Source organism: Streptomyces sp. SID13666 (assembly GCF_010548325.1).
Lineage (GTDB): Bacteria > Actinomycetota > Actinomycetes > Streptomycetales > Streptomycetaceae > Actinacidiphila > Actinacidiphila fildesensis.
Genome location: NZ_JAAGLX010000001.1, coordinates 792,275 through 848,077, shown reverse-complemented (window position 1 = coordinate 848,077; position 55,803 = coordinate 792,275). Strand labels below are relative to the sequence as shown.

Here is a 55,803-nt window from a genome sequence, read left to right as displayed (position 1 = left end):
AACATTCCCCACCCCTGCCGGCCGATCGGGACGGTCAGGCACCGCGGCTCTCGATGCCTGACCGGGGCGCTACTTCAACGTCCACACCTGATTGGCCTGGGTGCCGCTGCCGTTGCAGTCCCAGATCTGCAGCAACGCGCCGTTGGCTGAACCACCGGCGTCCAGACACTTGCCGGATTGCGGGTTCGTGATCGTGCCGTTGCCGTTGGTCTGCCACTTCTGGGCGCCGGTGCCGTTGCACGACCAGAGTTGGACGCGGGCGCCGTTCGCCGTGGAACCTCCGGATACGTCGAGGCACTTGCCCGACTGCGGGTTGGTGAGGGCGCCGTTGGCCGGTGTCCACTTCTGGTTCCAGCCCGTGCCGCAGTCCCACAACTGGACGGCGGTGCCGTCAGTGGCACTCCAGTCCTTCAGGTCCAGGCAGCGGCCGCTGCCCTGTCCCACGATCGTGCCCGGTGTACCGCCGCCACCGCCTCCACCACCGCCACCCGAGCCGTTGGAGGTGTAGGAGAAGGAGTTGACGGCCAGTCCGGGGCCGCCGACCCACGGCTCGAAGCCGAACTGCACACTGGTCATGTACCACGCAGGCGACATGTAGCCGCGAGCGATCGAGTCAGTGGTGAAGTCCTTGATGCTCACCGAGATTGCGTTGGTGGGCTGCTGACGGACGTAGGACACGACGTTCCAGCCGATGCTGCCGTTGTCACCGAACCGGCCTTTCCACACGTCCCAGTTGGCGCCTTCCAACCAGACGGTCCCCACCTTGGAGCCGGCCGGCGACGGAGGACCGGAGTGGTTGGCCCAGATCATGATTTCAGCGCCGTTGTTCTGGCCCGCCGGATTGGGATTGGTGTCGAACCACAGGTCGTAGGCGGCGTCCCACTGCCCGTCGGCGGTGGAGAAGTCGACGCTGGACTGCGGGTTGGCGAACGACGACACCTGCAGCGGCAGGCCGTTGCCCGAGGAGCAATTGCCGTAGTGACAGCCGGCGTAGATCGATGGATAGGCCGCCGGCGCGCCGCTGGTGCCCACGTTGTGCCACCCCGTGGTGACCTTGAAACCGTCGTCCGAAACGTCGATGCACTGCGGGATGGAGTCACCCCACTCGTTGTTCTGGACGATGTACTTGCCGCCCGAAACCGCCATGCTGCCGGTCTTGTCGCAGATGGTGGTGTTGGCGGACGCGGACGGCGCGAAGGTCAGCGACAGTGCGCACATCAGCAGGGCGGCCAGGAGGCTCGCCACCGCCCCGGCCGCTTGGCGTGGCCCCGCGAATGATCTGGACACGGAATTCCTTTCTGTCACCGGGTACGGTCTGCTGCCGCACCCGGACGGTGGGCGGTCCGCACACCAGTTGCGGGAGCGCTCCCACACTTGCGGATGGCGCTCCCCTCACGAGGAACGGCTGAGGGGTACGACGCGCCGCCACTCGACGCGACGGCCGAGAACAGCAACCGGAATGCTCGGCACTCGGAATTGTTCAGTCCGCCAAGTGCCGCAACACATGAAGCCAGTGTTCTTTCAGGGGTGTCAAGACGCCCTACTGAGTTCACTTCTCGAAGGCGGAAAGCAAGGGCTTTCCTCCCGAGAGCCCTCGATCACATTCGGCCAACGACGTCACACGTTGAGCGGCACGCGCATCTGCTCCGCTCTCGGATTGGTGAGGGCAGGTCAGGGCGCAGTAGCGCACCCACATGTAGGCGGCGCTGACCGCGAGGGTGGTCGCGGTGGCCGGGGCGCTGTAGCGGGTGAACGTCCAGAACCTGATGGCCGGGCTCCGACAAGCAGGCCGTCACCCGCGCATCCTGACGTACATGGAGCGTTGGTCACGATTCAACCGAAACCCGCCAGAGCCGGACGGCCGTTCATATGATGTGCCTTCTCTGGCGGCTTCTGGTGGGGGTACCGATGCGCAACGCCGATCCAAACAGCGACACCAACAGCCACGGCGACATGAAGGATGGCGGTATCAAGAGCCGACGGCGCAGGGGAGCTGTCGGACGGGCGCTGGTTGCCGTGGTGGTGGCGGGGATCGCCGTGGCCTGCGGTCCGGTCCCCAACGACGCACCCGCCACTGCCCCGTCCTCGGCCACTGCTTCGGCGGTCCCGACAACCGCCTCCCCGTCGCCGACACCGTCTCTCTCGACCACCGCCGCGCCATCCCCTTCGCTCACCCCCGTCGTGAGCACCAGCCAGAAGACGCCGACCACCGCCCCGACGACCCGGCACACGGTCAAGGCCACACCGAGGCCCACAACCAAGGCCCCGCAGACAACAGAGCCCGCGCCCGCCGAGTGCGAGATCGTTTCCAACGCGGGGAATTGCTACAACGCGGGCCAGTTCTGCCGCAACGCCGACATCGGCAGCTCCACGCATGCGGGGAACGGGCGCATGATCCACTGCCGCCAGGACGGCAGCCGGGGGCGCTGGGGTTACTAGCACGTCGCCAGTGCCGCCCGGGGTGTAGGCGCGATCAGCGGCCCCGAGCAGGGCCAGGACCCCGGGCAGGCGCACCGAGCGCTCTGACCTGCGGTGACAGTGAGGACGCCAGCACAGCCGCTGCCGAGCTGAGGCACGGCGCCACCCAGTGGATTCGGCCGACTGTGAACTGTGCCGTGACCGACACACGTGGTTGCCGGTTGAGTGGGCATGAAGAAACGAATGATGCTTGCGGTTGCTTCCCTTGCCACGGGAGTGGTGGCTGCCCTGATCACCCCCAGTGCACATGCCGGTGTTGCCGATGGCACCCTGAACAACTTGCATCCGTTGACGGGCGTCGATCTGCTGAACGCATCGGTCAACAGCGAACCTCACAGCGTGGAGAACCACAACGCCAACACCCGGGCCGAGGGTCACCAGAACAGCCGCGAAGGGTAGCGGCGCTGACACCAGGAGCCACCCGACCACGAGGTGAGCGCGCACGGCTCGTTCACTCTCCGCAGACTCAAGTTCTCGCTGGTCAGCCGGCTCGATTGCGGACCCCGTCCGACAGTTGAGCCGGTGGAGCGATCGCATTCCAGAGGGGCGTGTTCCAGGGTGATGTCCGGAGATGCTGCTGCTGTTCAGGCTTCGGGGATGTTCCGGCCGAAGGTCTCCAGGGTGATGTCCTTGGGTTCGGGTCCGCCGCGTACGCCGGTGTCGAGCGCGTCGAGGGTCGCAAGCTCGTCGGGTGCGTTCGGCGGTCAGTGGCTGCGGGTGCGTTCGGCCTTGTACCGCTGGTCGGTGATGTGCTCCAGCCAGGTGGTCCCGGGGCCGTCGGCGTCGGGCGCGGTGCCGTCGCGGATGCCGATCAGCGCGGTCGGCTGCGCCTTGACGAACGCCACGGGGTGCTCCTCGCTCTCAGACGGAGGGCACGTGTGACTGCGGCAGGCTCAGCGCTCCATCATGCGCATCTGGGCCGCGTTGTGGGTGTCGCCGGCCGCTGGGGGCAGGCTGGTCAGCCTGGCGAGCTGCTCCTCGGTCAGCCGGACTGCGTCGGCTGCGGCGTTCTCCTCCAGCCGGGCCACGCGCCGGGTTCCGGGGATGGGGGCGATGTTCTCGCCCTGGGCCAGCAGCCAGGCCAGGGCGACCTGGGCAGGGGTTGCCCCTGTCTGGGCGGCGACGGCGGCGACCTCGTCGGCCAGGCGCAGGTTGTGCTGGAAGTTCTCGCCGCTGAACCGCGGGTTGTCGGCGCGGAAGTCGGTGGGATCGAACTGCTCGGTGGAGCGGATCGTGCCGGTCAGGAACCCGCGTCCCAGGGGCGAGAACGGGACGAAGCCGATGCCCAGTTCGCGCAGCACCGGCAGCACCCGGGCCTCGGGATCACGGGTGAACAGCGAGTACTCGGATTGGACCGCGGTCACCGGATGCACCGCATGCGCGCGGCGGATGGTGTCGGGCCCGGCCTCGGACAGGCCGATGTGCCCGATCTTGCCCTCCGCGACCAGCTCGGCCAGCGCGCCGACGGTCTCCTCGATCGACGTGCCGGGGTCCACCCGGTGTTGGTAGTACAGGTCGATGTGGTCGGTGCCCAGGCGCTTGAGCGAGCCCTCCACCGCGGTGCGAATGCTGTCCGGGCCGCTGTCCGCGCCCTGCCGACCGGTGTAAGAGATCAGTCCGAATTTCGTGGCCAGCACCACCTGGTCCCGGCGCCCCTTGAGAGCGCGGCCGACCAGTTCCTCGTTGGTGTAGGGACCGTACACCTCGGCAGTGTCGATGAAGGTGACACCCAGCTCCAGGGCACGGTGGATGGTACGGATCGACTGCTCATCGTCGGTTCCGGCACCGGTGTAACCGTGGGACATCCCCATCGCACCGAGTCCGATCCGGGCGACGTCCAGGTCTCCGAGGCTGACGTGCTGCATCGTTGCTCTCCTGTTCAGGTGGCGGGCTGCTGTAGTGCGGATGGTCATTCCCCGACAGGGAAGTCGGTGGCAGCAGCAAGGTCGCGTCCACGGCCTGGCCGCCGACGATCTGCTTCTGCACCGCCAGGCCCTGCGCCATCCGGGTGACGGGAGTGGTGGTGGACCGGCCTTCCAGTGGATACGTGGCCGGGCAATAGCCGCTCGTGGGTGGCGGCGGCCTGGTCGTTGGATCCGGGGGCGGTCACGGGCGGATCGCCACCTTGAGGCTGGTGCGATCGTTCATCGCCTGGTAGCCCTCGGCGATGTCTTCCAGGGGCAGGGTGCGGTCGAAGACGCGTCCGGGGTGGATCGAGCCGTCCAGGATGTGCGGCATCAGTTCGTCGATGGAGGCGCGGGCGGGGGCGACGCCGAAGGCGACGCCTCGCTCCACCCCGCCGACCTGGATGCGGCCCTGGCGGCGGGACTGCACACCCCGGTACCAGGGCCCCGCGGTGCCCTTGACCGAGCGCACATACAGGTGATCGCCCGCGCGGACCACCCACATCGTCACCGGTGCCCGCAGCGAGCCGTCCGCCCGCCGCGACGACAGGTCCAGTTCCTCGGCCGCACCGGCCCTCTTCAGGTCAGAACCGTCCCAGTCCGCCATGCTCGCTCCTCTCGGGTCCGTCAGCGAGACCGTGCCCAGAGGGGCGGCCCCGGTTCACCGTCACCTGAGCGCGGCTGGTCCGCCAGCCGTGCGCGATGCGCTGCCGGGAGCCGGCCGCCGTGTGGCGACGGTCATCGCTGCGCACCTTCGAGCCTGCCCCAGCGCCGCCCTGCCAGGCTGACCGGGATCTGCCAGGGAACGGCGAGCGGGGGCATGACAGGGCCCCCCTGGACCCGCGTGTCGCGGTGGCGGCCGAGGGAAAATGGGGCCATGGCACCCGAGCAGCACAGCAGCGGCGAGGAACTGGGGCGCTTCCTGCGCGCCCGCCGCACCCAGACCAGCCCCCAGTCCGCCGGCCTGACCCCCGGACCCGGCGTACGCCGCACCCCCGGGCTGCGACGCGAGGAACTGGCCACGCTCGCCGGAGTCAGCATCGACTACTACACCCGCCTGGAACGCGGCAAGGAAACCCGCCCCAGCCCCGCCGTCGTCGACGCCCTCGCCCGCGCACTCCAACTCGACGACGCCGAACACCAGCACCTACGCGACCTGGCCGTGCGCGCCGCACGCTACGGCGGACAGCCCGCCGCCGCACCCAGCCGCACCGTGCGCCCCCACCTGAGACTGCTGCTCGAAGCCGTCCGCCCGAATCCCGCCTACGTCGTCAGCCGCAGCATGGACCTCCTCGCCCACAACCCCGGCGGCCTTGCCCTGTACGCCGGGATGGAGGACTGGCCCGCCACCCAGCGCAACCTCGCCCGCTACCTGTTCCTGCACCCCGCCGCCCACCAGGTCTTCCCCAACTGGGACAACCAGATCCGCGGCTGCGTCGCCCGCCTACGCGCCCTCGCCGGCACCGACCCCGATGCCCCCGACCTCACCCACCTCGTCGGCGAACTACTCCTCAAGAGCCCCGACTTCGCCGGACTATGGGAACGCTACGAGGTCACCGGCCGCAAGAACACCACCAAGACGTTCCGACACCCCACCGTAGGCACCCTCACCCTCGCCTTCCAGGGCATGGCCCTCGAAGGCACCCCCGGCCACCGCCTCGGCGTTTACACCGCCGAACCCGGCACCCCCGACCACGACGCCGTCCTCCTGCTCGACATGACCGCCCCACAAGGCGCCGCCCAGCACCAAGCCCACACAGGAGACCAAACCAGCTGAGCATGTCGCCCGCAGACAACTCGGGGCGCGCGTGCGGGGCGCCGTTCCTCCTCGCGCATCACAAAGGTCGGTGACCGTGGGTGCCCGCCTGGCGACCAGGGGTACGGGCCCGATAGCGCGACGACGGACGTGTTGAGGCGTAGAGTGAATCGTGGAGGCGTGGGAACGGCGATCCAGGTGATGCCGCAGTCACACCTCGTTGTCTGTCGTGCCCGCCAGGCCGGGCCACGTCCAGAAATCCTCACTCCGGAGATTTCACGGACCCTGCGACTACGGCGCACCCGGCCAAGCGAACGCGAAGCTCCGTCGGAAGCGTGGGGCCAGCGGGCCGCTGTCATCTGCGGCCACCAGCTGCGGAGTCGGCCGGTTCCGCGAAGCGGTTGAGTCAGGTTCCTGAGGAATTCGGCGAGTCGGCGAATTGGTAGGCGAATCGAGGCGGCCCATGCACGCGGTGACGGTGATACCCGGAAAGAGCGGATCGGTGGAGCTGTCGGACATCGCGGAGCCGGGGGCCGAGCTGGGGTCGGTCGTGGTGGAGTCGCTCGCGGTCGGGGTGTGCGGCACGGACGCCGAGATCGCGCGGGGCGAGTACGGGTTCGCCCCGCCGGGCAAGGACCGGCTGATCCTGGGGCACGAGTCACTGGGCCGCGTGGCCCACGCCGCAGCGGGTGGCCCGACTGTGGGTGACCTCGTGGTGGGCATCGTGCGACGGCCGGATCCGCTGCCGTGCCCGAACTGCGCGGTCGGTGAGTGGGACATGTGCTCCAACGGCCTGTACACCGAGCATGGAATCAAGGAGCGTGACGGTTTCATGGCCGAACGCTGGCGCAGCGATCCCGACTACCTGGTCAAGGTGGACCCGGAGCTGGGCGTGCTGGGGGTTCTGCTGGAGCCGGCCTCGGTGGTGGCCAAAGCGTGGGAGCACATCTACGCCATCGGCCACCGGACGTTCTGGGACCCGCGCACCGTGCTGGTGGTGGGGGCCGGCCCGATCGGGCTGCTGGCTGCCCTGCTGGCTCGGCAGCGGGGGCTCGAGGTTCACGTGATGGACCGGGTCACGGGTGGCCCCAAACCCGTGCTCGTCGAGGCACTCGGGGCTCGCTATCACAACGGGGCGGTGGCGGACCTGGGGCTGAGCCCGGACATCGTCGTGGAGTGCACCGGGGTGCCCGCGCTGATCCGGCAGTCCGCCGAGGCGGTGGCGCCCGGCGGCATCGTGTGCCTGACCGGCGTCGGGTCGCTGACCGACCGCTCCGCCGGCGGCATCGAGAGCGGGCTCGCCACCACCGCCGTCCTGCGCAACCTCGCGCTCTTCGGCTCCGTCAACGCCAACCGCCGCCACTACTACCTGGCCGCCAGAGCACTCAGCCGGGCGGACCGGGGCTGGCTTGAGGGTCTGGTGACACGGCGCTTCGCTCCGCACGACATCGTCCGAGCACTGCAACGGGACCCGGACGACATCAAGGTGATCCTCGACTTCACCGCTTGACCATCGCTCTCCCCGTGAATCCACTCCCCCGAGAAATGTCCTTCCGCCGGACCATCGCGCAAAGGAATCGACATGACCGAGACAGGCTTCCCCCCGATCTCCGACTACGCGTTCCTCAGCGACTGCCACTCGGTGGCTCTGGTCGGCCGCGACGCGTCCGTGGAGTGGGCGTGCTTCCACCGCTTCGACCAGCGCTCGGTCTTCGCCCGGATCCTGGACCGCGAACGAGGCGGCTACTTTCGCATCGCCCCGGTCGCGGAGTACACCACCACCCGGCGCTACCTGCCGGACACCAACGTCCTGGAAACCCGCTTCGAGACCGCCACCGGCGCTGTGACGGTCACCGACTGTCTGCCGGTACGCGAGGACCTCACCCGCCCGGGCCGCGTCGAGCGCCGACCCCCGGACGGGCTGCTCCTGCGCACCGTGCGCGGCGAGACAGGCACCGTGGAACTGCTGCTGGAGTTCGCCCCCAGATTCGAGTACGGGCTCACCACTCCCTTCATCGAACTCCCGGGCGAGGACCTGGCCGTGGTCACCGGTGGCCCCGACTCCCTGCTCCTGCAGAGCGAACTGGGGGCGCTGTCCACCGACGGGACCGGCATGTGCACGTCCCGTGCGAACGTGGCCCAGGGGCAGGTGGCCTACGTCGCCCTCACCTACGCGGCGGCCGGGACGCTGACCGTCCGCAGGCTCTCCCCCACGGACCTGAGCGGCCGATTGGCGGAGACCGTCGCCTTCTGGACCAACTGGGCCGCCCGGTGCACCTACCAAGGCCCGCACCGCGACGCCGTGGTGCGCAGCGCCCTGGTCCTCAAGGGGCTCATCTACGACGAGACCGGTGCCCTCGCCGCGGCGCCCACCACCTCGCTGCCCGAGGAGATCGGCGGCGAGCGCAACTGGGACTACCGCTACACCTGGCTGCGTGACTCGGCAGCGATGCTCGCGGCTCTTGGCGCCATCGGTTACTTGGAAGAGGCCCAGCACTTCGCGGACTGGCTGCTGCGCACCACCGCCGGCCGGGCCGAGGACCTGCAGATCATGTACGGCATCGGCGGGGAGCGGCTGCTCCATGAGGTCGACCTCGACCATCTGAACGGCTACCGCGGGTCGCGCCCGGTACGGGTGGGGAACGGCGCCTGGGACCAGTTCCAGCTCGACACCTACGGCGAACTGCTGGCTGCGGCCTTCCTCGTCCTGAAGCTGCGCGGTGCTCACACGCTGACGCCGCGCAGTGCCGCCTTCCTGTGCGACGTGGTGGAACTGAACATCAAGCGTTGGCAGGAGGTCGACGACGGGATCTGGGAGATCCGCGGAGGACGGCGGCACTTCGTCTTCTCCAAGTTGATGGCCTGGCTCGCCGTGGACTGCGGTCTCCACATCCTGGACCTGAACCCTGCACTGACCCAGGACCCTGGGGTGCGCGAGCGCTGGGAGGACGCGCGCCAGGAGATGCGCACCGCCCTGGAGACCCGAGGGGTGGACCCGAAGACCGGTGCCTTCCTGCAGGCATTCGAACACGATGAGCTCGACGCCTCTGCCCTCCAGGTGGGCCTGCGGGGCTTCCTACCGCCCGACGACCCCCGGATCCTGGCGACGATCGACCGCATCGAAGCCGAACTGACGCGCAACGGCCACGTCTACCGCTACCTCGGCGAGGACGGCTTGGAGGGCGAGGAGGGCACCTTCGTCTTCTGCACACTGTGGATGGCCTCCGCCCTTGCCCGTGCCGGCCGCACCGACGCCGCCGAGACGTATCTGACCCGTGTCCTGGACTGCGCCAACGACCTGGGACTGCTGGCCGAGGAAATCGACCCCGGCACGGGAGAACAACTCGGCAACTTCCCCCAGGGCTTCAGCCATCTCGGCGTCATCGGAGCAGCGCTGAACCTGGCTTACGCCCAACCCGGCGCCGACGCCCCCTGGGTCGACCGGTGGAAAGACCTGCAGGAGTGATGACCCGCACTTCGTGTGGACTCGGGTCAGCGTGTCAGGTCGAAGATGGCCTTGCCTGCCAGCGAGACGCCGAGGAACAAGCAGATCGCGACAATGGCCGGGTCCTGGTGTGCTGCCAGCCAGGAGCGCAGGCCCGTCAGCGTTTGCTGGGCCCTCGTTGGTGTGAAGACCATCAGGAGTTCCAGCGTCAGAAGACTGGCGGTGGCGAGGACGCAGAAGGCCAGCAGGACGATGGAGGACGCGCCGTGAGCGAGGTCCGCCTCGACGACCGTGGAGGCCGCGGCGGCGACCATCCCCCAGGGCTGCAGCAGTACAGCGAGCCCGGCGGCCGACCACACGGACGTCTGGTGCGCTCGGGATGCCGGCGCGGCCTCGTCCGAGGCGGACCGAGCCGTCTCCTGGGAAGTGGCGGAGCGGCGGCTGCGGCGTCGGCGTTCGCCGTACAGGACCAGGGAGACGCCGATGGCCAGCTTGGCGGCCAGTGCGGCTGTGGAGGGCGGGCTCCTGGGCGCGGGCGGCTCCCCGCCGGTCAGGAGCAGCACCGCAGCGATCACGGCCACCAGGCACGCCAACCAGGCCAGGATGAACGCCAGCCCCTTCCAGACGCCGCCGGGTGAGGAGAGCACCAGCACGAAGGCCATGATCGGCAGGGGGTAGAGCGTGATGGCCAGACCGATCAGGATCAGGTCGAGCACCATCGGCACACCCTTCTCACTACCCTTGTGCCCATATTTACGCCTCGTCCGGCCGCGCACCACTCCTGCGGCGGTCCCGCCTGTCGCTCGACCGGCTGGGGGCCGAGAATGCAGATTGTGGCCAACCTCAGCGCAGTCCGCGGCAGTCTCCGGCCCGGCCCCACCTGGTCAGCAGGTGGGTTCGGACAGCGGGAACGGCGACGGAGCCTGGCACAGGCCCTGTGCGTCACGCTCGGGCTGGGAACGGGACTGTCCCTCCCCCACGTCCCGCTTCACCCGATGATCGGTGCCGATCGCACGGCAAATCTGCTGTTCACCCTGGGCTTCGGAGTCATCGGCCTGGTCAGCATCATCTTCTCGCTGCTGTTCCTGGTCGTTCAGTGGGCCGCGACGACCTTCACCCCGCGGCTGGGACTGTTCCGCGACGACCCACTCGTGTGGCGCACGTTCGCCTTCTCCCTCGGGGTCTTCGTCTTCTGCATCGCCGCAGCGCTGACCATCGTCAGCCGAACGGAAGTCTCCATGGCGGTCCCGGTGATCGCGATGATCCTGGCACTGGTCACGCTGGCATTCATGTACACGCTGCAGAGCCGTGCCTTCTCGTCGATCCAGCTCGGCCCCTGCCTGCATGCGATCAGCAGCCGGACACGACATGTCGTCGACACCGTCTACGACCGGCCTCTGGGTGACACGGACGCGGCCAGGTCCAGCCGGCCGGCCGAGGCCGACGGGGCTCCTGTCCCCTGGCCCGGCCATGGGGCAGTGCTGTGCGGGATCGACGTTCCCACGTTGGTGGAGGTGGCTCGCGCGCACGACTGTCTGATCGTGCTGTGCCAGGCTCCTGGGCAACTCCTGGTCAGGAATCGTCCCGTGGCGCGTGTCCACGCAGGCAATGCAGGCAACGCAGGCACGCTTCCATCCGATGTACTTCTGGCAGCCCTGGCACCAGGAGTGGAACGCACCTTCGACCAGGACCCCGAAATCGGCATTCGGCTGCTGGCGGACATCGCCCTACGTGGTCTGTCCCCGGCGATCAACGACCCGGCAACCGCCGTGCAGGCCTTGGACCACATCGAAGACCTCTTGCTTCTGCTGGCCGACCGGGAGCTCGACGTCGGCCACATCCGCGACGCCGAGGGTACGTTGCGGCTCATCGTGCCGGTCCCGGACTGGGACCGATACGTCCGCACCGCTCTCGACGACGTGATCAACAGTGCGCAGACCGTCCCCCTGGCCCTCCACCGGATCCGGCTGCTGCTGCAGCACGTCCTGGACGCCGGCCCCGAAACACGCCGCCCGCAGCTCCGGGAACGACTCACCCTGGTGGAGCAACTGCTGGCGCGCAGCTCCCCTGCCACTTCGGCACCGGCCCCGGCAGTCGACACCGACAAGAAGTGACGAATCTTGAGCATCAGCCTGTTCCTGGGCTCACTTGCCGGCTGCCTCCCCGGTGCGATTGCCGCTGCCAGGAGTCGACCGCGACCGGGGGGCGGCCAGGGCGACGAGGTGCCGCCAGTTCAGACGCGGGTTGGCCGTCGGCGCCCCGGGACGGCCCCTGGGCACCCGCACCCGCAGTACGCCCGCGTTGATGCTGCAGGTGACCGGGGTCGACAGGTTCAGGGCTTCGCCGTCGACCGCAACGGGAATGGTCTCCGCAGCCGCGTGGACCGTGACCTGGTGTGCCGTCAGTACGTGCAGCCCGGTTGCCTGGCCTCCGCGCACAGCCAGCTCCGCCGCTTGGACCGGCCCGTCCACCCGGATGCCGAGCACGCCCAGGGTGCCCCTGTCGAGCCGTGGTCTGCGGCCGGCGGTGAGCGGGTCGACTGCGGCGTACGGGTTGTTGCTCACGAGCAGCGCCTGCTGGGATTCCAGCCGGGTGCCGTCCACGTCGACGTCGAGCCGTTCGCCCTGATCGCCGAGCAGCAGATCGGGCAGGGCGTTCAGGGCGGTGCCGGCTTTGGCGGCGCGGTAATCCGGGCTCTGGACGATCTGCGCGTAGGCCCCGAACGAGACGGTGTTGACGAAGGTGCGGTCCGCCACGATGCCGAGGTCGACCCTCAGCTCCTCGCCGTCGGTGAGCGCGTCCAGACAGCGAGTGGGATCGCCACGGTCCAGACCCAGGTCCATGGCGAAGTGGTTGCGGGTCCCGGCGCTGATCACCAGGAAGGGGAGATCGTGTGCCGCCGCGACGGCCGCGACCAGGGCCTGGGTGCCGTCACCACCCGCAACGCCGAGCAGATCAGCCCCTTCGGCCACCGCCCGGCGCGCCAAGGCGGCCACGTCGGTGCTCACGGCGGTGTCCAGCAGGAGCACCCGCGCGCCCAACCGCTGAGCCTCCTCCACCAACCCGAAACGCCCCACCTTGCCGCCCCCGGACATCGGATTCATGATCAGCACCGGCCGCACCGGCGCCGGACGGGCGATCGCCGCCATGCCCCGCTCAGGCCGCGCCCGGCGCAGAGCCGCCCGCCCGCAGGTCAACGCGGCGCCACCGAGCAACAGCGACTCCAGCGCCACCACCCAGAGTCCCGTCCGGGCATAGAACACCAGCACCGCCGCCGGAGCCGCGACAGCGAGAAGTGCACCCGCCCAGCGCACCACCCCCCGATGCGCCAGCGCCCACCACACCCCCGCCGCCGCCACCACCAGGCCCGCCAACCCGATCACGAGGATCAGCGGACCGCCCTCCCCTGTGAACGCGAGCAGGATCGCCACCGCTGCCAGGGCACACAGGAGCGAAAGCCGAGCCAGCGGCCGGGCACCTGCCATCTCCATGAAGGTGCCCTTTCACCCGAACAGCCGAACTGCACTTCGCTGCCACTTCCCGCATCCGAACACAACGACAACCGCTCCGCATCCGGAGGCCCCGTCCCGGCGCCGACGACCGTTCGGCTTGGTACCCCGTCCCGGTCGGCTCCCCCAAGGGTGCCCGGAGGGGTCTGTCCGGGTCGCGGGCGTCGAACCGACGGATTCTACTGAACGTCGGCAGGTCGCGCGGGTCGCGATGCTGCCCCTCGGCCCGCCGACCCAGCCATGCGGTTCGAGTCACTGCTGAGACGTCGCACGCCACGGCACCGCCTTCCTTGAGGAGACGCCCACATGACGGAGCCTGCCGTCCCTTCCCGGAACGGTGCACCGTCCACGGCGTCCGCCGCGGATCGCGGCCGGGAGCGCGGCCCACTCACGCCCGAGGGCGTCCTGCAGTGGCTGCTGGAGGGGAACAGGCGCTGGGTCAGCGGGCAGCTCGCCCATCCGCGCGGGACCGTCGCGCGTCGTGAGGCCCTGGCGGCTGGGCAGGACCCCATGGCGACCGTCTTCTCGTGCATCGATTCGCGCGTGCCCCCGGAGATCGTCTTCGACTGCGGTATCGGAGATCTCTTCGTGGTGCGTACCGCGGCCCACACCAACGACGGCCTGGTGCAGGGGGCGGTGGAGTACGGAGTGGACGAGGCGTTGACGCCGCTGCTCGTCGTGATGGGACACCAACGCTGCGGCGCGGTCGGCTTCGCGGTGGAGACACTCAACGCCGGCCGGGAGGCACCCGCGCACCTCGAGGACGTCGTCGAGGCCCTGCGACCGGCCTACGACGCGGCCAAGCCTCTTCCGGGCGACCAAGTGGACAACACCGTCCGGGCGCAGATCCGCCTGACCGTGGAGCAGTTGCACCATGACTCGATGCTCGAACCCCTCGAAGCCCAGGGACGGGCCCGCGTCATCGGCGCCTACTATTCCCTGGATTCGGGAGCTGTGGAATTCCACCAAGGGTGAACCCTGGGTGGACTTCCACCAAGGGTGAGCCGTGCAGGGTGTGCATTGCCATGAACGACGTGGCTCAGTGGTCCGCACCCTTGGTCCGACGATGAGAGACCTGTTCCCGTGCCGTGCGCCAACGCGACCGTGTCTGCTCGACCAGGCTGTCCCACTGCTGGCGGACCTCATGGTCCGAGGGGCGATGGCCCTGACGGATCCGGCCGAGTTCGTCCCGCACCTCTCGTCCCAGGGCAGCCGATGCGACGAGGACGAGCATGGCTGCGAAGAGAGCCGAGATCATCGCGAAGACGGCACCGACCGCCCCGTAGCGTGAGGCGGAGGAGTTGAAGAGACGCGGCAGGTAGAGGGTTGCGCCCACCGAGTAGGCCGCGGTCAGCGCGGCTGCAGTGACACCGAAAGGGATCAGCTCGGGCCAGGGGATCCGCTTGGCCGACAGGATCCACCCGCTCCAGACCAGGAACACGCCGGTGACCGCTGCCTCACAGGCCGCGGTCACCAAACCCAGCTGGCCCCCGCCAAGAGCTGCGGCGAGCCATCCGGTGAGCACCGCGTAGACGCCAAGAGTGAGGATCCACCACAGGCCGTTTCGGGTGTTGCGCACGCTGAGCGGCTTGAGTTCCCATGTCTGTTCGAAGAGCCGCTGCGAGGCCCGCGCGAAGCTCAGCACCGAGATCGTCAGGAACACCACCCCGAAGACGCCCACACTTGCGGTTGTGCTCTCGGCAGGGGAAAGCAGGGAGTTGACTGCCTCGGCGCCCGCCCCGGAGAGGCTGTAGCGCTTGATGATCCGGTCCGCGGAGTCGTAGTGGACGACGTCGCTCAGGGCGGCGCTGCCGAGGATCGCGAGCGGAACCAGTGCGGTGAGAGCACTGGACGCCAGGGCCATCGAGCGGTCGAACCCGACGATCCTCTGGAATCGGTTGATGACTCGCAACGCGAAGACGGGACGCAGCCAGAATGTCAGCGTTCTGACCAGCCGTTCGCGATTGATCCTTGACGTCCTGCCCTCCGTGAAGATCGAAACCGGTACGGCGGCCGAGCCTAACGGACCGTCATGAGGTCGACGACGGGCGACACGGATGCTTCCCCGAGCTGTGCCTGTTCGGCTCGGCTCTTGTTCTCATCGCCTCAGGGCAGTCGGGTGCGGTGCAGGGTGACGAGCAGGCGCCACACCTGGTGGGTGATCTGGTCGGGAGTAGCTTCGATGAGCCCGTGCAGCCAGTCGGCGAGCACGCCGGCGAAGGTCGCGGCCACGGCCGAGGCGATCAGGTCGGGCTGTGGTGCTCCGGCCAGGGTGCGCTCGGTGTGGCTGCGGGCGCGCAGATCCTCGTGGAGTACGTGACCGAGGGGACCGCCGCCGCCGGGGCGCAGCAGGCTCCGGTAGAGGCCGGCGTGCGGGACGAGACCGGTGAAGAAGACGGCCAGCGCGGGTGGCGGGCTTGCGGGATCGGGGGCGCCGCGCCAGGCGTGGAGGGCGTCCACCGCGTCGCGGACCACGTCGGCGCAGGCGTCGACTGCCAGCGCCTCCAGGTCGCCGTAATGGAGGTAGAACGTGGCGCGGCCGACCCCGGCCCGGCGCACCAGCGCGGCGACGCTGACGTCCGCCAGCGGGCGCTGCGCGCACTCGTCGAGCAGGGCCTGGCGCAGCCTGGCCCGGGTACGCGCGGCCCGGGGGTCTGCCTGGGGAGCTGTCACCGGGCCGCCAGGACGGCGGCGAGGGCCAGCGCGCCGGGCAGCGCCTGGGCGATCAGGATGCGCCGGTTCGCGGTGATGCCGCCGTACACACCGGCGACCAGCACGCAGACCAGGAAGAAGACCTGAACCCTGAATCCGGTCGGGTCACCGGCGATCAGGCCCCAGATCAGCCCGGCTGCCAGAAACCCGTTGTAGAGGCCCTGATTCGCGGCCAGCGGCGCGGTGGCACGGGCCATGTCGGCATCGAAACCGGAGAGCTTGCGGCCCGGCCCCTTCTCCCACAGGAACATCTCCAGAACCAGGATGTACGCGTGCAAGGCGGCTACCAGGCCGACCAGGACATTCGCCGTCGTTTCCATCGTCATTCCCGTCTACTGCAAGCTTCATGGACATGTGTCCATGATACATGGACAGCCGTCCAGAACATCCGCTCGCTGTACCCGGGCCCAGAACGGCCTTCGAGCGCGGACCACTGAGACCGTGTCCCATGCGGTGAGGCGGCATCCGGCCACGGAACCTCCGCAAAAAAACCTGTTGGCGGACCACAGCGACCACTGCTACTTTTCCGGAGGCCGTGCGAGAGAACGAGGAGGTGGTACCCGTGAACGCAATATCGACATGGGTGCTCCCCTCCGGGGTCACGGTCGGGCGATAGGTCGTCCGGGAGCGCCGTTTTCTGAGCCCTCCCGAAAGGCACGACCATGCACTTCACTTCTGAACAGCGTCTCGACGACGGTGTCCTCGAGCGCGAATTCACTCTCGGCGAGATCCCCGGCATCCTCTGGACGCCCGCATCCACATCCGCACCGGCGCCGCTGATCCTGCTCGGCCACCCCACACTCGGACTGCGCAGGATGTACCCCCGACTGGTGGCGCGGGCCCAGCAGGCCGCGGCGGACGGCTTCGCCACGGCCACCATCGAGCTCCCCGGAAGCGGCGACCGGCCCCGTTGGCCCGCCGCCGAGCAGGCCCGCGCCGACCTGCGCCGGGCCATGGAGGCCGGCGAGTCGGTCAGCGACGAGATCATCGACGCCCTCGTCCTCCCGCTGGTCGACCAGGCGGTCCCGGAATGGCAGGCCGCCCTGGACGCCCTCCTGTCGCTGCCGGAGATCGGCGGCCCGGTCGGGTATTCGGGGGGAGTGATCTCCATCGGAGTCCGGCTGGCGGTGGTCGAGCCGCGCATCTCGGCCGCCGTTCTTTTCGCGGGGAGTTTCGTGCCTCGCGCCATTCTCGAGGAGGCCCGACAGGTCACCATTCCGCTGCACGTTCTGCTGCAGTGGGACGACGAAGGCAACGACCGGCAGACGGCCCTGGACCTGTTCGACGCCTTCGGCTCCAAGGAGAAGACGCTGCACGCCAATATGGGCGGGCACACCGGAGTCCCCCAGTTCGCGGGGGACGCCGCAGCCCAGTTCTTCACCCGTCACCTGCGCTAGCCACCGACCACCCCCTCCGTCAAGCCAGCAGCACACGTAGGGGGCGTCGGCCAGGATGCCGCTCATCGAGGACAGGCCCCGGCCCTCCCCGATGAGCGGTGGCCGGCAGATGCACAACCGCCCCGATCGCGGCGGTACCGGCCATCGGCGGTACCGGCCGGTCGGGGCGGCGCTCGGCACCCCGCGGGAATCGCCGCCGGTGGAGGCGCGGCTGACGGCGACGGTGTGATCGAATCTGAGGTATGACGCAGGACCTCCACCACCACGGTCTTGCCGCCGCCCCTGATCCGCTCGTCGGACACCCCGTCACCCGGCTCCGGGATGGCTCGCCGCATTCCACGCGGCTCCTCGGTCGCATCCCCCGTCGGCAGGCGCCGTCATGCGCTGGACCCGTGGTGACTCGGCGCGGCTGGCTCAGCGCAACAGCCGTGCGCTCTTTCGGCGGTGGCGGCGTCTGACCGTGGGGTCATCGGCCAGATCGGCGACGACAGCGGCGGCACGTTCGGCGTCGTGGCCGGCCAGTTCTCGGACCGCCGCCAGGCGCCAGGCGCTCTTGAGAGTTCTGTCGCAAGCGAGAAAAGCCAGCGTTTCCACGGCGCGTGATGGTTCGTGGCGTGCCAGGCCCAGGGCCGACCACAGGCGTGTCCTGCTGGGCAGGTCGATGTCCCTGGCCAGGCACGCGAGCAGGTCGGGGCCGCGTTCGTCGTCGACGATGGCGAGCATCATGGCCGAGCGCACCCGGACGCTGGGCGACGTGCTCGCGCTGTCGGCCAGACTGCCGAGCATGTCCGCACTCCGTTCGTGGCCGATCCCGGCCAGCACGGAGACCGCCAGGGCACGATCCGGCCCCAGGAGCTTTTTGTCGCAGGCGAGGTTGTGGAGCAACTCCACGCCTTGCTCGTCTCCGTGCTCGACCAGGAAGCCGGCGGCCTCCACTCGCGCGTCGTCACGGACCCGGGCGTCGGTGGCCAGGCGGTGCAGCAGGAGCAGACCGCGTCGGTCTCCGGCACCCGCCAGCCTGACCGCGGCCTGCACTCTCCAGGTGCCGGTGGCCAGGTAGGGAACCTCGGCCAGCTCGGCCAGGATGTCCGCCGCGTGCTCGGCACCGAGCCATGCAAGTGCCTCGGCGGCGATAACCCGGTGATTCCTCTGGGCCTTGGAGAGATAGGCCTCCGCCAAACCAGGGTCCGTTTCCGGGTGCATGCGGTCAGGATGCGCCCTGAGATCCGCACAGCGTCTGTCGTCGTCCGTAATGCGGGCGAGGAAGGTGAGTGACGTCATCGTGGCCCGGGTGACGGCCTTGGGCAGGCCTGTTCCCAGATGTTTCTGTTCGGCCAGGAAGCGGCAGCCGTCCAGGTTGCGCTTACCGGAGAGCCGCATCAGCTTCTGCTCCACCTGGGAGGTCAGGGCCGGGCCTCTCGCCTCGTCCAAGAGCCTGTCCAGCAGGAAGCCGGTGTACGACGCCTCTTGCTTGCGCGGAGGAGTCCAAAAGCGTTGCCCGTAGCCGAAGAAGGTGACGTCCGGCACCGGCTTCCAGGGCCAGTGCCGAGCCCACCGGTCGTCCAAGAGGCGGGCGGTCGTCACCGCACACGCCTCCGGCGTCCGGGTGGCGTGGCGGGCAGCGCAATATTCGAGGAAGGTCTGCTGGAGGAACTCGAGCTCTCCGGCGCGCTGGGTGAGCATGCCGCTGCGGAGCACCGTCTCCTTGCGCGTCATGCCTTCCGGCCATGGACCGGGCCAGGAGGACAGCAATTCGATCAGGGATGCGTCTGTGTCCTCTTCGTTCGTGTCCGCTTCGTTCGTGTCCTCTTCGTCCACGTCCTGATCGTCCTTGGGGGCCAGACGACGGGCCGCGATGTGTCCTGCGATGTCGAGGGCGAGTTTTCCAACGTCCGGGGAGCCGGAGGCGTCCTGCGCTCGTCGCTCCTGCTGCAGGACAAGAAGGCGTGCGTACTCGTCGTAGATCCGGCCCCGGGTGTCGGGCATGATGCGGTTGTGGGCGTAGAGCTGGCACAGCAGTCCGGCGATGAGCGGGGTACGGGCCAGCTCGGTCAACTGCTCCCTGGCGGAGAGTTCGGTGATGAAACGCTGTGCGAGCTCGGCGGGATCGGCAACTCGCTCGGGCAGGGCCGTGAACCAGCGGTGGGCCACCTGCGGCAGCTCCTCGCGGCGGAACGGCAGCAGGTCGTACCGCAAGGCCTAGGGGCCCGAGCCGCTCCAGTTCACCCGGTGGCAGCGGACGTGTGGCCACGATGAACCGGTAGACATCCGCGTCGGGCCCCTGGGCGTGAACGGCGAGGTGGCGCAGCAGCTTTTGGCGGGTTTCGGCACGGGGGATCTCGTCGAGGCCGTCGACCAGCACCAGCCAGGGAACACCGTCCTCGGGCGGCGAGGCGAAGAGTCCGGGAAGCTCCCGCCCGTACTCGCAGGACACCGCCCAGGTCAGGGCGTCCGGCAGACTGCCGCCGCGCAGGGCTTTCTCCCTGGTGATCAGCGCCTGTGCCGGGACGAGCACCGGCACAGATCCAGCAGGACCCTCCCCCCGCAGACAGCGTTCGACGCCCTCGGCAAGCCAGGTCCGCAGCAGGCTTGACTTGCCCGCGCCGGGTCCTGCCATGACGACACAGGTCCGTGCGCCGGCGAGGATCTCGTCCGCCGGCACGGCCGCAGCACTGGACACCAGTGGCGGGCGGTCAGCGTTGTTCCCGTCCGATTCCTCGTCCAGGCAGCGGATCTGCTGGCGCAGATACACCGCACTGAGGGCCGGTAAGCCGTCATCGATGACGCCGGCATAGGGCTGGGCGTCGAGGGTCGGCTCAACCGACCTGAGATACGCGTCCAGTTGCCCGCGACGCCGTTCCCCACTCTGCGGGTCCGGGCCCTCGACCTGCGCGTCCGTTCTCAGCCTGCCACCTGGGGCGTCTGCCTCCACGGCCGGCGAAGAACTCTGCGCTGTCTCGGCCTGCTTCCGTAGCTTCAACAGCGGCTCCACAGCGGTTCCGAGCGCTACCGCGAGCGCCGCCACAGTGTCCTCCGTGGGCACCTTCGGCCCGTTCAGCGCCTCGTAGACGGTGGTGCGCGACAACTCCGCTGCGCGCGGTAACCCGGTGCTCTTCGACAACGGAGGTCGCTTTGCCCGTCGCAAGTTCCGCAGCTGTTCCTTCAACTCGGCCAGGGCATCTGCCGGGCCTTCCTGCTCTCCCACGTCGCGGTCCCCCTCCAGGACGGCGTCGTCCCGTTGGTTCAGATGCGTTCATCTTGGTTCAGCCGAACATCGCCGTTCAGCGCTTCAGCCAATTTCCTTCCGTCACCCGCCATCTCGGAAGAGAAGAACCCATGGCCGCTTCGTCAACGCATCCCATGCTCCTGACCCTCGGTCCACTGATCGGCGGACTGACATAAGCATCGGTCGAGCACGTGTACGCAGATCACAGCCCCGGAAAACGGTTCGACGGTTTCGCGGAGTCCTGGCACAGTGGCGCACCATGACGGACGTCGAGCTCTTGACCGCCGCTGACATACCACTCATGCAGGGTCTGGCACAGCGCGTCACCGCCATCCGCCCGGACCTGATCAGTGCCGACGCTTCGTACGGGGAGCTGGCCTGGGTCTGGGGCAAGGGGTGCACCCACTACGGGGCGAACTGGCCGCGTCGGCTGTGGTTCTCCGGTACCGAACTGGTGGCGTGGGGCTGGGCCTTCCTTCCGCACCAGGTGAGGCGCACTGACGGGTCGGTCACGGATGTCACCGGCGCCATTCTGAGTTATCAGGTCCATCCTGACCACATCGAACTGGTCGACGAAGTGATCGAGTGGTACGACGGTGTGGCGGCCGGCCTCGAGCGCACGGTGTTGCCGACGGCCGCCGAGGAGTTCGCCCTGAAGCGATGGGCGGCGCACGGCTATGGGACCGACGTGGAGGCGCTCGGTGACACCGGCGACTGGACCCAGCTCAATGAGCGGGACCTCACCGATGTGGAGCGGCCGGTGCTGCCGGCCGGATTCCGGTTCCGCACCGCCGACGAGGCGGGAGCGGAGGCCGCGGTCCGGGCCCATGTGGACGCCTGGGCTCCCTCGGCGTACACGACCCGAAGTTACGAGGATGTCCGGCAGACGGCGGCCTATCGCGGTGACCTTCACGTTCTGGTGGAGGCGCCGGACGGAACCATGGTGTCTTCGACGATCATGTGGCTCGACACGGCGAACAAGACTGTCGAGTTCGAGCCGGTCGGAACACATCCGGACTACCGGCGGCTCGGGCTGGCAAGGGCGATGATGCTGCACGGGATGCATCTGGCGCGGGCGGCCGGGGCCACTCATGCGACGGTCGTCTGCCTGGGGGCGCCGGGACATCCCCGGGCGCGCGGGCTGTACTACGGCCTCGGGTTCCGGGAGCTCTCGCGGGACGCGCCGCTCATCAAGACCAAGACCAAGACCACGACCGCGGGCTGAGGACCGGCCGTTCGGGCAGTCGCGGGTCCAGCCGGCGCACTCGCCGTCTACGTGATCAGTGGAGATGCTGCTCCCAGTCCGCCGGGACCTTGTCCTGGGGGCCCGGAGTGGACTGCGAAGCCGGGTGCGCGGTGGGCGGGGCCAGCTCCGGCCCTTCGTAGTACTGATCGGTCTCGATGTTCCAGAACCAGTCCTCCCCCGGTTCGAAGCTGGTCAGCAGCGGGTGTCCGGCCTCGCGCGCGTGTTTCGTGCCGTGCTGCCCGGGCGAGGAGTCGCAGCATCCGATGTGCCCGCAGGCGGCGCAGCGCCGCAGGTGGAACCACCACCCGTCCACCGCCAAGCACTCCACGCACCCGGTTCCGCTGGGCGTTGCGGTCGGATCGAGGCCTGGGATCTGCTGGTCTGCCATGAGGGGTACCTCTCTCGTGAGGCGCCGTGCGGGGGTCAGGCGCCGGTGTCGATGCGTGCCAGGATGCCCTTCAGCAGACCCGTTGCCTGCCCGACCTCGATGAGGTAGCCGTCCGGGTCGCGCATGTAGCAGCGCAGCTCGGCGCGCCGGTCGATGGGCGGGGTGAGGAACTCGGCTCCCTTGGCGCGAGCCGCCGCGTAGAACCCGTGGATGTCCGCCACTCGTACGTTCAGGAAGCTGGAGACCGTATGGGGGTCCTGCGGTGTGCGCAGGATGACGTCGGGTTTGTCCTCGGTGGGTCCGCCGCCGGGGTTCATGATGATCCAGCTGTTGGCGACCTTGATGATGCAGGGGTTCTCATCCAGCACCACCCTTCCCCCCAGTACGCCGGCGTAGAACGCCCGCGAGCGAGGGACGTCGCCGACCGTGAGGAAGTGCGTGAGCAGCAGGCCCTCGGCCGGTGCGGGAAGGTCCTCGGCCGGTGCGCCTTCGGAGCTGAAATCGGACATGTGCCGAGCGTATGGCGCGGGCGGCCGCCCGGCATTCCCACCCGGCAGAACCGGTCAACCGTCGCGGCCCGCGGCCAGGCCCTTGCCGCCGCCATGCACTGGCCGGCGTTCCGCGACGGTGTCCCCCAGATGGCCGTTCCTTCACCTCGCGCGTGCCGCCCGTGGACCACGGTAAGCACACGGGTGGCTGCACGGCAGGCGGTATCTCGTGATCACTCTGCCGGCTCTACGGCACCGGCCAAGCGACGGCGGTCTCGACGGGCTGGTCGTAGTCGATGCCTTCGAGACCCCATCCGTACAGCTCGCGCAGTTGGCTCATGAACCAGTCGGCGCCGGCCGTTGAGCGGTGGATCCCGGCTTGCGGGTCGGCCCACAGTTCCCGGATACGGTCCTGCACCTGCGGATCGAGCTCCCAGCCGTCGAGGCGGATGCGGCCCTGGTCGTCCGCGGTCAGTGGGGTGGTGCCGGTGAGCTGGTCCCAGAGGTCTTCTGCCTGCTGGGCGGTGGTGCGGAAGCCGTCGCCGAGAACGGCGCGGAGGAAGGAGGTGTACAGGGCGATGGAGGGGATGGCGCTGGAGGCCTGGGTGACGGCGGCGCCCGCAACGACGGTGACCGCGCGTTGCGTGCCCGCAAGGACGGTGTCGTTCAGTTGCCCGGCGGTGCGCTCCAGGTGCTCCTTCGCGGCGCCGATGGTGCCCTGACGGTAGATCGGGGCGGTCAGTTCGGAGCCGATGTAGGTGAGCGCGGCAGTGGTGAAGCCGTCGGCGAGCAGGGAGCGGTCGGCGAGGGCTCCCACCCACAGCTGCCAGTCGGCCCCGCCCATGACCTGCTCGGTGGCCTGCTTCTCGTCGTCAGTGGCGGGCTCCAGGCGGATGCTGGTGACCTGGGGGGTGTGCTCGGAGAAGTCCAACGCGGGGGCCTGGTAGGGCTCTCCGAGCGGTTTGATGACCGAGTGGTGGACGGTGCCCGTGACCGGGTCGGTGCGGCGGGGCGCGGCGAGGCTGTAGATCAGGTAGTCGACCTTCCCGAACCGCTTCGCCACCAGGTCCAGTACCTGATCCTTGCCCTCCTGGGAGAAAGCGTCCGCGTTGACGAAGACGAAGTCGCGGCCCGCCTCGCCGGCGAGGCGGGCCGCGGCCGCGGTGCGGTACCAGCCCGCGGTGGCGGTACGCCGCTCCGTCTCGGCTCCTTCGTAGGCGACTCCAACGCCCCGGATGCCGTGCTGCCGCAGCCCGGTGAGCAAGGTGGCCAGACCGTAGCCCGCGCTGTGGCCCAGGAGCAGCACCACCGGGCTGCCGGTGTTGCCGCGCGCCGGGATCTGCTCCCACATTCGGGTGACCGTCTCGGCGGAGCCGGCCGGGTGGGAATTGACGATCAGAAAGCCGCGCTGCTTCAGGTCGATGTGCCGGAGGCTCAAGGGTGGGTATCCGTTCCGCTGGTCGGGTGAGCGATCATGGAAGTGGACGATCAGCTCAGCCAGGGCTGAGCTGATCTGATCTGATCTGGGCTGTCGATTCCAGAATTCCGCTCCAAATGTCCGTCTTCGGGCAGCGTAGCGGCGTCCTGCGTGGTGATTCCTGCGAGCGCGGTACGGAGAATCCGCTCGCGGGTTGTCGATTCCGGCCTTGACGGCGCTCCTCGATCGGCAGCCGTAAGGTCGCCGTATCCCTGCCGCATCCCCGGCAGACGTCCCGTGCGACCACGACGGGGAACGGCAGGCGGGCTTCCGAGTCGCGCCCCGCGCCTGGCGCGACGGCGAAGACGCCTCCGGCCTCCCACACCCGGGTCTGCCCTGGGCAGGCTGCACCGTCCTGGCCACCGACGCCGACACCCTCCACGCCTTGCGAGCCGAAGCCGTCGCCAAGGGAGACGAGTTGCTGATCATCGACATGCCGGAATCGCGCAGACCTGCGCGTCTACGGCGAACACCTCGACCAGCTCGCCGACATCAAGACCGAGGACCTGACCTACTGCGCCATCAGCCTCATCGGTCCTCGCAACAAGATCGACGGACTGGTCCGGAAGCTTCGTCTGCTCCCCTGACCGACACCTCGCGCGGCGGGCCGGACGTCGAAGATCAGCGGGTTCGACGCACTTCCGGGTGCAGGTCCAGGTCCACGTCCGGTTCCACGTCCGGCTCCAGGGAGGCGAAGAGGAAGGTGCGGTGCGGATCCCAGTCCGTGCTGAGCCTGAGCCTGCTCCTCAGTTGGGCCCAGCCGAGCGGGGCGGCGGCGATGACCCACGCGTCCGGGCTCGGCGCCGTCAGCCGTACGGCCGACCGCAACCAGGAGGCCGCCTGCTCCGGCCAGTCCACGACCGCGACGACCGTTCCCCCGCCGGCCTGCCACGCGGCGGTGAAGGCTTCGGCCGCCGCCCGTGAAGCCGCGTCGCGGCTGTGCCCGACCGCGACGGTCGAGGCGCCGACGGCAGGCGCCGTCAGCAGAGCCAGCAGCGAACGGAGTTCAGCCTCGGCGTGCGGAGCGGGCGGTGGCATCCCGGCGTACTGGGCGGCCTGCGCCGCCGGCATCAGCGGGGAGCGGGAGAGATCCCGCGACTGCCGTCCGGTCATGTCGTGCCCTCCTTATCCCATCGTGCTCGGCACGCTGGGCTCTCCTGCTGGGATTTCCAGCGCCGGTACTCCCTCGGCAGGCAGACGGCGCACGGACGGTAGCCCGCGGCCACCGCCGTAGGCGCGTCGCGGAAGAAGACCCGGTCACGTACGTAACCGCCCTGGGCAATGACCCGCAGAGCCGACGGACAGTCGAGCCGCCCGTACAACCGGCCCCGCCGGTGTCCGCCGAGGGTGCCCGGCACCGTATCGCGGAACGTCCGTCCGCACGGGCCGACGAGGGTGTAGCGGGCGACACCGGCGCCCACCGCCGGGTCCGGGTCCGGGTCAGGCAGCTCCGAGGCGGGCTGGTGCATGTCAGGCGGCATCGTGGAAGACCAGGCCCAGGGCGTGGCGGCGGCCGGACCGTACGGTGCTGACGCCGTGCCGCATACCGCCGGCCGACCAGCCCCGGGTGGAACGGATGGGCCGGTCCCGGGTGGTGAAGATCAGGCCGTGCCCCTGCGGCAGGACGGTGGTGATGCCGCGCGACTGGGCCCGGGGCCGCTGTTCGACCAGCAGGAACTCCCCACCGGTGTAATCCGTCCCGTAGGCGTCGAGACCGACGACCACCTGGAGCGGGAAGAGCATGTCGCCGAAGACATCGCGGTGCAGGGCGTTCCAGTCGTCCGGCCCGTAACGGAGCAGGATCTGCGCGGACCTGTCCTGGCCGGCCGCGTGACACATCTCGATCCACTCCTCCAGGTCGTCGGGCCACGGAGCCGGCCGCCCCAGCCGCTGCGCCCAGTCACGGGCGACGGTGAGCAGCCGCGGGTACAGCGCTCGCCGCAACTGCCGTACCGGCTCCGGAAGATCATGGGTGAAGTAGCGGTACTGACCCGAGCCGAAGCGGTGACGGGCCATGTCGACGGTGGAACGGAAACGGTCGGCGTCGTCGTACAGCGCGGTCAGGGCACGGCACTCGTCAGGGGTGAGCAGCGGCGGGGTCACGGCACAACCCTGGGCGTCGAGCTCGGCGGCCACGGCGGTCCAGTCGGCGGCGGCCACCCTGCGGCGAGCCTCGGTGACGGTGAAAGCGGTAGGCATACGGTTCTCCGGAGTGGGTGAGGCCGGATCGATCCGCGATCCGGCCGGCGGCCGGCCGACTGGACCGCGGTCTGCGCGGCTCGGGGTCGTACGGCGGTGGCGGCGCGGTCGGCTGGACGCGCGTCAGATGAGAACGGGCTGCAGGGCCCCTTCGTGGATCAGGAGGTCCTGCTTGCGCTCGACGCCGCCCGCGTAACCGCGCAGCGAGCCGTCGGCCCCGATGACCCGGTGGCAGGGGCGCACCAGGAGCAGTGGGTTGGCCCCGATCGCCGCACCCACGGCGCGGACCTCCGCGCGCTCGACACCGAGTTGATCCGCAAGGTGCCCGTAGGTGGTCGTCGTGCCGTACGGGATGTCGTCCAAAGCCCGCCAGACACGCTGCTGGAACTCCGTGCCCGTGGGCGCGAACTCCAAAGCGAAGGTCCTCGCGCTCCCGTCGAAGTAGGCGCGGATCTGACGTGCCACGTCGGCGAAAACCTCATCGTCGCGCCGCCAGTCCTCCTGAACCACCCCCGCCCCCTTCTGCCCCGGCATCGACAGCGATGCGAGCGCAACGCCGCTCCTTGCCGTGGCGGACGCCTCGCCCACCAGGAGAAGGTCACCGAGCGGACTTCCGGCAATGCTGTAGAGCGTCATGATCGTGGTCCCTTCGTAGCTGTTCTCACCTCCTACTATCCGTGGGACGGAACGCCGGAGCTGGCGGGAATCGGACACGGCGTTCATCGCCCGCGGCCGAGGTCGTGGATCTAATGCAGGCGCTGGAGGCCAGCGGGGGACGTCATGACCAGAGCCGGTTCATGACATCCCTGATCGGAGATCCTGGCGTCAGAGCGACCCGTGTAGCTGTCGACGAACCTCGGAGGCGCGCACATGCCGTCGACATCACCATCACCATCACGGCCGGGTAAGACGGTCTTCAGGCCGCGTTCCGTTCAGGTCAGCGGCTTTCGCCTCTGCCGCAGATGGTGGGCGAAGGAGCAGGGAAACAGCGTCGAAGACGGCACGCACCCTGTCCATGGCGCCGGCTGGACCGAGGGCGGCACTTGTCGCGGCACCCTGCGTGAGCTTGTCGCGCGGAAGCCGGCTGCGGTCGAGTTCCGCGGCGAGTTCGGCCGGGATGAGCCCCGCGTCGGTGGCCCGCTCGATCAGATCCTGAAGCGGGCGATTGACGGCCAGCCGCTCGGCAAGGACATGCTCCAGAGCGAACAGGGAATGCGTGACGGCGACGGTGGCGAACTCATACCGGTAGTAGGAGTGCCGGATGAGCTCGCGGGAGGTTTCCATCACGCTCATCCACCCCGCCGTCGAACAGCTCGGGTGCTTCGGGCTCCTCTTTCTTTCCCAAGCCGGCGAGGAGTGGAATCGAGGGAGAGTCGACGTTGGCAAGGAGAGCATCGAGCCCGGCCTGGATGAGCCGGTCGGATCCCACCTGACGTCCCATCTGGCAGCCGAACGTGCGCTCCTTGGCGAGCATCCGCAGCCTTCGGATCGCCTCGGTCCGGGTCATGTTCGCCTCTTCTGCCGACTGCGGGAAAAGGCATATCCTGTCATCCCGGCGATGCCACTCGGTAAGGGATAAACGCCTTCGACGCGCGGCGAGGCCCGGTCGGTGATGTTCCTGTAGTGGCGGCTACCGGGTGGACGAGTGCGGACAGCGATGGACACTCCTCGCTCCGGTCGGGCCTGGAAAGTGGACACCGCCTGACACGAGTCTGCGTGCATGAGCGTTGCAAGCACGCAGACGAACAGGGAGCAGCCCACCGATCCACTCGGCAGGGAGCGGCTCCACCGCTCGTCCCGGCCGCCGTAGCTCTGCGCCCATCGCCGGTAGCACCCTCCCACCTCCCTGACACACCCCTCCCCCGGGATGCCGACCGTCGGCGGCCCACCGCGGGCCACCACCGGTCGCGCCCGTACCCACACCCCAAGGAGCATCACCATGATCTCGACCTCTCGCCCGTCCCGTGCCATCACCGTGCTGATCGCCGCCGCGGCCCTGTGCGCAACCACCGCCACCACCGCCCACGCCGCAAACTCCGAACACCGGCAGCCGAGGATCGTCGTGGACTGGGCCCGCGCATGGAACGGCACCGACCCGCAGGCGCTCGGCGCCCTGTTCACCACCGGCGGCACCTACGCCGACCTGGGCGTGGGCATCACTTTCCACGGCCCCCAGGAGATCACCGGGTGGAAGGCCCGCGCCGACAGTCTCATCGACAACGTCCACGTCACCGTGCGCACGGCCCACCCCGACGGCAACCGCATCACCGTCAAGGCCGTCTACTCCGGCCACCTCAAGGGCGCGCCCAAGCCTTTCGCCGTGCCGATGACCACGCTCCTCGACCTCGACCGGAACCACTGCCGGATCACCTCCGATGAGGACCACTACAGCCTCACCACCGTCCTGGCCCAGTCCGGCCTGCCCACCGACTGGACCCCGCCCACCAATTGACGTTCGACCAGGCCACGGCCCGGATCACAGGCCCGTATCGGTGCGTCGAGCCCCGGGCAACCGCCCGCGCGCCGGCTGGAGCTCCGGATGCTGTCCGACGTCGAACACAAGGACTGCCGGGGGCTGACGGAGCATGCCGGCCTGGCCCGCCCGCCGGAGGCAACACGTCCTGCGCGGCACGCACCGGGAAGTGGATGCGGCCCGCAAGGCGGATCTCAGGGGGTGGCCAGGCGGTCGAGGGTTTGGATGATGTCGTCCTCGGTCGTGGTCGGGTTGATGGTGCACAGGCGCAGGACGCTGCGGCCGTGCACCGTGGTGGAGGTGACGGCCGCGTAGCCGCTCGCGGCGAGGGAGGCCGCGCGCGTGGCGTGCGCGCCGTCCCCGCCGTGGGTGAGTGCGAAGGTGACCACTCCCAGCTGGGCCGGGGTGACGACCTCCCACCGCGGGTCGGCGCGCAGCCGGCTCTCGGTGAACTCGGCGAGCGCGATGCCCTGCGAGATCGCTGCCCTGATGCCCGCCGCGCCGTACACCCTGAAGGTCAGCCACAGCTTGAGGGCACGGGAGCGGCGGCTGAGTTCCAGCGACCGGTAACGGAGGTTGACCTCGCCGCCGGCCGCGGAGGTGTTGAGGTATTCGGCGTTGATGGTGAACGCGCGCTCCAGCGCCCCCGGGCGCCTGACGAGAACGCAGCCCACGTCGTACGGCTGGAACAGCCACTTGTGGGGGTCGATGACGAGGGAGTCGGCGCGTTCCATGCCCGCCAGGGCGGCTGCGCCGGTGGCACTCAGGGCGGCGGGAGCACCGTAGGCGCCGTCGATGTGGAACCGCAGGCCCTCGGCCCGGCAGAGGTCGGCGATCTCCGGCAGCGGGTCGACGGTCCCGGTGTTGGTCGTGCCGGCGGTCGCGACCACCATCAGGGGCCGACGGCCGGCGGCACGGTCGGCAGCCACCGCCGCCGCCAGTTCCCCGACCGGCATCCGCAGCTGCTCGTCGCTGCGCAGAACCCGTACGTGGTCGGGCGGGAACCCGAGGGCCCGTAGGTCCCGCGCGATGGAGGAGTGGGTCTGGTCGGTGAGATAGGCGACTCCGTCGCCGAGTTCCGCCCGGGCCGCCGCGAAGGCGGTGAGGTTGGCGAGCGATCCGCCGCTGACGAGGATGCCCTCGGTGCCCTCGGGCATGCCCAGCAGCTCCCGGAGCCAGTCGACGACGACCAGTTCCACGGTCGTGGGGCCCGACCCGCCGCCCCAGGACGTCGCGATCGCGTTGTGGCCGGTGCCCAGCCACTCCCCGAGCACGGCCGCGAAGGACGAGGGCCCGGGCACCCGGGCGAAGTACCGCGGATGGTCACCGTGCTGCATGTTGGCGAGCGCCGTGTCCACGAGGGTCCTGATCGCCCGGTCGGCGTCGCCCGGCACCTCAGGCACCGGACCGCCCAACACCGCCCGCAGTTCCTCCGGCGTGCCCTGCTGGATCGCCGGCCCGTCCGCCCGGGACTCGCAGTGGTCGACGACCAGGTCCACGACGAGATGACCGAGCCGTCGCATCTCCTTCGGCGTCATCCCCAGCGCGTCGGCCGGCCGACGCGGGCCCGATCCATGATCCTTCTCCACGCGAACCTCCGGGCAGCCAGGCGACGGGGCACCCGCACGGTACCGCGTGGCCCTACCCTGTCCATCCTCTCCACGGGCATCCCCCAGCAGAGTCAGCCAGTGGAGCGGCACGTCCGGGGCCAGCACCGGTCCACGCCCAGACCGGTCTGTGGAACCAGGCCGGGACTTCGCTGGGATCGGAATCAGCCGGTTCTCTACCTGCTCCCCGGCGCGTCCTCTCCCGCCCGCCGACCGTCCGCCAGGCCCTCGGCTGGTCGACCTATGCGGATCACCGCGTACCGCTCGCCCTCCCCCGGCGGCCGCGTCCATGAACGGGTGGTCAAGGTGTGCAGCCGTCCGTTCACGATGGCATGACGTGGCAGAGACGCACGGAACTCACCGGCCACCGCTTCCAGTAGCGACCGTTCCACCTCGGCCCCGTCCTCCAGGGTGCCGAAGAACCGGCTCGGATCCAGTGCCCTCGGTATTTCCCCGCTCTGTTGGATCTCTCCGTCCGCGTACGTGAATGCGTACTCCTCCGCACCGTCTCGCGCCACCGAAAGGTGGAAGAACGGGTCACCATGCCAGGGCCTCAGGCCGCTCCACACCACCACCGCACGGGTGCCCGCGCTGGCGGCCGCGGCCGGGGAGACGAACCGCCGCTGGTCGAACGGGGCAGGATCGCCGTCGAAGGCGAAGCTCCAATCGGTGCCGGCCCGACCGACCGCCATCAGAGCCCTGTCGTCGTAGGACGAGAACTCAGTCCGGCCGTGCAATGACCTTTGGCGCGCCTCCCCGAGGGTCATGGGTTCGTTCAGCTCCATGCCGTCCCCGTCCGTGAGGCGTCCGGGCAACTCCTCCGGCTCCACGCCCTCCACCAGGACGAACCGGTAGGACGTACGGTTGTTGCCCGGGTCCGGTTCCGCGAGCCACGCCAGGTCGGTGGGGTCGAGTGCGGCCGTCGGCGTCGGTGCCTCGCCCGCCTGCCCGCCCCTCGGCGTGGACAGCAGCTCCCGGCCCCGCTCCGGAGTCAGTAGCGGCCCGAGCACGGGGTCGGCCACCCACCCCAGCGGCGCCAGATGATCCGGTCCCAGCGGTTCCCACAGGGGCAGAGCGTTCATCAGTGTCCGCCAAGCCTCGTCGGTGTCTCCCCACCGTGCCAGCTCCCGCGCCCGCTCGACCGCTTCCCCGAACGGTCCGGCCGCCGTGTACCGGTAGGTGTGGTTCCTCACCTGGTTCAGCGTCGCGTAGGCCGAGGACACCAGGTCGTCGTCGGCGCCCCGCGGAGGGAACGTCAGTGTCGAGTCGGCCCGGTACGAGTGCGCCGCGTGCTCGGCGACCAGCGGGGGCAGCAGCTCGGGAGCGTACTGCGGGTCCGTCACCAGGCCGTCGTAGTCCACCATGTAGCTCTCTCCGAGCAGGCGGCGTATCTGGTCCCCGAGCCCGGCGGCCCGCGGTCTGCTGTACGCCTTGGCCTCGTCCAGCATCTTCACGGCCGCTTCCCAGCCACCGCGCAGCGCCTCCAGCCGGGCCTCCTCCACCAAGGCGTCCAACGTGCGCGTCGTATCGCTGGCGAACAGCGGCTCCCCGTCCCGGCGGTGCACCAGCAGGCTGTGGAACTCCCGGTACATGTCCCGCAGGAACTCGAGGAAGTTCGCGTGCCGCGCGGGCGGCTCGGCCCGCCAGCTCGCCCATGTGTACACGGCCCACTCACCGTTCTCGTCCACGTCCTCGGGATCCATGAGGACGTAGGTGATGTCGGACTCGACATCGAGCTGCAGTCCGCGCCGCCAGATGTCCGCCTCCTGCCGTTCCTCGGGGCCGGCGTCCTCGTCCAGATACTCCTCGAACAGGACCCCGAGTCCCGACTCATCGTTGTGCCAGCGCGCGGCCTCGGTGCCCGCCAGCAACGACACGGACCCGCCCGCATGCCGCAACCCGTCGCTGACCTTGAGGAACTCCCGGTACGACGGGGGCATCCGCCGGCCAAGGCACTCCTCCATGGCTGCGATCCGCTCCTCGGACGCGGCCGGGAACCCCAGCCAGCGCGCTTGCCGCGCGCTTTCGTCGTCCTCGTCCTGCGTCTCGCCGTCGGGCAGGGAATCCGCCCACTCCCCGCTCCACCTGAGCAGGAAGGCCCGCCAGTCGAATGCCGTGGTGTCCGTCATGCGCCCGATGCTGCCACCCGCCACTGACAGTGCTCCGCTGCTTGTTGTGGACAACCGGCCGGGACGTCAGCAGGCGGCGGCCAACGCTGATCGCACGCCGTGGCGCTACTGACCGGCGCAGCAGGGGTGCTGTTCAACACCGCCTATCCGCCGTTCTTCGCCCACCTGGTGCCCCGCTCGTCCTACCTCGACGCGAACAGCAAGCTCAGTGCGAGCCGTTCCGCGTCATACGTCGCCGGCCCGGCGATCGGTGGCGCTCTGGTCCAGGCGCTCACCGCTCCCGTCGCCGTCGTCGTCGACGCCCTGACGTTCCTGGCGTCCGCGATTCTGGTCGGTCGGGGTTCCACCGACGAACCGCCGGCCGCCCCTGACCGAGCGACACCCCCGCTGCTACGGCGTGCCAGGGAGGGGCTGGTATTCGTTGTCCGTCACCCAGTGCTCCGGGCGAGCCTCGGGTGCGCGGCGACCGTCAACTTCTTCACCTTTGTCGCGGGCAGCGGACTGATCGTGCTGTTCGCCAACCGGAACCTCGGACTGACCGCGGGAGTCATCGGCATGGCGTTCGGGATCGGCGCCACCGGCTCGCTCCTGGGCGCGGTGATCGCCCCGAAGGTCGCGCGAAGGCTCGGCGTGGGCCGCAGCATCGTCGTGGGCGCTGTGTTGTTCCCGGCGCCGATCGCCATCGCCGCTGCCGCGGGCGGCCCCCTCTGGTCCCGCGCCGGAGCCTTGGCCCTGACCGAGTTCCTCTCCGGCGTCGGCGTCATGCTCTTCGACGTCAACCTCAACTCGCTTCAGGCGACCGTGATCCCCGATGGCATGCGCAGTCGCGTGGCCGGCGCGTACAGCACGATCAATTACGGGTTGCGTCCTGTGGGCGCCGTCCTCGGTGGCCTCCTCGCTACGCTCATCGGCCTCCGGGCGACCCTCCTCATCGGTGCCGTCGGCGGAGCGCTGTCGCTGTTGTGGCTGCTGCCCTCGCCGATACCCCGCATCCGCTCCCTGGCTGCCGACAATCCGGTACCTCCGGGCAGCGACACGGATGCGGACGCGCGACCCTTGCCTGCCTGACCCGCCGCGGATCGCCTGTGCTACCGGGAATCCATGGCCCCTTCTCGATGATCGGCTGAGCATTCGCTTGGCCAGTCCCCGGAGGAGAGATCATCATGTGGGGATGTCTGAGAACCAATTCTCTGGAGAACCGGCTGTAGTGCGGCTCCCTCGGTACACGAGGACCGAGCAGGACGAGATCCTCGGCGCCGGCGATGATCCCTTCGGTATTGCCGCGACCGGTTTGACCTGGCTGCCCAAGGAAGAACACTTCGGCATCAGACACCGTGACCGGCTGGTGGCACACGCCGGCCTGCTACGGCTGCCGGTTGCGATCGGCGACACGAAGACAGAGGTGGTGGGCGTCGGCGGGGTGGCCGTAGCACCCCACATGCAAGGCCAGGGGCTCGCCCGGCTCGTGCTCGCAGCGGCACTCGACCACGCACGCACGATGGGTCCACAGCACGCGCTCCTGTTCTGCCGGCCCCCTCTCATGCCGCTGTACCAGCGCCTGGGATGGCACCCGCTCGACAGGGACGTCCTTGTCGAACAACCCGACACCCGCTTGGTGACCATGCCGCTGCGGACCATGGTGATCGCCCTGCGCGACAACGCGTACTGGCCTCCGGAGCCAGTGCGTCTGTTCTCCCTCCCGATGTGACGGGCCCTGGCCGCACCGGTTGTCGGCTACGCGGCGGCACCCGGCGAAGGGAACAGGGTCTGCGCCCTTGACCTGGGTCGACCGCTCCGCGCCGATGGCACGGTGCTGCTCGCGTCGGTCACTTCCGCTCCAGCGCGGCCAGCCGCAGCTCAAGTTGGTCAACCCGGTGTCGTAGCAGGGCGACCTGTGCTTCCAGGCTGACTTCCCGTTCCGCCCTGCGCTGAATGCGCGGTGACGCGGCGGCGCGCTCGATCACCGCGTCCAACTGGACCAGGCGCTGCGGCCCGTTCGGGCCGTCCGCCAACCGGGACTGGATCTCGCCGTTGCGGTACCAGGACCGCAGGGCCGAGCGGGAAACGCCGGTCTCAGCCTCCGCCTTGCCCAGCGTGACCCAGGGTGTCTCATCCAGATGCTCGAACAGCTCCAGCTCGTTCTGCCAGCGCGCGAGCCGGTCCTCCCAGTCCGACGGTGACTCCATCACACCCTCCCTTCACCACAGTTACCCTGTCAATAGCAGTGTATTGACAGGGTTGAGACCATGGAACCATGCCATTTGAAAGGTTCACTCCGGAAGCCCGCAAGGTGGTCGTCACGGCTCAGGAGGAGGCGAGGCTGCTCAAGCACAACCACATCGGCACGGAGCACATCCTGTTGGGGCTGCTCGACGCGCCCGACAGCACGGCGGCGAGAGTCTTGCACCGGCTCGGATACAACAAGCAGACGGCGCAGGCCGATATCGCCGCGGTGGTCAAGCCCGGCACGCAGGAGCTGAGCGGCCATATCCCCTTCGCTCCGCAAGCGAAGAAGACACTCGAACTCGCTCTCCGCGAGGCGCAGCAGCTGCACCACACCAACATCGGTACGGAACACATCCTGCTTGCCCTGGTCAGCGAAGGTGAGGGCGTCGGCGCGAAAATCCTTGCCGAGCGGATCAATCCGATCAGCAAGATCCGTGCCGCCGTGCTGGCGTCGTCGGAGGGATCGCAGGACGTCACGGCCGGCCCCTGGCCTGCCGGCACATCTGCCACCGAGGACACCCTGTCCGCCGCCGGCGCGCTGGCCGGTGGCGCACCGGTCGGCAGCCATCACCTGTTGGAGGCGATGCTGCGCACGGAGAACAGCATGGCGGCCAAGGTGCTGCGCGAACTCGGGGTCGACCCGAAGGCGGTCGCCGCCAAGATCGACGCACTGGATCCGGAGACGACCACGGACGCGAACCCCGAGGAAGCCGCCGCGCGCACGATGGAGATCCGGCTGGTCGACGATGAGGTGCACGTGATCCTGCGGGACCCGACAACCGTCACGCTCGCCAAGAAGGTCACCGAGCTGGCCAACGGCCCGATCCAGGGCGTCGGGCCGGTGGCCGGCATGTTCGTCCCGCTCTGGCGGTCGACCAACCAACTGCTGCTGCAGGTCCAACGTGTGCTGGAACCGGAACCCGAAGAGGACGGATCCGCCGCGGGCAACGTGGCCAAGGTCGTACGCGCGGTCCTCGCACCCCGGCTCCGCCGGTGAGCCGGCCGATCAGCGGGCGAGAGCCTGTCGTCGGGACGAGCAAGGACAGCCCGGGGTGCGGTGATTCGGGGTCCCCATGACCATCAGCATCGTTGGCGCCGGCTTGGGCGGCCTGGCCCTTGCTCGTGTGCTGCACATGAACGGCATCGACGCCGTGGTGTACGAACGGGAATCGTCGCGTGGCGCGCGCGGTCAGGGCGGCATGCTTGATCTGCACTCCGGGACCGGGCAGCGGGCGTTGCGCGAGGCCGGCCTGCTCGACCGGTTCCACGCGATTGCCCGTCGTGAAGGCCAGGACCTGCAACTTCTCGAGCCGGACGGCACCCTGCTGCTGCAGGAGCACACGCCCGACGACGCCCCGCTCGAACGCACCAGCGCCGCCGGCCGGCAGTCCGCGCACATCCAGGAAGTCCTGGAGTCGCCGGACGCCGGCCAGAAAATGCTCGCATTCTTCCAACCTGGCTGAAGACAGCCGATCCGACCAGGCAACCGGCCGCCCAGCAAGCCAGCAGAATCACCTGGGGCCACACGGCCGGCGACCACCGACGCAGAGAGCGCACGACATGACCACAGTTCTGATCACCGGCGGCACCTACGGCATCGGGGCGGGATTCGCCCGGCGATTTGCCGCTGACGGGCACGACCTCGTACTGGTCGCCCGCGGCAAGGAGCGCCTGGACGCCGTCGCCGCCGACCTCCACACCCGCTACGGCGTGTGCGTCGACACCATCGAGGCCGACCTGACCACCGTGGAAGGTTGCGCCCGGGTCGAGGACCGACTGCGGAACAGCACCATCGACATCCTGGTGAACAACGCCGGCCACGCCCTCCCGGCACCGTACCCGCGCAGCCCGCTCGCGGACGAAGAGCGGATGATCGACCTCCTGATCCGAGTCCCGCTTCGGCTCACCCAGGCTGCGATCCCCGGGATGGCCGAACGCCGCCAGGGCGTGATCCTCAACATCGCATCCGTTGCTGGTCTCCTGCCCACCGGCACTTACGGAGCGGCCAAAGCCTGGTTGATCCGTTTCAGTGAATCCCTCCGCTTCGACTTCAAGGACCAAGGCATACGCGTCCTCGCAGTCGTTCCCGGGTTCACCCGGACCCCGGGCGCGGCGGGCATTCCGGTCGCCGACTGGCTCTGGCTCGAGGTGGACCAAGTAGTGGAAGAAGCGATGAAGGACCTGCGGCGGGGCGCGCCCGTCAGCATCGCCGGTTGGCACTTCAAGTTGTACGACCAGGCAGTCCGGCATCTGCCGCGCCGGATTGTCGCGGCCATGGCCCGCTCGCGTAAACCGCGGACATAGCCGCCGGCTCTGCATGGCAGGAGGAGATTCTCTGACGCATCAGCAGGACGAGGAGGAGGCGCTGTGACCGTCGATGCCTGGCGCGGAGGGGTCTACCGCTGGAAGACTCCGGAGGCCGTCTGACGGCAAAGCTCAACCTGTGCTCCGACGAGCTCGCCGGGATCGGAAAGGAGACCGACCAGCACCCCGTCGCCCCCGAATGCCGCAAAGGCCACCGTCAGCTGAATCACCTCAGGGCCCTGCCTGCGGGACCCTGACACAAACCCGGAAGCTTCCTGGACGTGCGCAGCAGTAGTCGATGGAGCACCGTTGAGGTGGAGGTACGCCATGAAGCACTACGAGACGCGGATCTTGCTGTACTGGACCGAGGGCCAGTTGGCCCGAGGCTGGACCGACAGCGATCACGACTCGGACGATCCGATGGGGCTCGCCGAAGAGGCCAAGGCCCGCATGCTGAGGATGCGGGCGGCCGGCCAGATGCCCACGCAGGCCGAGGGCTTGACGTGGACAGAGGTGGAGCACGGCGCCGTGCAGGTGTACGGATTCGGAATGGGACATCACGAGACGCCCGTGGCTGAGGTGGGCCTGTTCTGAACTACATGGCCCCTCCTTAGGCGGTAGCGCGCGCTCTGCGAGGTTCTGTCCGCTCTTCCGTAGTGGCTACGGCAGTCTGCGCGACGAAGCACGGCTGTTGGCTCCGGTCGACACCCGGGTGGCCACGTGGATCCGCGCTGTCGCGCCCGGACTCAACCGGACGGTGTGACCGGGGACCACACGCCGAACCACTGCTCGGCACCCCATTCCTCGAACCGTTCCACCGCGGTGAACCCCAGCTTCGCCGCGAGGCGCATCGAGCGCGCGTTGGCGGTCTGGGTGGTGAGCACCACCGGCTCGCCGGGAAGCGCGTCGGCGAACCAGCCGAGTGCCGCTGCGCATGCCTCGGCGGCGTACCCATACCCCCACGCCTCGGGCAGGAACATGTAGCCCAGCTCGGCCTCGCCGCCCTCCGGACGGACGTGACCCGGACGCTCCGCGTCACGCCGATCGAGCAGCTGGATGTAGCCGATCATCGCCCCGTCGAGCTCGACCACGAAGAAGCCGGGGCGCCGCCCGGGCACTTCGGGCACGGTGCGCTCGAGCTCGTCACGCGGCCGAGCGCCGCCGACATACGTGCCGACCTCCGGCGAGGCGGACAGCTCGATGCACGCCGCACGGTCCCGCGCCTCGGACGCACGGAGCACGAGGCGCTCGGTCTCGACCGGGGCAGGTGGCCAAGCGACGTGTCCGGGCTCAGTCATGGCGGCAATCTATCGCGCGCCCGCATGCGGGAGCCCCAGTACCGGCCCACGAGGCGGCCGACCTACCGTCTTCGACAAGCAGACCCGCACGCTTTAGTAGGGCACCGTGCCGCACCAGGTCTGCGCCCAGGCGGAGGCGCCGTACTGGTTGGCCGCGCGTACCGCGACGCAGATCTCGTCACCGGAGAACGGGCCGTTGATCACATACTTGGTGCCGCTGGTGGACAAGATGCTGTCGACGTTCTTCGTGGTGAAGTTGCTGCCCTTGTTGGTGTAGTGGATGTCGTACCGGGTCGCTCGGGAGATCGCCGACCAGGACACCGTGAGCGGCATGTTGCACGCGCCGACGCAGGAATTGTTGTACGCGACGTTGTAGCCCGTCATGGCGGGCGGCCGGGAACCGGCGGGCGTGGTGGCGGGCTTGGTGGCCGGCGAGGTCGCGGGCGGCCTGGGGGGCGAGCCGACGGTACTGGACGGGCCTCCGCCGCCCGGGCCCGAAGGGCCGGACCCACCTCCGGACCCGCTGCCGCCGGCGGTTGGACTGCTGTTGCCGCCACCCCCCGGCGGCGCCGAACTCCCAGCGCCCCCCTGGGCGTTCTGCCCACCCGTGACGCCCTGTGTTGTGGCGGGCGAACCACCTCCTGTGCCGGGTGCGTTACTGCCCGCAGGAGCAGCACTCACGCTGCCGGACGGCGGCTTGGCCTCCGCTCCGGCCCCGCGGCCGCTGTCGTAGGTATGGAGCAGCGCGGCCGTGCCGCCACCGACGGTGATAACGGCGACGATGGGCAGCACGATGAGCGTGCTCCGCCGACGGGGCCGCCGTTCGCGCTCCCCTGTTGTGGCGCCCCCTGGGGCCGGCATGACGTCGGGGGTCCCGCTCTGCGGCCGCAGCCCGACGGTCGCCCGGTCCACCGGCTCCTCCCGAAGCGGCGCCGCCTCGTCGTCGAGCAGCCGGGCGGAGTGCTGCGCGAGATGCGCGACCACCGCGGCAGGCAACCACGTGCCGAGCGTGATGAGGGGACGCGTCCGCTCGGGAGCGTCCAGCAGCTCGTCGACGCTGGGCCGTTGGGCGGGGTCCTTGATCAGACACAGGGCGATGAACGCCCGCAGCGAGGCGTCCTCGACGCCCGTCAGATCGGGCTCGCCCTCGACTATCTGGAACATCACGGCGTGCTGGTTGCTGGCCCCCTGACCGAACGGCAGCTTCCCCGTGGCCGCATACATCAGCACACACCCGAGGGTGAACACATCGCTCTTCACCCCGGCGCGCTGCCCGCGCACCTGCTCCGGCGACATGAACCCGGGAGAGCCGACGACCATCCCCGTACTGGTCAGCAAGGAGTCGACGGACGTTTCGAGCGCCCGGGCGATTCCGAAGTCGATCACCTTCGCGCCGTCCACGGTGAGCATCACGTTGGACGGCTTCAGGTCGCGGTGCACGATCCCGGCTTCGTGAATGTCCTTGAGTGCCTTCAGCAGCCCGAAGGTGAGCGCGTGCAGGGACGCGGCCGGCAACGGCCCGTGCCGCCGCACGACTTGTTCGAGCGAGAGCCCGGGAACGTACCCGGTGGCGACCCACGGCGGATTGTCGTCCGGATCCGCGTCGAGCACCGGCGCCGTGTACTGCTCCCCGACCCGCCGCGCCGCGTCGATCTCCCGCCGGAACCGCGCCCTGAACTGCTCGTCGGACACGTGCTCTTCGTGCACGACCTTCACCGCGACGGTCCGCCCGCTGTCCGACCGTGCGAGGAACACCCGCCCCATGCCACCGGCACCGAGCCGCCCGAGCAGCAGATACGGACCGATTCGCGCGGGGTCGCTCACCGCGAGCGGTTTGATGCCCCCGTCGAGATAATCGTCCCGCTCGTCGTGTCCGTCCCCGTTCGCACTGCTCATGATGGCGTGACTCCCCCGGATCTTCTCGCCTGGTCATCGGCGTAACTCACCTGAGAATAGACACTGTTGATGTACCTGGTGAAGGAGGGGACGCGCGGGACGGCCGGGACGGTTCTCCGCACGGCTCCCGGACGGTCGGCCGGAGGGCCAAGAACATCAGCGGCAGGCGCAGCGGTGGGGCATTAGCTCTCCTCAGCGGTGTTTCCCGCGAGCGCGGTGACCGGAAGAGTTCATCGGGATGCTGCTCGCAGTTGAGTGAGTCCTATGCGTGGTCATCACGCTCGAGAAGTCGCTCGAAGCACAGAGAACTCTCCGTTCCTGCATAGGCACCGAAGTTCGGGATCCGTTCGTAGCCGGCGCGCGTGTAGAAGCGGACCGCATCGGGCTGGGCATCGCCGGTCTCCAGCCGAAGGCTCGTCCAGCCTCGCTCACGCGCCCAGTCCTCCAGCGCGCGGAGGATCCGCAACGCGATACCTGAGCCGCGCCAGGCCGGGGCAACATACATGCGCTTCACCTCACCGACCCCGTCCCCGAGGTGGCGCAGTCCCCCGCACCCGACAGCGGTGCCGTCGTCCTCACGAGCCATGAAGAACGTCGCGATGTCCGCTTCCGACGGCGCCGTCCCAGGTTCGCTGTCCGGGGTTCCGTAGCGCACGGCGATCTCAGCTCGCTGCCGGACGCGAAGGGAGGTGGCGTCCGGGTCCGCCCACGGGACCTGTTCGATCTTCATGTCGCGGATTCTGACAAGCATCGATTTCCGGCAGGTAAACCCATCCGCTCTTGTCGCAGGCCATGCACGGAACCCACCGCGCACTCGCCCAATCCAGCGATAGCACCACACCTGTTGCGCCCGCTGATTCCGCAGCCGCTGACCTGAACCGTCCCGTTCACAACACGCGGCTGTGATCTGGCCTGCCGGTGCTGCGGCGCCGTGCTGGGACAATCGCGAACGTGACCGATGAGAGAGCCGTCCCGGACGCCGCGGACGCCGTTCGACCGCTGGAACTCTTCTTCGACCTGGTCTTCGTCTTCACCATCACCCAGGTCGCCTCCATCCTCGCCGCCGAACCCACGCTCCTCAGTCTGAGACGCGTGGCCGTGCTCCTGGTGATCATCTGGTGGATGTACTCCGGCTACGCCTGGCTGACCAACGCGCTCGATCTGGACCGCACCGGCCCCCGCCTGCTCCTCCTGACCGGGACGGCGGGGTTCTTCCTGATGTCGATGGTCGTACCGAAAGCCGCCGGAACGGGGCCCTGGGCGCTGATCTTCGGCGCAAGCTACCTCGTGGTCGTCACCGTCCACCTGGTCGGATTCATCGGCACCTCAGGGCACCGCGGCATCCTCCGCGTCGGACCGCTGAACCTGGCCAGCGCCCTGGTGGTGCTGGCCGCCGGGTTCGTGCCGCCGCACGCACGGTTGTGGCTCTGGACGCTGGCAGCCGCGATGGAGGTGATGACACCCTTGGTCACCGGGGTCGGCAAGTTCGCAGTCGGTGCCGGGCACTTCGTGGAGCGCCATGGACTCGCGGTGATCATCGTCCTCGGCGAGTCGATCGCCGAGGTCGGCGCGGCGACATCGCGAGAGACCAACGTGACCACCTCCATCGTCGGTGCCCTCCTGGCGCTGGTACTGAGCGCGGAGATGTGGTGGCTCTACTTCGACCGCGAGGAACGAGAGAGCGAAGCACGGCTGGAACGCGTCCCGGCGGATCGCCGGCCGCGCGTCGCCGTCTACTCCTTCGGGTACGCCTACTACCTGATCATCCTCGGCATCGCGGTCGCGGCGGTCGGAATGGAGAAGGCCATCGACGAGTTCCACCACTCCTCCCACCACCTCGCGGCCTTGCTCCTACCGCTCGGGATCTGCCTCTACCTGGTCGGACTCGCCTGCTTCCACCGCACACTGGCGGCCAACTGGTCCCGACCCCGACTCACAGCAGCGCTCGCCGTCGCGGCACTCGTCACCCCCGCCGCACGCTGGAACAGCGGCGCCGTCGCGCTCGCGACAGCCGCCCTGGTGCTGCTCGCACTCATCGTCTGGGAGAGCGGGCAGTTCCGGCAGAACTGGGGTGGAAGGGGAGCCGGCATGGGGGCGCTGAGCGTCAAACCACGGACGCCGAACCCCGGCTGATCTGGTCCGAGGACCCCACCCTCACTTCGCACCCCAACCCCTGGGGAGTTCTCTGAGGGCGTTTCCGGCCCGGGGCGTTGCGGTCGCCGCGCATGCAGAGCCAGCGAATTACCGGCTCCCGGCCCAACGCTGGAGCACCCGTAGGGTCTGAGCCATATTCTCGGCCACCGCGTGCTCCCGCCATGGAATCCGGAAGCAGAATGCGGCAGCTCAGATGGATGGACGGGGGATATTGGGCACTTGCTGATCTATCTGAGCTGACGGCGGATGTCTTGACGCACCTGAACCGACCGGGGATGTTGAGTCCCGCCCGGCCGCCGGCCGGGGCAGCCATCAAGCCGGGAGGTTCACCATGAAGTCGACCACCGCTCTCAAGGCCACCAAGAAGATCACCGTCCGCCGCACCGGCGACATCCGCCTGACGTCGGCCGCTTGTCAGTGCCCGTACAGCGCCAACGCGTAACGGTAGCGCGGTACATCCAGCCCGGGCGCGCCGGATCACCGGTGCGCCCGGGTACGCCGGGTGCCGGCCGATACTGGGGAGCGATGTGAGCGGATCCACCCTTGCGGTGTACGAGTTGAGCTATGTCCCGGAGGGTGACGGGGTCGTCGTCGGTCGGCTGGACACCGGCACCTACGCGGTCTTCCCCGCCGACGGCGCCGAGTTGCTCCGGCAGCTCTCCGAGGGCCTGCCACTGGACGAGGCCGCCGAGTGGTACGAGCGGACGTTCGACGAGCCGGTCGACGTCGAGGACTTCGTGGCCACGCTCAACGACCTGGGCTTCGTCCGCGACGACGCTGCGGAACCGGAAGAGCCCGCCACCGAAGTCCGCTTCCGCCGGCTGGGCCGCGCCGCCTTCTCGCCGGTGGCCTGGCTCTGCTACCTGGCCGTCGTGGCCGGCTGGCTGGTGGCCGTCGCCCAGCACGGCGAACTGCGGCCCGCCCCCTCGCAGATCTTCTTCGTCAAATCGCTGCTGACCGTCCAACTCGTCATCACCTTCGGGCAGATCCCGCTGCTGCTCGCCCACGAGGGCTTCCACATTCTCGCCGGACGGCGCCTGGGCCTGCCGACCAAACTGCGACTGAGCAACCGGCTCACCTACATCGTGGCCGAGACGCAGACCAACGGTCTGATGAGCGTGCAACGCCGCAAGCGCTACCTGCCGTTCCTGGCCGGGATGGTCTGCGACGCCGTGGTGCTGGGAGTGCTCGGGCTGATCGCGGCGGCGGGCCGGCACGCCGACGGCAGCTTCCCGCTGACCGGCCGGGTCTGCCTGGCGCTGGCGTTCACCGTGGTGATGCGGATCGGCTGGCAGTTCCAGCTCTATCTGCGCACCGACCTCTACTATGTCTTCGCCACCGCGCTGCGCTGCTACGACCTGCACGACGCGGCCAAGGCGCTGCTGAAGAACCGGATCTGGCGCCTGCTGCGCCGCCCGGAGCGGCAGGCCGACGAGGAGCAGTGGACCGAACAGGACCGCCGGGTCGGCACCTTCTACGGACCGTTCATCCTGCTCGGCTTCTGCGTGCTGGCCACCATCACCGTCTTCGCCAGTATCCCGGTCACCGTCAGCTACTTCCGCATCGCCGCCCAAGGCATCGGCTCCGGGCACGTCGATCCGCACTTCTGGGACTCCCTGCTGTCGCTGGGCATGAACGTGGCCCAGGTCGTCGTGCTGCTCGTGCTCTCCCGGCGCAAGCGCCGCGCCTCGTACGGGGCCGCCTCGGCGCCGTCGTCCCGCTCCCTGTCCACGACCTCCCCGAGCGAAGGGTGAACTGACATGGCCGGTCATCGCAGGATCATGGGCGGCAGCCCGGCGGCGCGGCCCGGGTACCCCGGCACCGGGGAGCACGCCGTCGTGGCCCGCTGCCACCGGCGGCTGCGCGGCCCCTACACCGGAGTGGACACCGTACTGCAGGCTGTGCTGCCCGAGGCGGTCCGCCGGTGGCCCGAACTGGTCGAGCACCACCGGGTGGAACTGCTCTACGGCATACCCGAATTGGCAGAGCTGATCGGGCCGGCCCCGCGCACTCTGGCGAACGAGTCCTCCATCAAGGAGCGCACCCGGTTCTTCGGCGCCGGGATGATCCGATGCATGAGCCAGGGCATCGTCACCTTCCTGCTCGAGTACGCCCGCCGGATGCAGTCCTGCGGCGAGCCGGCCCCCCGCCTGGTCTTCGACGAGGTGGCGGAGGCGGAGCCGACCACGCAGGAGTTCATCGCCCTGCTGGTACGCCGCGCCGACCCGCAGCATCTACAGGTGGTGGTCCGCGGAGCCGAGGGCGAGCTGCCGGACGAGCTGGCGCGGGTGCTGGACCGCTGCACCGAGCGGACCGACGCCGGGGCGCCGCCGCCCGAAACCGCAACCCCGCGTGGCGAAGCCGGGTCGGCCGCATTGGCCGAGGCCTACGTGTCCGGCGACGGCACGAGCGGCGATCCCGCCGAGCAGCTCGCTTACCAGCAGACGGAGCCTGACCTGCGCGCGCGGCTGCACGACCGGCGCGCGCAGCAGCTGGAGGACGTGTCCCCGGGTTGGGGCGTCCGGGTCGGCGCCCTCGCCTACCACCGCGAGCACGGCAGCGATCCGTCGGGCGCCGGTCGGCTCGCCCTGCTGGCGGCCCAGCGCTACTGCGTCGAGGTCGGCTTCTCGGCGATGGTGGTGGACCTCGGCCTGCGCGGCCGGGCCGTCACGGACCCGGACGCCGAGCAGCACGACTTCTGGGACTTCACCCAGCAGGCGGCGCACGCCTGCGTCCCGCTCGACCGGCTGGACCAGTCGATGGAGCTCTACCTGGACCTGCTCCAGCGCTACCCGGACCCCAAGGTCCACATGATGACCAGCTACTCGATCGCGATGCTGCACACCCGCTTCCTCCGGCCGCGTGACCACGACCAGGCGCTGCGCTGGCAGAACAACGCCGCCGCCATCGCCGGCATTCTGCCCGACCCGGCCGAGCGGCTCACCTTCAGCGTCTTCCACGACAACGGCCTGGCGCTGGTGGAGATGCACCGGGGCAACCTGGGGCGCGCACTGGAACTCGTCGAGTCCTGCCTGGCCAGACTGGACGCGCAATTGACCAACGACGAGTGGCAGTTGCACCGCTCGCAGTTGCTGTACAACCGGGCCAGACTGCTGACGGCCACCGGCCGGCTGGACGAGGCGTTCGCCGACTACTCGACGCTGGTCGACCTCGACCCCTATTACACCGACTACCTCTCCGAGCGGGCCCGGATCCACCGCTCGCGCGGCGACTTCGCCGCCGCCCTGGCCGATTACGACCGCGCGGTACAGCTGGCTCCGCCGTTCCCCGAGCTCTTCTACAACCGCGGAACGGCGCGCGTCGAGAACGGCGACACCGACGGTGCGCTGGCGGACTTCGGCTACGTCCTGGAAATGGAGCCGGATGACGTCGACACCCGGCTCGCCCGGGCCGAACTGCTCCTGGACCTGGAGGAGTTCGACGCGGCGGAGGCCAACATGGCAGCCGGCCTCCAACTGCGGCCCGCGGACCCGCGACTGCTGTGCATGCGCGGCACGATACTGCTGCAACGCGGTGCGCTCACCGAGGCGTTCGAAGCGCTCAACTCGGCCGTCGACCTCGACCCGGACTATCCCGCGGCCCTGCTCAACCGCGCCGTCGTCCACTACCAGCAGGACCGATACCAAGCTGCCGTCCAGGACCTCACCGCCACGCTGGACCTGGTCGGCGACGACCCGGACGTGCTGCTCAACCGCGGCATCGCCTACCAGGCCGAGGGCCAACGGGACCTCGCACTGGCCGACTTCGACCGCGCGCTGACCCTGCCGGGCGCGGACGTCACGGAATTGAAGGAGCAGCGCGAGCACTGCCTGGCGTGAGGGTCGGTGGGCCTGAGCCGCGGAGGGACAGCGGGCGAACGGATGGTCGACGGCGACCGCATCCCAGACCCTGGGGCGCGAGGGTCAGCCGCCCTGACCGGCGCTGCCGACGGCGCCGACCTTTACCGGGGAGCCGCGGCCGTCCGTGACAGGCAGCATGGCGGCTCCCGGCCACTGGAGCGTGACCGTCTTCGTCTCGTCCGGCGGGGTCACCAGCAGCCCCGTGATGCGGACGCCGGAGCCGCCCGACTTGTTGATCGGGTAGTCGATACCGAAGTACGTCGACTGCCCGTCCTTGAGGATGGTCGAGTTGGACTGCTGCCCCGTGGACTGCAGATGCGGTGCCACCCACCTTGTGGTGATCTCGCTGGAGGGCGCCGAAGTCGTCGCTTCGGGAGGCAGCTACCTGCGTGCCGGATTCGAGCTGGTCGACTGGGCGGCCACGACCGTGTTCGACGGTGTCGGCGCCTTCCGCTTCCACCTGGTGCCGGACGCCGACCGTTCACTGCTGGATGGCTTCCTCGAACTACCGGCCCCCGCACCTTCGGCGCCTGAGCCGTCATGCCCCGTGGGGCCCGGCGCAGCCTGCGTCGGCAGATCTGGCGGTCGCTGGCCCGCCGTCGTCCTCCACCCTGCGGCCGGTTAGTCGATACAGAACTCGTTGCCCTCGATGTCCTGCATCGGAATGCACGAATCATTGCCGTCATAGAGCGTTTGCACGTGTACCGCGCCGAGCGGGACCAGCCGTGCGCACTCGGCCTCAAGTGCGGCGAGGCGCTCTTCACCCACGAGACCGGTGCCGACCCGCACATCAAGATGCACCCGATTCTTGGCAGCCTTCCCTTCGGGGACACGCTGGAAGTAGAGTCGCGGGCCCACACCTGAGGGATCACTGCAGGCGAACCATGAATCCCGCTGCTCAGGCGGCTGCGAGCGCTTGAAGTCATCCCAAGTGGCAAACCCCTCCGGGGGCGGCGGTACGACGTACCCCAACACCTCACACCAGAAGCGAGCGAGGCGCTCAGGTTCTGCGCAGTCAAAGGTGACTTGGAACTTCTTGATCGCTGACATCGGCGCACCATATCAAGAGGACTCTGCGGCTCATTTCCCAGGTGAGTCCCCGTGCCGGCGAACAGTTACGGGGCAATCCTCAGGTCGCCGATCGGTATGAAGCAACCGCTCGCCCTCGCCGGGGACAGCAGGGCTGAGGGCAGTCCGGGGACTCCGCCGCCTGCACCTCCTCACCTGGCTGTATCGAGGATCACAACGACCTATGGGCGGCTGGCGGAATCCCGAGACGAGCGGATCGGTTGCCATGGGGGGAGCTCGATGCATATGCACATACCGACCGTTATGCACCTTCTTCTCATTGTTCTTACCGTTCCTCCTCCCACAAGGAGCCCTCGTGTCCCCCACCGCCCCTGCCGACCGCGCGGCCCGGATCCTGTCCCGGCCGGTCTCGCTCAACGGCCTGACCGTCCGGAACCGGATCGCGATGGCACCCATGACCAGGATGTTCTCCCCCGGCGGTGTTCCCGGTGAGGACGTGGCCTCGTACTACGCCCGTCGCGCCGCGGCGGGTGTCGGCCTCATCATCACCGAGGGCACGTATGTCGGTCATGAGTCGGCCGGGCAGAGCGACCGCGTTCCGCGCTTCCACGGTGAGGCGGAACTGGCGGGCTGGGCGAAGGTCGCCGACGCCGTGCACGCTGCGGGAGGCGCGATCGTGCCGCAGTTGTGGCACATCGGCATGGTGCGCAACGCGGGGGATCCTCCCTACGCGGACGCACCGGTGGTGGGCCCGTCCGGGATCAGCACGGAGGGCGCCGAGGTCACCGGTAAGGCGATGACGCAGCAGGACCTGGACGACGTCGTCGAGGCGTTCGCGACGGCGGCTGCCGACGCCGAGCGTCTCGGTTTCGACGGGGTCGAGCTGCACGGCGCGCACGGTTATCTGATCGACCAGTTTCTGTGGGCAGGCACCAACCGCCGCACCGACGCGTACGGCGGCGACCCGGTGGCCCGTACGAAGTTCGCGGCGGAGATCGCGGCCGCGGTCCGCGCCGCCGTCTCCCCCTCCTTCCCCATCCTCTTCCGTTACTCGCAGTGGAAGCAGCAGGACTACCGCGCGCGCCTCGCCGCGACCCCGCAGGAGCTGGAGGCGATTCTGACCCCGCTGGCGGAAGCCGGGGTGGACGCCTTCCACGCCTCCACACGGCGCTACTGGGTTCCGGAGTTCGACGGCGCCGACCTGAACCTGGCCGGCTGGACGAAGAAGCTCACCGGCAAGCCCACCATCTCCGTCGGGTCGGTCGGCCTGGACGGCGACTTCCACAAGGCTTTCCAGGGCGAGGGCGCCGCCGTCAAGGGCATCGACGACCTCCTCGACCGTATGGAGTCCGAGGAGTTCGACATGGTCGCCATCGGCCGCGCGCTCCTCAACGACCCGCAATGGGCCACGAAGGTGCTGGACGGTCGGTTCGGAGAGCTGGCGGCCTACGACCCGGCGTCGATGAAGTCCCTCACCTGACGTCGGTCAGGTGAAGCCGCTCAGCTGAGCCGACGTCCCGCTCGCTCACGACAACGTCTCCTGACCGGCATGAGCCGGCCCCGTTCATCGCCCCCGTGGCCTTGGACGGGGCCGCGCCGCAGTATGCGCTCACGCCTGACCGGTCAGCTCCGCGTGTGTGCGGAAGCTGTAGTAGCCGACCAGCGAGAACTGATTGCGGCCGGCCGGCGACGGCAGCGCGAACCCGCGGTCCAACAGCCGGTCGACGATCGGGCCGCAGCCATTCACACCAGGTACCGCGAACGTGCTGTCGTACATCTCCCCCTTGATGATCGGCGGTTGCTGGGACACCCACTGCGTGGGCCCGTAAGCGGTGGAGTTGACGGTCAGCGGTGCACGGTCGGAGCCGATGGCGCAGGTCCGCCGTGAGCCCGGGTACTGGAGGCGGAGCTTGATATCGATGGAGCCACGGATGGTGCCGTTCCCGATGAAGTCGGCGTGACCGGCGTACTCGGGCTGGATCCTCAGGCCGGGGATGCCGGGAACGGCGACCGACCGGGCGTGCATCGCGCCGAAGACCTGGCCGGTGGTGCCGTCGGGCAGCGGGCCCTCCGAGTGGGTGACGGTCAACGGCACTTCGACGGCGGGGATCCTGCCGGTTGCCAGGCGGATGTTGGCGACCATCACCTCGCAGCGCCAGGCGGCGGGATCGGCGCCCGACGGGAGCTGGGGACAGTCGCGGTAGTCGAAAGATGTGGGTATACCGGGGTCGGACGGTTTGGGCGGCAGTGCGGCGGCGTTCGACGCGGTGGCCGTGGCCAGTGTCAGTACGCCGGCGGCCACAGTGGCGGCAAGAGCGATGGTGAGACTCTTCGTTCGGGTCATGAGGCACAGCTTGGCTTCGGGCGCCGTCACACGACGTCCGGGGCGCCCCCCGCACAACCCTGACCGCACCCTGACACACGGTCAGGGGTGACGATTTCAGCGCCGTGTGCACGGGGCCGCCGGACCCAGCTCGATCCAGGCACCAACCCGCAGACAATGGGAGGCGTGAAGGCCACTGCGAGGGTACGAGCGCGGACGACCCACCGATGGGGCGAACGCCCGGTCCGCCGCCCAGGAACGCACGCCTGTCTGAGCGGCCTCTCAGTTCGTCGGGGTCGGCTCGTGCTGGTCGCCGCGGCGGTGGAACATCACGCGGTACTCCCTCGGCCGCCGGCCCGTGTGCCGGGCGAAGATGTCGCCGAACGCACCGGGATCGCGGTACCCGACGTCGGCGGCGATGCTCGCGACGGCCCTGTCGGTCGTCTCCAGCAGGTGTCTGGCTCGACGCACCCGGACCGTGTGCAGGTACGCGAGTGGAGTCTGGCCGGTTTCGTCGCCGAAGCGACGGAGCATGGTTCTCGTGCTGACGTGGAACTCCCGGGCGAGGACGGGCAGGTCGTAGCGGGTACTCAGGTTCTGGTCGAGCCACCGCTTGACGCTGAGCGAGAACTCCCTGCCCACCGTGGGTATGAGCCCTGGATCGACGTAGGGGGCCTGCGTGGAACGTGCATCGTCGACCAGGGCGATCCGCGCGGTGCTGCGGGCGATGCGGGGACCGTCGTGCTCGCGGATGAAGTGCAGCGCGAAGTCGTACATGGCGCTGAAAGCGGCTGTGGTCGTCACGCCCCGGTCCGTCACGACCAGACGCTCCGGGCGCAGGCGCACGTCGGCGTATCTGCGGGCGAACCGGTCCGCGAACAACCAGGACGTGGTCGCTTCGCGCCCGCCGAGCAGGCCGGCTTCAGCGACCAGGAAGGCACCCACGCAGATCGATACGACAGCGGTCCCCGAGGCCGCCTGTGATCGGATCGCAGCTACTTCCGGTCCCAGGCCGGCGAGTGTGGCGTCGAGATCGAGGGTGGGCGACAGCTCGAAACCCGGCACGATCAGGACGTCGACGGGGCGAACCGCCGAGACGTCGATGGCCGAGCCGCCGGACGCGATCACCCGTCGCCGGGGCGAGACGACCGACGTCTCATAGGCCGGCTCGAGCGATCCTTGCGCCGCGGCGACATGGGTGGCCATCGTCAGGAGGTCCGGGACTCCGAAGACTTCCGACGCGAAGCACCCGGGGTAGGCCAGCACCCCGACTCGCAGCGGACTCATGCAGTGCCTCCGACCATGTGACGGGTGGCGATATTACCGGGTTACATGGCGATGCCGCCACTACTCCGGACGGCGGTCACGCCTCACCATCTGGGTCATGACCATCATGCGAGGACAGAGCGACCCCTTGGACGACTTCGCACGCAGGGCCGTCAGCGTCGATGGCGTCGACAAGACCGTGTACGTCGCCGGGTCAGGACCGGCCGTCATCCTCATGCCCGAGATGCCGGGTATCAGCCCCGACGTCGCACGGTTCGCGCGCTGGGTGCGCGATGCCGGATTCTCCGTGTACATGCCCTCACTCTTCGGCGTCGACGGCGCTTATCCACTCGCGGAGGCACGCGAGACCGTCGTCCGACGCGCGTGCGTCAGCGCCGAGTTCCGAGCCTTCGCCGGTGGCGGCACCAGCCCCGTCGTCACCTGGCTGCGCGGCCTCGCCCGGCTGGCGCACGCCGAGTGCGGCGGACCCGGCGTCGGCGCCGTCGGCCTCTGCTTCACCGGCAACTTCGCCTTGACCATGGCACTCGAACCCGCGGTCATCGCACCCGTGGTCAACCATCCGTCGCTTCCGCTCGACGACCCCGGCGCTCTGGAGATCAGCGACGAGGACGCGGCCGCCGTGGCTGAACGCATAACGAGAGACGGACTGAAGGTTCTCGCCTACCGCTTCGACAACGACACGTGGTGCACCGGCCGGCGGTTCGCGGCCTACCAGGCGCTGCTCGGCGACGCATTCGACGGCCGCGTACTCCAGGCGGAGACGGCGAACACCGACCCTCCGCCCTTCTTCCGTGACGTCGTCGGATGCGCCCACAGCGTCGTCACAGCACACCTTGTCGACCAGGACGGTCACCCCACCATGCAGGCCAGGAACGAGATCATCGAGTTCCTCGTCGAGCGACTCGGCACCTGAAGGTTGCGCTTACCGCTGTCCGTGCTTCGACACCGAAGTCGCCGCGCGATCCTCCCACTTCCCGAGGCAGGGTGTGCCGCACCTAGGAACCGCGCTCCCAGGATTGCCTCAGCCCTGGTTGTCACAGCTCACGACGGCGACAGTCGAGGCCATGACCTCCTCATACGCACCGGATTCGGGCCCACATCCCTACATCGGGATGTGGGTGACCGCCGACGGGCACATCCGCCAGGAGTTGCTGCCCAACGGCCGCTACGACGAGGCTCGTGGCACCCGCACCAGCGCCTACACGGGCAGCTACCACGTCACGGGCGCACGCATCGAGTACGCCGACGACTCTGGTTTCACCGCCTCCGGTGACTTCCGTGGCGACGTCCTGCACCACGCCGGCTATGTGTTCCACCGCGAAGGCGGGAAGCCGACTCCGTGATCACCACCCGGTCCACCCGCACGACCGCCCCACGAGGGCGACTGCTGTCCCCCCGCCCCACCGCACGACAGGCAAGGACCAACCCATGAACCTCCGACGCGATGCGAGCGCACTGATCGACGCGTTGAACAACCAGTCCGGAGACCCCGACCGCCGGGTTCTGATCACCGGAGCCACCGTCGTCACCATGGATCCCGCCCACGGTGTCCTGACGTGTGCGGACGTCCTGATCGAAGGGGACGTCATCCGTGCGGTGGCAACCGATCTGATCTCCCAGGGGGCGGCAGAGAACGCCGTGGTCATCGACGCGAAGGGCTTCATCCTCTCCCCCGGTTTCGTCGACACGCACCGGCACGCCTGGGAGGCGCAGTTGCGCCGGCTCATGCCGGACGTGAACGACCTCGGTGACTACGTGATGACCACCCTCGCCGGACTGGCCCCGGTCTACCGTCCCCAGGACATGTACGTCGGCACCCGGCTCGCCGCCCTCACCGCGATCGACAACGGCATCACCTGCATGCTCGACTTCTCGCACAACTCACGCACCCCCGCCCACTCCGACCAGGCCGTCCAGGCCCTGATCGACACGGGCATCCGAGGTGTGCACGCCTCCATGGGCCCGCACTTCGGCGACTGGGACCGGCAGTGGCCCGGCGATCTCACCCGCCTGCACGACCGGTACTTCACGGGCGACCACCCGCTGCTCACCCTGCGCCTGGCGGCGCTGGCGACGGATGAGATCGCCGGACCCGACCTCGCCTACGGGCCGCAGCTCGCCCGCTCCGCAGCGGAGTTGGGCATCGGGGTCAGTATCGATGCGGTCCTCGGTGCCACCTCCTCCGCGGCCGTTCTCCGCTGGGCGAAGGAGGGCCTGCTGACGCCGCAGGTGACGCTCATCCACTGCACCGGCCTGACGCCGCAGGCCTGGCAGGCCATGGCGGACACCGGAAGCACCGTGTCCCTGGCGCCCACCTCCGATGCCCAGATCGGCCTGGACTCCGCGATCCCCGCCATCGACGAGGCACTGGCGTCCGGCATCCGGCCGGGCCTCGGTATCGACGTCGAGGTCGCCCTGGCCAGCGACATGTTCACCCAGATGCGGGCTCTGCACACCATCCAGCGAATGCGGGCGGTCAACGCCGCCCACGGAACCACGGACGAGCCGCACCGGATCAGCACCCACGACGTTCTCGACTTCGCGACCCTCCAGGGCGCCAGGACCAACGGTCTCGGGGAGACGACCGGTTCCCTCACTCCCGGCAAGCAAGCCGACCTTCTGCTCATCGACGCCGAGGATCTCAACACCATGCCCCTCAACGATGCGGTCGGCACCGTCGTCCTGGGCTCGGACCCCCGCAACATCGCCGCCGTGTTCATCGCCGGACAGGTCCGCAAGTGGAACGGCCAGGTCCTGGGTGTCGACCTGCCGGCCCTGCGCCACGCGGTCACCGAGTCACGCGACCACGTCCTCAGCGCTGCGGCGGCCCAGGCCCAGAACCAGGGAGCGTCACCGAAGTAGCTCCTCCAACCACCGCCGGGAGGTGCATCCGATCCGCCCGGTGGGCGGGGACGGCGGGGCCTGGCGCCGGTAGGTGGACCAACGAGGCGCCCCCTCCCCCGCGCGGGGGAGGGGAATGGTCTCCGGCGGATCGGAGGCGTCGAAGGTGCTCGCCGCGGCAGGCATTGATGTCACTGTGCCGGCCGCGGGACTCGGATTCTTTCTCCTGATCGGACTCATGTACCCGTGGGGGCAGGTGTTTCCCCGCTGGACCCTCGTTCTGTCCAGGCGCCGTGTACCGCGTCTGCTGCCCTTGATCCCGGCCTGGCTGACCGCGTTCGGCCTGTCGGTGTACGGGGTCTTCCTGGTGATCTACGCTCCGCTCGCCGCCCTCGGAGTATTGCCGGCCCCCGAACTCGACGCCGATCTCGGCGCCACCCTCTGCGGGACTCTCTGGCTGGCCGCCTTCGGTGGAATGGCCTCCGGCGGCCTGGGCTTCGCCCTCCTCGCGGCCGCACGCTCCTACTGCGCCCGGACCCGCCCCGTCTGCGCCACCGCGGCGACCCCGGAGGCCGGGAGGTTCGGATGAATGGCCGGATTCCCCGCCGTCGGGCACGGAGCATTGGAGTGGCCGCCGGGCCGGTCGATGGCGTGGCTCCCGCACTCCCCCGGCACTGCTTCCTAGGGTCGGCGGTTGACGGACCGAGCGGGCGTCCGGCGGTCCTGTCGGCCGTGGGTGACCGTCCGTCACAGCAGCGGCGCCGTTCCATGCAATCGCGCGGTGCCGACCGTTTCCGCAGGCCGGTTCGGCGACGGGCCGACCGTCCAGAACAGATGGGTGAGTCGTGAAACGCAGGACAGCGGGAGCACGAACGCGCGAACCTTCGGCAGCTGCCGGCCCCACGAACAGGGGGTGGACCCGGCGGCTGGCGGCTGTGTCAGGGCTGCTGTTGCTCTGTGCGCTGCCGATCGGATCGGCGGACGCGACGCAGGCCGGTGACGCGGGCCGGCCCGCCGGCCTGCCGCTGTACGTGTCCGACTACGGCAACAACCGGGTGGTGACACTGCCCGCAGGCGGAGGTGGTCAGACGACGGTTCCCTTCGACGGCCTGGTGCGTCCGACCGGTATGGCGTGGGACGCCGCCAGAAATCTCTATGTCTCCGACACCGGAAACAACCGGGTGGTGAAGCTGGCCCCGAACGGCGGGGAGCAGTCCGTTGTGGCCACCGTCGACCTGTCGCGCCCGCTGGGGCTGGCCGTCGACGCCGCCGGCAGCCTCTACATCGCCGACAGTTTCAACGACCGGGTCGTCAGGGTGTCCGCCGACGGCAGCGGTCAGACGACCGTCCCCACCACGGGGTTGCTGCATCCCTGGGGGCTGGCGCTGAAGGCCGATGGGGAGCTGTACATCTCCGACTTCGTCAACGACCGGGTCGTCAAGGTCTCCGCGGACGGGAGCAGCCAGACCACCGTGCCCACCGTCGGCCTGTCCCAGCCCACCGGGCTGGCCCTGAACGCCAAGGGTGACCTCTACATCTCCGACAGCGGCAACAACCGCGTGGTGAAAGTGGCCGCGGACAGTGGTGAGCAGAGCACGGTGCCCATCGCCGGTCTGAGCGATCCGCTGGGACTCGCGCTCGACACCCACGGCGGCCTCTATGTGGCCGACGCCTTCAACAACCGGGTGGTGCGAGTCCGGGAGACGGGCGGCGGGCAGGTCACGCTTGCCTCCACCGGCCTCAACACGCCGACCGGTCTCGCGTTCCCGCCGATGAGCACACGGCCTGGGTGGAACTGAGCTCCCTCCGGGCAGCCGGGCGGCCGGGAGCACAGGTGTCCCGGCCGCCGCGGTGCATTGACCTGGCGTCTCAAGATGAAACCCGCGTTGCGGTGCCCCCGTGATGGCAGCGACCGTACCTGCCCTCAACTGTGCGGATCCCCTGCCTGATCGTAGTGGAGGTCGGCTGCTGCCGGCTGTCGTGGAGACTCACATGATCTTGGATCACCGTGTCCCCCTTCGGTTGGCATACCGATCCGAAGAAGCGCCTTAGTCTTGCCCGATGGCACGATACTTCGACGTACATCCCGAGAATCCCCAGCCGCGCATCATCAGCGCTGTGGCCGACAATATTAGGTCGGGCGCGCTGGTC

At 69.2% G+C, this 55,803-nt stretch carries 54 protein-coding genes and 5 pseudogenes (1 of these 59 running past the window's edge); 29 read left to right on the top strand and 30 right to left on the bottom strand.

The window, feature by feature from the left end:
- Positions 1-69: 69 nt before the first annotated feature.
- Positions 70-1,287, bottom strand: coding sequence for an RICIN domain-containing protein (locus G3I60_RS04060; RefSeq protein WP_203671962.1), 1,218 nt, complete (start codon positions 1,285-1,287; stop codon positions 70-72).
- 894 nt (positions 1,288-2,181) lie between these two features.
- Between G3I60_RS04060 and G3I60_RS04055 the strand changes: the two genes are divergently transcribed.
- Together G3I60_RS04055 and G3I60_RS04050 are read left to right on the top strand one after the other, a co-directional pair.
- On the top strand, positions 2,182-2,439 hold the full coding sequence (locus G3I60_RS04055) for a hypothetical protein (protein WP_138351711.1): 258 nt from the start codon (positions 2,182-2,184) through the stop codon (positions 2,437-2,439).
- A gap of 210 nt (positions 2,440-2,649) precedes the next feature.
- Complete coding sequence (locus G3I60_RS04050; RefSeq protein ID WP_164292080.1) at positions 2,650-2,877, top strand: hypothetical protein; 228 nt, start codon at positions 2,650-2,652, stop codon at positions 2,875-2,877.
- Positions 2,878-3,182: 305 nt separating this feature from the next.
- Here the strand turns inward: G3I60_RS04050 and G3I60_RS04040 are convergent, their stop codons facing one another.
- From G3I60_RS04040 to G3I60_RS45035, 4 genes and pseudogenes are all read right to left on the bottom strand, one after another.
- Positions 3,183-3,323: a hypothetical protein gene (locus tag G3I60_RS04040; RefSeq protein ID WP_164292189.1), complete on the bottom strand. Its 141-nt coding sequence runs from the start codon at positions 3,321-3,323 to the stop codon at positions 3,183-3,185.
- A gap of 48 nt (positions 3,324-3,371) precedes the next feature.
- Entirely contained in the window at positions 3,372-4,343 is a 972-nt protein-coding gene (locus G3I60_RS04035) for an aldo/keto reductase (RefSeq protein WP_164292190.1), read from the bottom strand.
- Positions 4,344-4,584: 241 nt separating this feature from the next.
- A pseudogene (locus G3I60_RS45040) lies at positions 4,585-4,752 on the bottom strand (IMP dehydrogenase); the annotation flags it as partial.
- Between the two features lie 3 nt (positions 4,753-4,755).
- Positions 4,756-4,989: pseudogene (locus G3I60_RS45035) on the bottom strand (DUF2255 family protein); the annotation flags it as partial.
- Between the two features lie 270 nt (positions 4,990-5,259).
- On the opposite strand from G3I60_RS45035, the gene G3I60_RS04025 reads away from it, so the two are divergent.
- The 3 genes from G3I60_RS04025 (at position 5,260) to G3I60_RS04015 (ending at position 9,604) form a co-directional block, all read left to right on the top strand.
- Positions 5,260-6,159, top strand: coding sequence for a helix-turn-helix transcriptional regulator (locus G3I60_RS04025; RefSeq protein ID WP_138351719.1), 900 nt, complete (start codon positions 5,260-5,262; stop codon positions 6,157-6,159).
- 442 nt (positions 6,160-6,601) lie between these two features.
- Positions 6,602-7,648, top strand: coding sequence for a glucose 1-dehydrogenase (locus tag G3I60_RS04020; RefSeq protein WP_164292193.1), 1,047 nt, complete (start codon positions 6,602-6,604; stop codon positions 7,646-7,648).
- A 72-nt stretch (positions 7,649-7,720) separates the two neighbouring features.
- Positions 7,721-9,604 carry a glycoside hydrolase family 15 protein gene (locus tag G3I60_RS04015; protein ID WP_164292194.1) on the top strand — a complete coding sequence of 628 codons (1,884 nt, stop codon included), beginning with the start codon at positions 7,721-7,723 and terminating at the stop codon, positions 9,602-9,604.
- A gap of 26 nt (positions 9,605-9,630) precedes the next feature.
- On the opposite strand, the gene G3I60_RS04010 is transcribed toward G3I60_RS04015, so the two are convergent.
- Complete coding sequence (locus G3I60_RS04010; RefSeq protein ID WP_164292195.1) at positions 9,631-10,302, bottom strand: GAP family protein; 672 nt, start codon at positions 10,300-10,302, stop codon at positions 9,631-9,633.
- Positions 10,303-10,407: 105 nt separating this feature from the next.
- On the opposite strand from G3I60_RS04010, the gene G3I60_RS04005 reads away from it, so the two are divergent.
- Complete coding sequence (locus tag G3I60_RS04005; RefSeq protein ID WP_164292196.1) at positions 10,408-11,697, top strand: DUF2254 family protein; 1,290 nt, start codon at positions 10,408-10,410, stop codon at positions 11,695-11,697.
- Between the two features lie 30 nt (positions 11,698-11,727).
- Here the strand turns inward: G3I60_RS04005 and G3I60_RS04000 are convergent, their stop codons facing one another.
- Entirely contained in the window at positions 11,728-13,068 is a 1,341-nt protein-coding gene (locus G3I60_RS04000) for a diacylglycerol kinase family protein (RefSeq protein WP_164292831.1), read from the bottom strand.
- A 330-nt stretch (positions 13,069-13,398) separates the two neighbouring features.
- Between G3I60_RS04000 and G3I60_RS03995 the strand changes: the two genes are divergently transcribed.
- Positions 13,399-14,067 carry a carbonic anhydrase gene (locus G3I60_RS03995; RefSeq protein WP_164292197.1) on the top strand — a complete coding sequence of 223 codons (669 nt, stop codon included), beginning with the start codon at positions 13,399-13,401 and terminating at the stop codon, positions 14,065-14,067.
- Between the two features lie 64 nt (positions 14,068-14,131).
- On the opposite strand, the gene G3I60_RS03990 is transcribed toward G3I60_RS03995, so the two are convergent.
- The 3 genes from G3I60_RS03990 to G3I60_RS03980 form a co-directional block, all read right to left on the bottom strand.
- On the bottom strand, positions 14,132-15,004 hold the full coding sequence (locus G3I60_RS03990) for a YihY/virulence factor BrkB family protein (RefSeq protein ID WP_239069464.1): 873 nt from the start codon (positions 15,002-15,004) through the stop codon (positions 14,132-14,134).
- Positions 15,005-15,198: 194 nt separating this feature from the next.
- A complete protein-coding gene (locus G3I60_RS03985) occupies positions 15,199-15,765 on the bottom strand; it encodes a TetR/AcrR family transcriptional regulator (protein WP_164606494.1) in 567 nt (188 codons plus the stop codon).
- Positions 15,762-16,124 (bottom strand): DUF1304 domain-containing protein, encoded by a 363-nt coding sequence (locus tag G3I60_RS03980; protein ID WP_164292833.1) that lies wholly within the window; start codon positions 16,122-16,124, stop codon positions 15,762-15,764. The genes G3I60_RS03985 and G3I60_RS03980 overlap by 4 nt, the downstream gene beginning before the upstream one ends.
- A 342-nt stretch (positions 16,125-16,466) precedes the next feature.
- On the opposite strand from G3I60_RS03980, the gene G3I60_RS03975 reads away from it, so the two are divergent.
- Positions 16,467-17,201 carry a dienelactone hydrolase family protein gene (locus G3I60_RS03975; protein ID WP_164292199.1) on the top strand — a complete coding sequence of 245 codons (735 nt, stop codon included), beginning with the start codon at positions 16,467-16,469 and terminating at the stop codon, positions 17,199-17,201.
- A gap of 414 nt (positions 17,202-17,615) precedes the next feature.
- Here G3I60_RS03975 and G3I60_RS03970 read toward each other — a convergent pair whose 3' ends face one another.
- Complete coding sequence (locus G3I60_RS03970; protein ID WP_164606492.1) at positions 17,616-19,397, bottom strand: NACHT domain-containing NTPase; 1,782 nt, start codon at positions 19,395-19,397, stop codon at positions 17,616-17,618.
- Between the two features lie 1,289 nt (positions 19,398-20,686).
- Between G3I60_RS03970 and G3I60_RS03965 the strand changes: the two genes are divergently transcribed.
- A complete protein-coding gene (locus tag G3I60_RS03965) occupies positions 20,687-21,652 on the top strand; it encodes a GNAT family N-acetyltransferase (RefSeq protein ID WP_164292202.1) in 966 nt (321 codons plus the stop codon).
- A 55-nt stretch (positions 21,653-21,707) separates the two neighbouring features.
- Here G3I60_RS03965 and G3I60_RS03960 read toward each other — a convergent pair whose 3' ends face one another.
- From G3I60_RS03960 to G3I60_RS03950, 3 genes are all read right to left on the bottom strand, one after another.
- Entirely contained in the window at positions 21,708-22,061 is a 354-nt protein-coding gene (locus G3I60_RS03960; RefSeq protein WP_164292203.1) for a UBP-type zinc finger domain-containing protein, read from the bottom strand.
- 35 nt (positions 22,062-22,096) lie between these two features.
- A complete protein-coding gene (locus G3I60_RS03955; RefSeq protein WP_164292204.1) occupies positions 22,097-22,570 on the bottom strand; it encodes a VOC family protein in 474 nt (157 codons plus the stop codon).
- A gap of 226 nt (positions 22,571-22,796) precedes the next feature.
- The gene (locus G3I60_RS03950; RefSeq protein ID WP_164292205.1) at positions 22,797-23,987 is read right to left on the bottom strand and encodes an enoyl-[acyl-carrier-protein] reductase FabV; all 1,191 of its coding nucleotides are present in this window, start codon (positions 23,985-23,987) and stop codon (positions 22,797-22,799) included.
- Positions 23,988-24,234: 247 nt separating this feature from the next.
- Here G3I60_RS03950 and G3I60_RS47025 point away from each other — a divergent pair.
- Together G3I60_RS47025 and G3I60_RS47020 are read left to right on the top strand one after the other, a co-directional pair.
- Positions 24,235-24,459 (top strand): annotated as a pseudogene (locus G3I60_RS47025) (DUF2000 family protein); the annotation flags it as partial.
- Between the two features lie 19 nt (positions 24,460-24,478).
- A complete protein-coding gene (locus G3I60_RS47020) occupies positions 24,479-24,613 on the top strand; it encodes a DUF2000 family protein (RefSeq protein WP_164292834.1) in 135 nt (44 codons plus the stop codon).
- 34 nt (positions 24,614-24,647) lie between these two features.
- Here G3I60_RS47020 and G3I60_RS03935 read toward each other — a convergent pair whose 3' ends face one another.
- The 6 genes from G3I60_RS03935 to G3I60_RS03910 form a co-directional block, all read right to left on the bottom strand.
- Positions 24,648-25,139, bottom strand: a complete 492-nt coding sequence (locus G3I60_RS03935; protein WP_203671960.1) for a hypothetical protein — start codon at positions 25,137-25,139, stop codon at positions 24,648-24,650.
- Complete coding sequence (locus G3I60_RS03930) at positions 25,136-25,495, bottom strand: Ada metal-binding domain-containing protein (RefSeq protein ID WP_164606490.1); 360 nt, start codon at positions 25,493-25,495, stop codon at positions 25,136-25,138. The genes G3I60_RS03935 and G3I60_RS03930 overlap by 4 nt, the downstream gene beginning before the upstream one ends.
- A 1-nt stretch (position 25,496) precedes the next feature.
- Positions 25,497-26,225: a 2OG-Fe(II) oxygenase gene (locus tag G3I60_RS03925; protein WP_138351734.1), complete on the bottom strand. Its 729-nt coding sequence runs from the start codon at positions 26,223-26,225 to the stop codon at positions 25,497-25,499.
- A 123-nt stretch (positions 26,226-26,348) separates the two neighbouring features.
- Complete coding sequence (locus G3I60_RS03920; RefSeq protein WP_164292207.1) at positions 26,349-26,861, bottom strand: methylated-DNA--[protein]-cysteine S-methyltransferase; 513 nt, start codon at positions 26,859-26,861, stop codon at positions 26,349-26,351.
- A 258-nt stretch (positions 26,862-27,119) separates the two neighbouring features.
- Positions 27,120-27,518, bottom strand: a complete 399-nt coding sequence (locus G3I60_RS03915; protein ID WP_239069463.1) for a hypothetical protein — start codon at positions 27,516-27,518, stop codon at positions 27,120-27,122.
- Positions 27,463-27,732, bottom strand: coding sequence for a hypothetical protein (locus G3I60_RS03910; RefSeq protein ID WP_203671957.1), 270 nt, complete (start codon positions 27,730-27,732; stop codon positions 27,463-27,465). Before G3I60_RS03910 ends, G3I60_RS03915 begins: the two co-directional genes overlap by 56 nt.
- A gap of 432 nt (positions 27,733-28,164) precedes the next feature.
- Between G3I60_RS03910 and G3I60_RS03905 the strand changes: the two genes are divergently transcribed.
- Entirely contained in the window at positions 28,165-28,677 is a 513-nt protein-coding gene (locus G3I60_RS03905; protein WP_164292208.1) for a nuclear transport factor 2 family protein, read from the top strand.
- Between the two features lie 215 nt (positions 28,678-28,892).
- Here G3I60_RS03905 and G3I60_RS03900 read toward each other — a convergent pair whose 3' ends face one another.
- Positions 28,893-30,287, bottom strand: coding sequence for an aminotransferase class I/II-fold pyridoxal phosphate-dependent enzyme (locus G3I60_RS03900; RefSeq protein ID WP_203671954.1), 1,395 nt, complete (start codon positions 30,285-30,287; stop codon positions 28,893-28,895).
- A gap of 194 nt (positions 30,288-30,481) precedes the next feature.
- On the bottom strand, positions 30,482-32,434 hold the full coding sequence (locus tag G3I60_RS03895) for an SMI1/KNR4 family protein (RefSeq protein ID WP_164292209.1): 1,953 nt from the start codon (positions 32,432-32,434) through the stop codon (positions 30,482-30,484).
- Positions 32,435-32,533: 99 nt separating this feature from the next.
- On the opposite strand from G3I60_RS03895, the gene G3I60_RS03890 reads away from it, so the two are divergent.
- Positions 32,534-33,502 (top strand): MFS transporter, encoded by a 969-nt coding sequence (locus G3I60_RS03890; RefSeq protein WP_343240746.1) that lies wholly within the window; start codon positions 32,534-32,536, stop codon positions 33,500-33,502.
- 103 nt (positions 33,503-33,605) lie between these two features.
- The gene (locus G3I60_RS03885; protein WP_164292210.1) at positions 33,606-34,142 is read left to right on the top strand and encodes a GNAT family N-acetyltransferase; all 537 of its coding nucleotides are present in this window, start codon (positions 33,606-33,608) and stop codon (positions 34,140-34,142) included.
- A gap of 118 nt (positions 34,143-34,260) precedes the next feature.
- Here G3I60_RS03885 and G3I60_RS03880 read toward each other — a convergent pair whose 3' ends face one another.
- The gene (locus G3I60_RS03880; RefSeq protein WP_138351741.1) at positions 34,261-34,620 is read right to left on the bottom strand and encodes an excisionase; all 360 of its coding nucleotides are present in this window, start codon (positions 34,618-34,620) and stop codon (positions 34,261-34,263) included.
- A gap of 68 nt (positions 34,621-34,688) precedes the next feature.
- On the opposite strand from G3I60_RS03880, the gene G3I60_RS03875 reads away from it, so the two are divergent.
- From G3I60_RS03875 to G3I60_RS03860, 4 genes and pseudogenes are all read left to right on the top strand, one after another.
- Positions 34,689-35,657, top strand: coding sequence for a Clp protease N-terminal domain-containing protein (locus G3I60_RS03875; protein ID WP_164292211.1), 969 nt, complete (start codon positions 34,689-34,691; stop codon positions 35,655-35,657).
- Between the two features lie 76 nt (positions 35,658-35,733).
- Positions 35,734-36,027: pseudogene (locus G3I60_RS03870) on the top strand (FAD-dependent monooxygenase); the annotation flags it as partial.
- 193 nt (positions 36,028-36,220) lie between these two features.
- Positions 36,221-36,964, top strand: coding sequence for an SDR family oxidoreductase (locus tag G3I60_RS03865; RefSeq protein WP_164606488.1), 744 nt, complete (start codon positions 36,221-36,223; stop codon positions 36,962-36,964).
- 327 nt (positions 36,965-37,291) lie between these two features.
- Complete coding sequence (locus G3I60_RS03860) at positions 37,292-37,558, top strand: hypothetical protein (protein ID WP_164292213.1); 267 nt, start codon at positions 37,292-37,294, stop codon at positions 37,556-37,558.
- 152 nt (positions 37,559-37,710) lie between these two features.
- Here G3I60_RS03860 and G3I60_RS03855 read toward each other — a convergent pair whose 3' ends face one another.
- From G3I60_RS03855 to G3I60_RS03845, 3 genes are all read right to left on the bottom strand, one after another.
- On the bottom strand, positions 37,711-38,262 hold the full coding sequence (locus G3I60_RS03855; protein ID WP_164292214.1) for a GNAT family N-acetyltransferase: 552 nt from the start codon (positions 38,260-38,262) through the stop codon (positions 37,711-37,713).
- Between the two features lie 93 nt (positions 38,263-38,355).
- Positions 38,356-40,158, bottom strand: coding sequence for a serine/threonine-protein kinase (locus G3I60_RS03850; RefSeq protein WP_164606475.1), 1,803 nt, complete (start codon positions 40,156-40,158; stop codon positions 38,356-38,358).
- Between the two features lie 262 nt (positions 40,159-40,420).
- Positions 40,421-40,888, bottom strand: coding sequence for a GNAT family N-acetyltransferase (locus G3I60_RS03845; protein WP_164292216.1), 468 nt, complete (start codon positions 40,886-40,888; stop codon positions 40,421-40,423).
- A 221-nt stretch (positions 40,889-41,109) separates the two neighbouring features.
- Between G3I60_RS03845 and G3I60_RS03840 the strand changes: the two genes are divergently transcribed.
- The 3 genes from G3I60_RS03840 (at position 41,110) to G3I60_RS03830 (ending at position 46,151) form a co-directional block, all read left to right on the top strand.
- Positions 41,110-42,291 (top strand): low temperature requirement protein A, encoded by a 1,182-nt coding sequence (locus G3I60_RS03840; RefSeq protein WP_164292217.1) that lies wholly within the window; start codon positions 41,110-41,112, stop codon positions 42,289-42,291.
- A 548-nt stretch (positions 42,292-42,839) separates the two neighbouring features.
- Positions 42,840-44,066, top strand: coding sequence for a hypothetical protein (locus G3I60_RS03835; RefSeq protein WP_164292218.1), 1,227 nt, complete (start codon positions 42,840-42,842; stop codon positions 44,064-44,066).
- Positions 44,067-44,072: 6 nt separating this feature from the next.
- Positions 44,073-46,151 carry a tetratricopeptide repeat protein gene (locus tag G3I60_RS03830; RefSeq protein WP_164292219.1) on the top strand — a complete coding sequence of 693 codons (2,079 nt, stop codon included), beginning with the start codon at positions 44,073-44,075 and terminating at the stop codon, positions 46,149-46,151.
- 84 nt (positions 46,152-46,235) lie between these two features.
- Here G3I60_RS03830 and G3I60_RS03825 read toward each other — a convergent pair.
- A pseudogene (locus G3I60_RS03825) lies at positions 46,236-46,478 on the bottom strand (DUF4232 domain-containing protein); the annotation flags it as partial.
- A 31-nt stretch (positions 46,479-46,509) separates the two neighbouring features.
- On the opposite strand from G3I60_RS03825, the gene G3I60_RS03820 reads away from it, so the two are divergent.
- The gene (locus G3I60_RS03820; RefSeq protein ID WP_164292220.1) at positions 46,510-46,797 is read left to right on the top strand and encodes a hypothetical protein; all 288 of its coding nucleotides are present in this window, start codon (positions 46,510-46,512) and stop codon (positions 46,795-46,797) included.
- Here G3I60_RS03820 and G3I60_RS03815 read toward each other — a convergent pair.
- On the bottom strand, positions 46,794-47,222 hold the full coding sequence (locus tag G3I60_RS03815; protein WP_164292221.1) for a VOC family protein: 429 nt from the start codon (positions 47,220-47,222) through the stop codon (positions 46,794-46,796). The two genes, G3I60_RS03820 and G3I60_RS03815, sit on opposite strands and share 4 nt — an antisense overlap.
- A gap of 334 nt (positions 47,223-47,556) precedes the next feature.
- Between G3I60_RS03815 and G3I60_RS03810 the strand changes: the two genes are divergently transcribed.
- Positions 47,557-48,681: an NADH:flavin oxidoreductase gene (locus tag G3I60_RS03810; protein WP_343240747.1), complete on the top strand. Its 1,125-nt coding sequence runs from the start codon at positions 47,557-47,559 to the stop codon at positions 48,679-48,681.
- A 129-nt stretch (positions 48,682-48,810) separates the two neighbouring features.
- On the opposite strand, the gene G3I60_RS03805 is transcribed toward G3I60_RS03810, so the two are convergent.
- Together G3I60_RS03805 and G3I60_RS03800 are read right to left on the bottom strand one after the other, a co-directional pair.
- Positions 48,811-49,545 (bottom strand): hypothetical protein, encoded by a 735-nt coding sequence (locus tag G3I60_RS03805; RefSeq protein ID WP_164292223.1) that lies wholly within the window; start codon positions 49,543-49,545, stop codon positions 48,811-48,813.
- Between the two features lie 261 nt (positions 49,546-49,806).
- Positions 49,807-50,811, bottom strand: a complete 1,005-nt coding sequence (locus G3I60_RS03800) for a GlxA family transcriptional regulator (protein ID WP_164292224.1) — start codon at positions 50,809-50,811, stop codon at positions 49,807-49,809.
- Between the two features lie 97 nt (positions 50,812-50,908).
- On the opposite strand from G3I60_RS03800, the gene G3I60_RS03795 reads away from it, so the two are divergent.
- The 6 genes from G3I60_RS03795 to G3I60_RS03770 form a co-directional block, all read left to right on the top strand.
- Positions 50,909-51,724, top strand: coding sequence for a dienelactone hydrolase family protein (locus G3I60_RS03795; protein WP_239069462.1), 816 nt, complete (start codon positions 50,909-50,911; stop codon positions 51,722-51,724).
- 151 nt (positions 51,725-51,875) lie between these two features.
- Positions 51,876-52,154 (top strand): Atu4866 domain-containing protein, encoded by a 279-nt coding sequence (locus G3I60_RS03790; protein ID WP_164292225.1) that lies wholly within the window; start codon positions 51,876-51,878, stop codon positions 52,152-52,154.
- 85 nt (positions 52,155-52,239) lie between these two features.
- Positions 52,240-53,673, top strand: coding sequence for an amidohydrolase family protein (locus G3I60_RS03785; protein WP_164292226.1), 1,434 nt, complete (start codon positions 52,240-52,242; stop codon positions 53,671-53,673).
- 115 nt (positions 53,674-53,788) lie between these two features.
- Entirely contained in the window at positions 53,789-54,241 is a 453-nt protein-coding gene (locus G3I60_RS03780) for a hypothetical protein (RefSeq protein WP_203671943.1), read from the top strand.
- A gap of 346 nt (positions 54,242-54,587) precedes the next feature.
- Positions 54,588-55,451: a hypothetical protein gene (locus G3I60_RS03775; protein WP_343240748.1), complete on the top strand. Its 864-nt coding sequence runs from the start codon at positions 54,588-54,590 to the stop codon at positions 55,449-55,451.
- A gap of 262 nt (positions 55,452-55,713) precedes the next feature.
- Positions 55,714-55,803, top strand: partial view of an L-threonylcarbamoyladenylate synthase gene (locus G3I60_RS03770; protein ID WP_164292228.1) — the 5' portion only. Its footprint extends 531 nt past the window's final position; only the first 90 of its 621 coding nucleotides appear in the window; the start codon lies at positions 55,714-55,716; the stop codon falls past the right edge of the window.

Bases quoted from the DNA above. Each gene is read 5' to 3' on its own strand.
- G3I60_RS03790 (WP_164292225.1), top strand. From the start codon at position 51,876: ATGACCTCCTCATACGCACCGGATTCGGGCCCACATCCCTACATCGGG.
- G3I60_RS03995 (WP_164292197.1), top strand. From the start codon at position 13,399: ATGACGGAGCCTGCCGTCCCTTCCCGGAACGGTGCACCGTCCACGGCG.
- G3I60_RS03980 (WP_164292833.1), bottom strand. From the start codon at position 16,124: ATGGAAACGACGGCGAATGTCCTGGTCGGCCTGGTAGCCGCCTTGCAC.
- G3I60_RS03935 (WP_203671960.1), bottom strand. From the start codon at position 25,139: ATGACCGGACGGCAGTCGCGGGATCTCTCCCGCTCCCCGCTGATGCCG.
- G3I60_RS03960 (WP_164292203.1), bottom strand. From the start codon at position 22,061: ATGGCAGACCAGCAGATCCCAGGCCTCGATCCGACCGCAACGCCCAGC.
- G3I60_RS03845 (WP_164292216.1), bottom strand. From the start codon at position 40,888: ATGAAGATCGAACAGGTCCCGTGGGCGGACCCGGACGCCACCTCCCTT.
- G3I60_RS04015 (WP_164292194.1), top strand. From the start codon at position 7,721: ATGACCGAGACAGGCTTCCCCCCGATCTCCGACTACGCGTTCCTCAGC.
- G3I60_RS03875 (WP_164292211.1), top strand. From the start codon at position 34,689: ATGCCATTTGAAAGGTTCACTCCGGAAGCCCGCAAGGTGGTCGTCACG.
- G3I60_RS04000 (WP_164292831.1), bottom strand. From the start codon at position 13,068: ATGGCAGGTGCCCGGCCGCTGGCTCGGCTTTCGCTCCTGTGTGCCCTG.
- G3I60_RS03920 (WP_164292207.1), bottom strand. From the start codon at position 26,861: ATGACGCTCTACAGCATTGCCGGAAGTCCGCTCGGTGACCTTCTCCTG.
- G3I60_RS03915 (WP_239069463.1), bottom strand. From the start codon at position 27,518: ATGAGCGTGATGGAAACCTCCCGCGAGCTCATCCGGCACTCCTACTAC.
- G3I60_RS03865 (WP_164606488.1), top strand. From the start codon at position 36,221: ATGACCACAGTTCTGATCACCGGCGGCACCTACGGCATCGGGGCGGGA.
- G3I60_RS03930 (WP_164606490.1), bottom strand. From the start codon at position 25,495: ATGCACCAGCCCGCCTCGGAGCTGCCTGACCCGGACCCGGACCCGGCG.
- G3I60_RS03860 (WP_164292213.1), top strand. From the start codon at position 37,292: ATGAAGCACTACGAGACGCGGATCTTGCTGTACTGGACCGAGGGCCAG.
- G3I60_RS03815 (WP_164292221.1), bottom strand. From the start codon at position 47,222: ATGTCAGCGATCAAGAAGTTCCAAGTCACCTTTGACTGCGCAGAACCT.
- G3I60_RS03910 (WP_203671957.1), bottom strand. From the start codon at position 27,732: ATGACCCGGACCGAGGCGATCCGAAGGCTGCGGATGCTCGCCAAGGAG.
- G3I60_RS03925 (WP_138351734.1), bottom strand. From the start codon at position 26,225: ATGCCTACCGCTTTCACCGTCACCGAGGCTCGCCGCAGGGTGGCCGCC.
- G3I60_RS04050 (WP_164292080.1), top strand. From the start codon at position 2,650: ATGAAGAAACGAATGATGCTTGCGGTTGCTTCCCTTGCCACGGGAGTG.
- G3I60_RS03855 (WP_164292214.1), bottom strand. From the start codon at position 38,262: ATGACTGAGCCCGGACACGTCGCTTGGCCACCTGCCCCGGTCGAGACC.
- G3I60_RS03975 (WP_164292199.1), top strand. From the start codon at position 16,467: ATGCACTTCACTTCTGAACAGCGTCTCGACGACGGTGTCCTCGAGCGC.
- G3I60_RS03880 (WP_138351741.1), bottom strand. From the start codon at position 34,620: ATGGAGTCACCGTCGGACTGGGAGGACCGGCTCGCGCGCTGGCAGAAC.
- G3I60_RS03800 (WP_164292224.1), bottom strand. From the start codon at position 50,811: ATGAGTCCGCTGCGAGTCGGGGTGCTGGCCTACCCCGGGTGCTTCGCG.
- G3I60_RS04035 (WP_164292190.1), bottom strand. From the start codon at position 4,343: ATGCAGCACGTCAGCCTCGGAGACCTGGACGTCGCCCGGATCGGACTC.
- G3I60_RS03895 (WP_164292209.1), bottom strand. From the start codon at position 32,434: ATGACGGACACCACGGCATTCGACTGGCGGGCCTTCCTGCTCAGGTGG.
- G3I60_RS03905 (WP_164292208.1), top strand. From the start codon at position 28,165: ATGATCTCGACCTCTCGCCCGTCCCGTGCCATCACCGTGCTGATCGCC.
- G3I60_RS03795 (WP_239069462.1), top strand. From the start codon at position 50,909: ATGACCATCATGCGAGGACAGAGCGACCCCTTGGACGACTTCGCACGC.
- G3I60_RS03830 (WP_164292219.1), top strand. From the start codon at position 44,073: ATGGCCGGTCATCGCAGGATCATGGGCGGCAGCCCGGCGGCGCGGCCC.
- G3I60_RS04025 (WP_138351719.1), top strand. From the start codon at position 5,260: ATGGCACCCGAGCAGCACAGCAGCGGCGAGGAACTGGGGCGCTTCCTG.
- G3I60_RS03955 (WP_164292204.1), bottom strand. From the start codon at position 22,570: ATGTCCGATTTCAGCTCCGAAGGCGCACCGGCCGAGGACCTTCCCGCA.
- G3I60_RS03885 (WP_164292210.1), top strand. From the start codon at position 33,606: ATGTCTGAGAACCAATTCTCTGGAGAACCGGCTGTAGTGCGGCTCCCT.
- G3I60_RS03785 (WP_164292226.1), top strand. From the start codon at position 52,240: ATGAACCTCCGACGCGATGCGAGCGCACTGATCGACGCGTTGAACAAC.
- G3I60_RS04010 (WP_164292195.1), bottom strand. From the start codon at position 10,302: ATGGTGCTCGACCTGATCCTGATCGGTCTGGCCATCACGCTCTACCCC.
- G3I60_RS03965 (WP_164292202.1), top strand. From the start codon at position 20,687: ATGACGGACGTCGAGCTCTTGACCGCCGCTGACATACCACTCATGCAG.
- G3I60_RS03805 (WP_164292223.1), bottom strand. From the start codon at position 49,545: ATGACCCGAACGAAGAGTCTCACCATCGCTCTTGCCGCCACTGTGGCC.
- G3I60_RS03850 (WP_164606475.1), bottom strand. From the start codon at position 40,158: ATGAGCAGTGCGAACGGGGACGGACACGACGAGCGGGACGATTATCTC.
- G3I60_RS04020 (WP_164292193.1), top strand. From the start codon at position 6,602: ATGCACGCGGTGACGGTGATACCCGGAAAGAGCGGATCGGTGGAGCTG.
- G3I60_RS04005 (WP_164292196.1), top strand. From the start codon at position 10,408: ATGCAGATTGTGGCCAACCTCAGCGCAGTCCGCGGCAGTCTCCGGCCC.
- G3I60_RS03780 (WP_203671943.1), top strand. From the start codon at position 53,789: ATGGTCTCCGGCGGATCGGAGGCGTCGAAGGTGCTCGCCGCGGCAGGC.